General features: G+C 55.9%; 59 protein-coding genes and 1 riboswitch (2 of these 60 running past the window's edge). Of the genes, 39 read left to right on the top strand and 20 right to left on the bottom strand.

Features of this window, described 5'->3' with window-relative positions; all coding sequences use genetic code 11:
• The 7 genes from ACT3RW_RS04060 to ACT3RW_RS04090 all read left to right on the top strand — a co-directional run.
• Positions 1-781: the 3' portion of an SDR family oxidoreductase gene (locus ACT3RW_RS04060; protein WP_444612891.1), read on the top strand. The gene continues 77 nt to the left of window position 1, outside the view; the window shows 781 of its 858 coding nt (coding positions 78-858); its start codon lies off the left edge, out of view; the stop codon is at positions 779-781.
• Between the two features lie 40 nt (positions 782-821).
• On the top strand, positions 822-1,688 hold the full coding sequence (locus tag ACT3RW_RS04065; RefSeq protein WP_444612892.1) for a biotin--[acetyl-CoA-carboxylase] ligase: 867 nt from the start codon (positions 822-824) through the stop codon (positions 1,686-1,688).
• Between the two features lie 85 nt (positions 1,689-1,773).
• Complete coding sequence (locus tag ACT3RW_RS04070) at positions 1,774-2,322, top strand: hypothetical protein (RefSeq protein ID WP_444612893.1); 549 nt, start codon at positions 1,774-1,776, stop codon at positions 2,320-2,322.
• On the top strand, positions 2,319-3,530 hold the full coding sequence (locus tag ACT3RW_RS04075) for an adenylate/guanylate cyclase domain-containing protein (RefSeq protein ID WP_444612894.1): 1,212 nt from the start codon (positions 2,319-2,321) through the stop codon (positions 3,528-3,530). Before ACT3RW_RS04070 ends, ACT3RW_RS04075 begins: the two co-directional genes overlap by 4 nt.
• Positions 3,530-4,462, top strand: coding sequence for a PP2C family protein-serine/threonine phosphatase (locus ACT3RW_RS04080; RefSeq protein ID WP_131090116.1), 933 nt, complete (start codon positions 3,530-3,532; stop codon positions 4,460-4,462). Before ACT3RW_RS04075 ends, ACT3RW_RS04080 begins: the two co-directional genes overlap by 1 nt.
• Before the next feature lie 47 nt (positions 4,463-4,509).
• Positions 4,510-6,786 (top strand): NAD-dependent DNA ligase LigA, encoded by a 2,277-nt coding sequence (gene ligA, locus ACT3RW_RS04085; RefSeq protein ID WP_444612895.1) that lies wholly within the window; start codon positions 4,510-4,512, stop codon positions 6,784-6,786.
• A 2-nt stretch (positions 6,787-6,788) separates the two neighbouring features.
• Positions 6,789-7,589 carry an inositol monophosphatase family protein gene (locus ACT3RW_RS04090; protein WP_131090114.1) on the top strand — a complete coding sequence of 267 codons (801 nt, stop codon included), beginning with the start codon at positions 6,789-6,791 and terminating at the stop codon, positions 7,587-7,589.
• Between the two features lie 10 nt (positions 7,590-7,599).
• On the opposite strand, the gene ACT3RW_RS04095 is transcribed toward ACT3RW_RS04090, so the two are convergent.
• From ACT3RW_RS04095 to ACT3RW_RS04110, 4 genes are read right to left on the bottom strand one after another with little or no spacing between them, the layout of a single operon-like run.
• Positions 7,600-8,208: a hypothetical protein gene (locus ACT3RW_RS04095; protein WP_444612896.1), complete on the bottom strand. Its 609-nt coding sequence runs from the start codon at positions 8,206-8,208 to the stop codon at positions 7,600-7,602.
• Between the two features lie 55 nt (positions 8,209-8,263).
• The gene (locus tag ACT3RW_RS04100; protein ID WP_444612897.1) at positions 8,264-8,713 is read right to left on the bottom strand and encodes an SRPBCC family protein; all 450 of its coding nucleotides are present in this window, start codon (positions 8,711-8,713) and stop codon (positions 8,264-8,266) included.
• Positions 8,714-8,763: 50 nt separating this feature from the next.
• Positions 8,764-9,570: a glucosamine-6-phosphate deaminase gene (locus tag ACT3RW_RS04105; RefSeq protein ID WP_444612898.1), complete on the bottom strand. Its 807-nt coding sequence runs from the start codon at positions 9,568-9,570 to the stop codon at positions 8,764-8,766.
• Positions 9,571-9,597: 27 nt separating this feature from the next.
• Positions 9,598-10,743 (bottom strand): ROK family transcriptional regulator, encoded by a 1,146-nt coding sequence (locus tag ACT3RW_RS04110; RefSeq protein ID WP_444612899.1) that lies wholly within the window; start codon positions 10,741-10,743, stop codon positions 9,598-9,600.
• Between the two features lie 97 nt (positions 10,744-10,840).
• On the opposite strand from ACT3RW_RS04110, the gene ACT3RW_RS04115 reads away from it, so the two are divergent.
• The 8 genes from ACT3RW_RS04115 (at position 10,841) to ACT3RW_RS04150 (ending at position 19,416) form a co-directional block, all read left to right on the top strand.
• Positions 10,841-11,374: a GNAT family N-acetyltransferase gene (locus ACT3RW_RS04115; protein WP_444612900.1), complete on the top strand. Its 534-nt coding sequence runs from the start codon at positions 10,841-10,843 to the stop codon at positions 11,372-11,374.
• Positions 11,375-11,428: 54 nt separating this feature from the next.
• The gene (locus tag ACT3RW_RS04120) at positions 11,429-13,342 is read left to right on the top strand and encodes a penicillin-binding transpeptidase domain-containing protein (RefSeq protein WP_444612901.1); all 1,914 of its coding nucleotides are present in this window, start codon (positions 11,429-11,431) and stop codon (positions 13,340-13,342) included.
• A 71-nt stretch (positions 13,343-13,413) separates the two neighbouring features.
• The gene (locus tag ACT3RW_RS04125; protein ID WP_444612902.1) at positions 13,414-13,965 is read left to right on the top strand and encodes a maltokinase N-terminal cap-like domain-containing protein; all 552 of its coding nucleotides are present in this window, start codon (positions 13,414-13,416) and stop codon (positions 13,963-13,965) included.
• 84 nt (positions 13,966-14,049) lie between these two features.
• Positions 14,050-14,346: an Asp-tRNA(Asn)/Glu-tRNA(Gln) amidotransferase subunit GatC gene (gene gatC / locus ACT3RW_RS04130; protein ID WP_022875011.1), complete on the top strand. Its 297-nt coding sequence runs from the start codon at positions 14,050-14,052 to the stop codon at positions 14,344-14,346.
• A gap of 4 nt (positions 14,347-14,350) precedes the next feature.
• On the top strand, positions 14,351-15,889 hold the full coding sequence (gatA, locus tag ACT3RW_RS04135) for an Asp-tRNA(Asn)/Glu-tRNA(Gln) amidotransferase subunit GatA (RefSeq protein ID WP_444612903.1): 1,539 nt from the start codon (positions 14,351-14,353) through the stop codon (positions 15,887-15,889).
• Between the two features lie 5 nt (positions 15,890-15,894).
• Positions 15,895-17,403, top strand: coding sequence for an Asp-tRNA(Asn)/Glu-tRNA(Gln) amidotransferase subunit GatB (gene gatB / locus ACT3RW_RS04140; protein ID WP_262198173.1), 1,509 nt, complete (start codon positions 15,895-15,897; stop codon positions 17,401-17,403).
• A gap of 144 nt (positions 17,404-17,547) precedes the next feature.
• Positions 17,548-18,480, top strand: coding sequence for a hypothetical protein (locus ACT3RW_RS04145; protein WP_444612904.1), 933 nt, complete (start codon positions 17,548-17,550; stop codon positions 18,478-18,480).
• 723 nt (positions 18,481-19,203) lie between these two features.
• Positions 19,204-19,416, top strand: a complete 213-nt coding sequence (locus ACT3RW_RS04150; RefSeq protein ID WP_444614614.1) for a GrpB family protein — start codon at positions 19,204-19,206, stop codon at positions 19,414-19,416.
• A gap of 72 nt (positions 19,417-19,488) precedes the next feature.
• On the opposite strand, the gene ACT3RW_RS04155 is transcribed toward ACT3RW_RS04150, so the two are convergent.
• Positions 19,489-20,436 (bottom strand): GlxA family transcriptional regulator, encoded by a 948-nt coding sequence (locus tag ACT3RW_RS04155; protein WP_444612905.1) that lies wholly within the window; start codon positions 20,434-20,436, stop codon positions 19,489-19,491.
• 70 nt (positions 20,437-20,506) lie between these two features.
• Between ACT3RW_RS04155 and ACT3RW_RS04160 the strand changes: the two genes are divergently transcribed.
• Positions 20,507-21,082: a cysteine hydrolase family protein gene (locus ACT3RW_RS04160; protein ID WP_131090102.1), complete on the top strand. Its 576-nt coding sequence runs from the start codon at positions 20,507-20,509 to the stop codon at positions 21,080-21,082.
• Positions 21,083-21,172: 90 nt separating this feature from the next.
• Positions 21,173-21,712, top strand: a complete 540-nt coding sequence (locus ACT3RW_RS04165) for a GNAT family N-acetyltransferase (RefSeq protein WP_131090101.1) — start codon at positions 21,173-21,175, stop codon at positions 21,710-21,712.
• Between the two features lie 17 nt (positions 21,713-21,729).
• On the opposite strand, the gene ACT3RW_RS04170 is transcribed toward ACT3RW_RS04165, so the two are convergent.
• Positions 21,730-22,203 carry a mycothiol transferase gene (locus ACT3RW_RS04170; protein ID WP_444612906.1) on the bottom strand — a complete coding sequence of 158 codons (474 nt, stop codon included), beginning with the start codon at positions 22,201-22,203 and terminating at the stop codon, positions 21,730-21,732.
• Positions 22,204-22,373: 170 nt separating this feature from the next.
• Positions 22,374-23,438, bottom strand: a complete 1,065-nt coding sequence (locus ACT3RW_RS04175; RefSeq protein WP_444612907.1) for a hypothetical protein — start codon at positions 23,436-23,438, stop codon at positions 22,374-22,376.
• Positions 23,439-23,668: 230 nt separating this feature from the next.
• Between ACT3RW_RS04175 and ACT3RW_RS04180 the strand changes: the two genes are divergently transcribed.
• A complete protein-coding gene (locus tag ACT3RW_RS04180; RefSeq protein ID WP_444612908.1) occupies positions 23,669-24,286 on the top strand; it encodes a TetR/AcrR family transcriptional regulator in 618 nt (205 codons plus the stop codon).
• A gap of 5 nt (positions 24,287-24,291) precedes the next feature.
• Here ACT3RW_RS04180 and ACT3RW_RS04185 read toward each other — a convergent pair whose 3' ends face one another.
• Positions 24,292-24,858, bottom strand: a complete 567-nt coding sequence (locus ACT3RW_RS04185) for a HutD/Ves family protein (protein WP_444612909.1) — start codon at positions 24,856-24,858, stop codon at positions 24,292-24,294.
• A gap of 160 nt (positions 24,859-25,018) precedes the next feature.
• On the opposite strand from ACT3RW_RS04185, the gene ACT3RW_RS04190 reads away from it, so the two are divergent.
• Positions 25,019-25,951 carry an aminoglycoside phosphotransferase family protein gene (locus ACT3RW_RS04190; RefSeq protein ID WP_444612910.1) on the top strand — a complete coding sequence of 311 codons (933 nt, stop codon included), beginning with the start codon at positions 25,019-25,021 and terminating at the stop codon, positions 25,949-25,951.
• A gap of 33 nt (positions 25,952-25,984) precedes the next feature.
• The gene (locus ACT3RW_RS04195; RefSeq protein ID WP_444612911.1) at positions 25,985-26,611 is read left to right on the top strand and encodes a maleylpyruvate isomerase N-terminal domain-containing protein; all 627 of its coding nucleotides are present in this window, start codon (positions 25,985-25,987) and stop codon (positions 26,609-26,611) included.
• 39 nt (positions 26,612-26,650) lie between these two features.
• Here the strand turns inward: ACT3RW_RS04195 and ACT3RW_RS04200 are convergent, their stop codons facing one another.
• Together ACT3RW_RS04200 and ACT3RW_RS04205 are read right to left on the bottom strand one after the other, a co-directional pair.
• Positions 26,651-27,328 carry an HAD family hydrolase gene (locus ACT3RW_RS04200; protein WP_444612912.1) on the bottom strand — a complete coding sequence of 226 codons (678 nt, stop codon included), beginning with the start codon at positions 27,326-27,328 and terminating at the stop codon, positions 26,651-26,653.
• A gap of 29 nt (positions 27,329-27,357) precedes the next feature.
• Entirely contained in the window at positions 27,358-27,804 is a 447-nt protein-coding gene (locus ACT3RW_RS04205) for a MarR family winged helix-turn-helix transcriptional regulator (protein WP_444612913.1), read from the bottom strand.
• 113 nt (positions 27,805-27,917) lie between these two features.
• Here ACT3RW_RS04205 and ACT3RW_RS04210 point away from each other — a divergent pair, with 113 nt between their 5' ends.
• From ACT3RW_RS04210 to ACT3RW_RS04220, 3 genes are read left to right on the top strand one after another with little or no spacing between them, the layout of a single operon-like run.
• Positions 27,918-29,099 carry an MFS transporter gene (locus tag ACT3RW_RS04210; RefSeq protein ID WP_444612914.1) on the top strand — a complete coding sequence of 394 codons (1,182 nt, stop codon included), beginning with the start codon at positions 27,918-27,920 and terminating at the stop codon, positions 29,097-29,099.
• Between the two features lie 45 nt (positions 29,100-29,144).
• A complete protein-coding gene (locus tag ACT3RW_RS04215; protein ID WP_444612915.1) occupies positions 29,145-29,456 on the top strand; it encodes an aldo/keto reductase in 312 nt (103 codons plus the stop codon).
• Complete coding sequence (locus ACT3RW_RS04220) at positions 29,438-29,974, top strand: aldo/keto reductase (RefSeq protein WP_444612916.1); 537 nt, start codon at positions 29,438-29,440, stop codon at positions 29,972-29,974. The genes ACT3RW_RS04215 and ACT3RW_RS04220 overlap by 19 nt, the downstream gene beginning before the upstream one ends.
• Before the next feature lie 70 nt (positions 29,975-30,044).
• Here the strand turns inward: ACT3RW_RS04220 and ACT3RW_RS04225 are convergent, their stop codons facing one another.
• Complete coding sequence (locus ACT3RW_RS04225; protein ID WP_444612917.1) at positions 30,045-30,950, bottom strand: LysR family transcriptional regulator; 906 nt, start codon at positions 30,948-30,950, stop codon at positions 30,045-30,047.
• A 134-nt stretch (positions 30,951-31,084) separates the two neighbouring features.
• Here ACT3RW_RS04225 and tdh point away from each other — a divergent pair, with 134 nt between their 5' ends.
• The 8 genes from tdh (at position 31,085) to tpx (ending at position 40,118) form a co-directional block, all read left to right on the top strand.
• A complete protein-coding gene (gene tdh / locus ACT3RW_RS04230) occupies positions 31,085-32,137 on the top strand; it encodes an L-threonine 3-dehydrogenase (RefSeq protein WP_444612918.1) in 1,053 nt (350 codons plus the stop codon).
• A 31-nt stretch (positions 32,138-32,168) separates the two neighbouring features.
• Complete coding sequence (locus ACT3RW_RS04235) at positions 32,169-33,368, top strand: glycine C-acetyltransferase (RefSeq protein WP_444612919.1); 1,200 nt, start codon at positions 32,169-32,171, stop codon at positions 33,366-33,368.
• 69 nt (positions 33,369-33,437) lie between these two features.
• A complete protein-coding gene (locus ACT3RW_RS04240; protein WP_131090087.1) occupies positions 33,438-34,463 on the top strand; it encodes a LacI family DNA-binding transcriptional regulator in 1,026 nt (341 codons plus the stop codon).
• Positions 34,464-34,588: 125 nt separating this feature from the next.
• Positions 34,589-35,953, top strand: a complete 1,365-nt coding sequence (locus tag ACT3RW_RS04245; RefSeq protein ID WP_131090086.1) for an ABC transporter substrate-binding protein — start codon at positions 34,589-34,591, stop codon at positions 35,951-35,953.
• A 68-nt stretch (positions 35,954-36,021) separates the two neighbouring features.
• A complete protein-coding gene (locus tag ACT3RW_RS04250; RefSeq protein ID WP_444612920.1) occupies positions 36,022-37,158 on the top strand; it encodes a carbohydrate ABC transporter permease in 1,137 nt (378 codons plus the stop codon).
• Positions 37,158-38,105, top strand: coding sequence for a carbohydrate ABC transporter permease (locus tag ACT3RW_RS04255; protein WP_444612921.1), 948 nt, complete (start codon positions 37,158-37,160; stop codon positions 38,103-38,105). Before ACT3RW_RS04250 ends, ACT3RW_RS04255 begins: the two co-directional genes overlap by 1 nt.
• Before the next feature lie 245 nt (positions 38,106-38,350).
• The gene (gene hutI, locus ACT3RW_RS04260) at positions 38,351-39,541 is read left to right on the top strand and encodes an imidazolonepropionase (protein WP_444612922.1); all 1,191 of its coding nucleotides are present in this window, start codon (positions 38,351-38,353) and stop codon (positions 39,539-39,541) included.
• 79 nt (positions 39,542-39,620) lie between these two features.
• On the top strand, positions 39,621-40,118 hold the full coding sequence (gene tpx / locus ACT3RW_RS04265) for a thiol peroxidase (RefSeq protein WP_131090082.1): 498 nt from the start codon (positions 39,621-39,623) through the stop codon (positions 40,116-40,118).
• A gap of 146 nt (positions 40,119-40,264) precedes the next feature.
• Here the strand turns inward: tpx and ACT3RW_RS04270 are convergent, their stop codons facing one another.
• The 3 genes from ACT3RW_RS04270 to ACT3RW_RS04280 all read right to left on the bottom strand — a co-directional run bounded on the left by ACT3RW_RS04270 (position 40,265) and on the right by ACT3RW_RS04280 (position 42,073).
• Entirely contained in the window at positions 40,265-40,699 is a 435-nt protein-coding gene (locus tag ACT3RW_RS04270; RefSeq protein ID WP_444612923.1) for a hypothetical protein, read from the bottom strand.
• 102 nt (positions 40,700-40,801) lie between these two features.
• Positions 40,802-41,143 (bottom strand): hypothetical protein, encoded by a 342-nt coding sequence (locus ACT3RW_RS04275; RefSeq protein ID WP_444612924.1) that lies wholly within the window; start codon positions 41,141-41,143, stop codon positions 40,802-40,804.
• A gap of 84 nt (positions 41,144-41,227) precedes the next feature.
• On the bottom strand, positions 41,228-42,073 hold the full coding sequence (locus tag ACT3RW_RS04280) for an aminoglycoside phosphotransferase family protein (RefSeq protein ID WP_444612925.1): 846 nt from the start codon (positions 42,071-42,073) through the stop codon (positions 41,228-41,230).
• A 73-nt stretch (positions 42,074-42,146) separates the two neighbouring features.
• Here ACT3RW_RS04280 and ACT3RW_RS04285 point away from each other — a divergent pair, with 73 nt between their 5' ends.
• Positions 42,147-42,917, top strand: coding sequence for a CPBP family intramembrane glutamic endopeptidase (locus ACT3RW_RS04285; RefSeq protein ID WP_444612926.1), 771 nt, complete (start codon positions 42,147-42,149; stop codon positions 42,915-42,917).
• Positions 42,918-42,934: 17 nt separating this feature from the next.
• Positions 42,935-43,354 (top strand): GNAT family acetyltransferase, encoded by a 420-nt coding sequence (locus tag ACT3RW_RS04290; RefSeq protein ID WP_444612927.1) that lies wholly within the window; start codon positions 42,935-42,937, stop codon positions 43,352-43,354.
• 54 nt (positions 43,355-43,408) lie between these two features.
• Here ACT3RW_RS04290 and ACT3RW_RS04295 read toward each other — a convergent pair whose 3' ends face one another.
• The gene (locus ACT3RW_RS04295) at positions 43,409-44,053 is read right to left on the bottom strand and encodes a VOC family protein (protein WP_262198153.1); all 645 of its coding nucleotides are present in this window, start codon (positions 44,051-44,053) and stop codon (positions 43,409-43,411) included.
• Positions 44,054-44,225: 172 nt separating this feature from the next.
• Positions 44,226-44,346: riboswitch (SAM riboswitch) on the top strand.
• An 89-nt stretch (positions 44,347-44,435) separates the two neighbouring features.
• Between ACT3RW_RS04295 and ACT3RW_RS04300 the strand changes: the two genes are divergently transcribed.
• Entirely contained in the window at positions 44,436-45,779 is a 1,344-nt protein-coding gene (locus tag ACT3RW_RS04300) for a bifunctional o-acetylhomoserine/o-acetylserine sulfhydrylase (protein WP_131090075.1), read from the top strand.
• A 2-nt stretch (positions 45,780-45,781) separates the two neighbouring features.
• Complete coding sequence (gene metX, locus ACT3RW_RS04305) at positions 45,782-46,915, top strand: homoserine O-acetyltransferase MetX (protein ID WP_444612928.1); 1,134 nt, start codon at positions 45,782-45,784, stop codon at positions 46,913-46,915.
• Between the two features lie 96 nt (positions 46,916-47,011).
• On the opposite strand, the gene ACT3RW_RS04310 is transcribed toward metX, so the two are convergent.
• Positions 47,012-47,869 carry an SGNH/GDSL hydrolase family protein gene (locus ACT3RW_RS04310; RefSeq protein ID WP_444612929.1) on the bottom strand — a complete coding sequence of 286 codons (858 nt, stop codon included), beginning with the start codon at positions 47,867-47,869 and terminating at the stop codon, positions 47,012-47,014.
• A 70-nt stretch (positions 47,870-47,939) separates the two neighbouring features.
• Entirely contained in the window at positions 47,940-48,338 is a 399-nt protein-coding gene (locus tag ACT3RW_RS04315; protein WP_444612930.1) for an SHOCT domain-containing protein, read from the bottom strand.
• 345 nt (positions 48,339-48,683) lie between these two features.
• Between ACT3RW_RS04315 and ACT3RW_RS04320 the strand changes: the two genes are divergently transcribed.
• Positions 48,684-50,243, top strand: coding sequence for an HNH endonuclease signature motif containing protein (locus tag ACT3RW_RS04320; protein WP_444612931.1), 1,560 nt, complete (start codon positions 48,684-48,686; stop codon positions 50,241-50,243).
• Between the two features lie 551 nt (positions 50,244-50,794).
• On the top strand, positions 50,795-51,442 hold the full coding sequence (locus ACT3RW_RS04325; RefSeq protein ID WP_444612932.1) for an alpha/beta hydrolase: 648 nt from the start codon (positions 50,795-50,797) through the stop codon (positions 51,440-51,442).
• 3 nt (positions 51,443-51,445) lie between these two features.
• On the opposite strand, the gene ACT3RW_RS04330 is transcribed toward ACT3RW_RS04325, so the two are convergent.
• Positions 51,446-51,679 (bottom strand): RNA-binding S4 domain-containing protein, encoded by a 234-nt coding sequence (locus ACT3RW_RS04330; protein WP_131090069.1) that lies wholly within the window; start codon positions 51,677-51,679, stop codon positions 51,446-51,448.
• A 180-nt stretch (positions 51,680-51,859) separates the two neighbouring features.
• Between ACT3RW_RS04330 and ACT3RW_RS04335 the strand changes: the two genes are divergently transcribed.
• Entirely contained in the window at positions 51,860-53,245 is a 1,386-nt protein-coding gene (locus tag ACT3RW_RS04335) for a glycine--tRNA ligase (RefSeq protein ID WP_131090068.1), read from the top strand.
• 6 nt (positions 53,246-53,251) lie between these two features.
• Positions 53,252-54,181, top strand: coding sequence for a GNAT family N-acetyltransferase (locus tag ACT3RW_RS04340; RefSeq protein WP_444612933.1), 930 nt, complete (start codon positions 53,252-53,254; stop codon positions 54,179-54,181).
• Between the two features lie 79 nt (positions 54,182-54,260).
• Here ACT3RW_RS04340 and ACT3RW_RS04345 read toward each other — a convergent pair whose 3' ends face one another.
• The gene (locus ACT3RW_RS04345) at positions 54,261-54,548 is read right to left on the bottom strand and encodes an integrase core domain-containing protein (RefSeq protein ID WP_444612934.1); all 288 of its coding nucleotides are present in this window, start codon (positions 54,546-54,548) and stop codon (positions 54,261-54,263) included.
• Between the two features lie 166 nt (positions 54,549-54,714).
• Positions 54,715-55,090 carry the 3' portion of a hypothetical protein gene (locus ACT3RW_RS04350; RefSeq protein ID WP_444612935.1) on the bottom strand. The gene runs 200 nt beyond the window's last position, so only the last 376 of its 576 coding nucleotides appear in the window; the start codon falls outside the window, past its right edge — the gene reads right to left on this strand; it ends in the stop codon at positions 54,715-54,717.

The raw sequence follows: 55,090 nt of genomic DNA on the forward strand, positions 1-55,090 counted from the left end.
AAGCCGCGGTATCGGATTAGCCGTAGCAAAAGCCGCCGGTGCACTCGGTGCCAACGTGGTGTTGTTGTCTAAAACCTCGGATCCACACCCCAGCCTCGAAGGCACCATCCACACCGCAGTACAAGAAATTAATCAGGCCGGCGGTAAAGGCCTAGCAGTGGTTGGCGATGTTCGTATCGACGCCGACGTGCAACGAGCAGTTGATGAAGCCGTGGCAACATTTGGTGGAATCGACATCGTGGTGAATAACGCGTCAGCCATCAACCTCGCCAAAACTGACCAGGTAGATATGAAACGCTACGACCTGATGCAGGACATCAACGTCCGTGGAACCTTCTTGCTATCCAAAACCGCGCTTCCATACCTGCGTGCCTCAGCGCACGCACATATCCTCACACTCTCTCCACCGCTGAACCTTGACCCGCGGTGGGCCGGAGAACACCTGGCCTACACCATGGCCAAATACGGCATGTCGCTCACCACCCTAGGTCTGGCCGAGGAACTGAAGGACGAAGGCGTGGGTGTGAACTCACTATGGCCTGAAACCCTGATTGATACCGCGGCCATTCGTAACCTGCCTGGTGGGCAAAAGATGATCCAGGGGGCGCGCGACGCACAAATTGTCGCCGATGCCGCGATGGCCATCTTGAGCAGCAACCCGCAAACATTGAGTGGAAACTTCTTCACCGATGGCCAGGTGCTGAAATCTGCCGGCGTTACCGATTTGGAGAAGTATTCACTAAAGCCCGAGGTGCCATTGGTGGAAGACATCTTCCTCTAAACTCGCGTTGACTCAGTTGGCGGTGTCTTAGGGTTTAGCTATGGATAATTCCTCTGACACCGCCCGCGCTGCTATTGATCCGAGTCGTCTAACTAAGCTCACCGATCAGTTGCAGCTGGGGCTTGTGCAGCTCAAGGCGGTCTCTGGTTCCACCAACACGGAGCTAGCGACCCTGGCATCTGCCGGCCAAGCCGGGCACCTCAGCGTTTACTTCACCGAACATCAGCAAGCAGGAAAAGGTCGACTGGGTCGTAGCTGGGTAACCCCGTTAGGCTCATCAATCACCGTCAGTGTGCTTGTGATTCCCGGTGCCAATGTGTCGACCGAGGCCTTGTCTTGGTACACAATGATCGCAGCCTTGGCGTGGAGTCGAGCCGCTGAACGGGTCGCTGAAGTTCCGGTAAGTATCAAGTGGCCCAATGACTTGCTTGCTGGAGAATTCAAAATCTGCGGCATCCTTGCTCAACTGGTTCCGGTGGCCAACGGTTACGGCGTAGTCATCGGTACCGGGATGAACGTGGATCAAGACCGAGAAGAATTGCCGGTACCCACAGCAACCTCGCTACGCCTAGCTAGCTCTGGCTCGATCGACCGCACCGGGCTATTGGCTGAGTACCTCAAGGAACTGGTCAGGTTGGAGCGCAGCTTCCGTCAAGTTGCTGGATCCGTCCACGTGCCATTGCCTGGATTTGATGGTCAGTCACTTCACCAAATGGTCAGCGCCAAACTGGCAACCTTGGGGCATCTAGTACGCGTAGAATTCCCGGACGGTTCCACGATTGAAGCCACAGCGGTGCAGCTTGGCACAGATGGCGCACTGATTTTAGAAGACGCAGCAGGCAAGCGCCGAGAAGTACTGGCCGGGGACGTGCACCATGTGCGGCGCGCCGACGGAAAGTATGCCTAATAGGTGTTGGGCCTAGTACCGGGACTATTATTGAAGGTACTGACCGAAGCACTATGTCTGAAGGGGAGGGGCGAGGACCCATACGATGAAGTTGCCGCTACATGAACGGGAGCGAGTGGTCATCAAAACTCGCGAGCACTCCCGGGTATTGCGACAGCCGATCACCGCCTTCCTCATCCTCACCGCACTGTGCACTTTTGCCTTAGGCTACCTCTCACGTGAGGACCTCTCGGATTGGTTGGCTAACAATGCCAACGTCTGGATGATCGTGAGCGTAGTGCTGTGGGCGGCACTGGTGCTCATCTGGGTACTGCTTCCGTGGATTCGCTGGACGCGTAGCTTGGTGGTGCTGACCACCGAACGGATCATGTTCCGCTCCACCTACAGCCAAGGCAAACTGCAATCTGTAGGATTATTTACGGTTCGTGATCTTGTTGCTTACGCGAAGTCCAATAACGCGATGACACGAGCGGGGACCTTGGACATCGTGATGAATCAAGGATATGTTCGCATTTCCCACGTACCGGCCGTTGGGTACTTCCGCTCATTGGCCGTAGAAACGATGACCAACCTACGAAACAATCCCGGTGCGGCGCACACCGAAACGACGAACAGTGAAGGCATGGGGGCATGAGCACCGAGCACACCAATCCACCCCGGCCGGATTCTCCGCAGTCCGCCGCACAGGCCGCCCGCGAAGCCCGTCAACACCCTGTCGTTGAAGCCCCGGGCGAGTCAGATCCGATTCTGGAGCTGGCCCAAGCCATGGAAGGCCCGCTGCGCATTCCGGCCCACACCCCAGATGCGGTGCGCAACAACGTCGCCTCCCTAGAGAACCGTCTTATTGGTGGCCAACGCGAATTCCGCCGCCGCGAAGTAGCCGCTGAAGCCGGAATTTCGTTGCACTCGGCGCGCAAACTCTGGCGCGCCATCGGATTCCCTGAACTCAGTGATGATGAAGTCTTCTTCACCAAAGCGGACAAAGCTGCACTGGGCACCATGGTGGACATGGTGCGCGAAGGAAAACTCACCGAAGAGACCGCCATTTCGCTGATGCGTTCGGTGGGGCAGATGACCGACCGCATGGTGGTGTGGCAGATCGAAGCCTTGGTGGAAGACATGATCGCAAACCAAAATATGTCTGACCGCCAAGCCCGCCGTCAGCTCTTTGGCATGCTTCCAGACATCATCCCTGCCATTGAAGACTTACTGCTTTATTCGTGGCGCCGCCAGCTGAACTCTGCGGTGCACCGCATGGCCTTGCGTGTGGAAACCGGTGTGGCTGCTTACAAACAAGACACCACCGACGCTGACGGAGGCACCCCGTTGCCGCTTGCTCGTGCCGTCGGTTTTGCTGACTTGGTTTCCTATACCTCCCTGTCGCGACGGATGAACGAACGCACGCTGGCACAGTTGGTCCAACGCTTTGAAGCCAAATGTGCGGAGGTTATCTCTGTGGGTGGTGGACGTTTGGTCAAGACCATCGGTGATGAAGTGCTCTATGTGGCCGAAACTCCGCAGGCAGGCGCCCTTATCGCGCTCTCGCTGTCTCGCGAACTAGCCAAGGACGAACTGTTCCCACAAACGCGTGGAGCGGTCGTCTGGGGTCGTGTGCTTTCGCGACTTGGCGATATTTACGGTCCCACCGTCAACATGGCCGCGCGACTAACCTCTCTAGCTGAGCCAGGAGCGGTACTCACCGACGCGATCACCGCCAATACTTTGCGCAACGACGCTCGCTTTGTGCTCACTGCCCAAGAAATTACCGCGGTGCGTGGCTTCGGTGACATTCAACCTTATGAACTCTCGCCTGGCGAGGGAGCCGGACTGGTGATTGACTGATGAACGCCGAACCAAATGCAGTTCCATTTACGCTTGCTGCTGCCGGGCTGACCGATGTGGGCCGCAAACGTGCCGAAAACCAGGACCGGATCCTGCTGCATGACATCGTATATGCGGTAGCTGACGGCATGGGTGGGCACGAAGCCGGGGAAGTTGCTAGCCAGCTTGCGGTGGAAACCATGCAAGAAATTTGCACCTTCGCCAATAAGACATCGGTACGCAAACTTCCCACCGTGGCCGAGGTGCAGCGTCAGGTGCAACTGGCCGATGACCGAATCCGTGAAGCTCTGGAAGCTCGCGGCGGAACCACGCTCTGCGCGCTGGTTCAGATTAAGGCCCCAGACCAGGGCCGAGATAATGTCACCGCACCGGTTGCGGCCGTGCCACCATGGACTTCAAGTTTTTCCATGAACATCAATACCGACGTGATTTCAAAGATTACTCCGGAGCTACTAAAAAACCACCGCACCAATTCGACCCCGAGCACCGCACCATTGACGGTACTCAGCGAAGACATCCCAAACCTCTTGCTGGTCAACGTGGGGGACTCGCGTGGCTACCGGTTGCGCGACGGAGCATTGCAGCAGCTCACCCGTGACCACTCGGCCGTCCAAGAGATGGTTGATGCTGGGCAGATCACCGAACTTGAAGCGCGCAACCACCCGCATCGCAACCTCATCACTCGCGCCCTGGGCGCCGGAGCGGAAAGCCAGCCGGATGTCACCGTGTTGCAACCGCGCATCGGGGATCGCTATTTGTTGTGCAGTGATGGACTTTCCGGCGAACTGACCGAAGACATCTTGCAGACCATTCTGGTGAACTTCAAGGACCGTGCTGAAGCAGCCAAGGTCTTGACCGGGGCAGCGCTTGAAGCTGGTGGACGAGACAATATCGCAGTCATCGTCATTGATGTGTTGGCGGCCGAAAACTAACAGGTCAAGTCTGCGCTTCTGGCATTGAGTGGGGCACAATTGGATATGTGAGTGAAAATTCCGTAACCCCAGTTGAGACCACCAATGCTCCGCCGGAAGCTGAAAAGACCCGCTACGAACAGTTGGTTGAACAGATTCGCGGGCACCGCGATGCGTACTACCAAAATGATGCCCCGCTGATTTCCGACGTTGAGTACGACGCGCAGTTCCATGAGCTGCAGCTACTCGAGGCGAAATACCCGATCTTGGCCGGACAGGATTCACCCACCCAAGAAGTTGGTGGCGAAGTTTCTGCCGCCTTCGCCTCGGTCACTCACGCCAGCCGCATGTACTCGCTGGAAGACGTTTTTTCACTCGACGAACTCGAAGCATGGCTTGAACGAGCCCAGCTCAACGCCGAACGCCTGCACCCACAAAGCCCAGTTAAATGGTTGTGCGAAGTCAAGATCGACGGACTGGCACTGAACCTGACCTACCGAGACGGTAAGTTGGTCCGCGCAGCCACCCGTGGTGATGGCACCACCGGTGAAGATGTCACTCACAATGCCTTGACCATCAGCGATATTCCCCAAGAATTGACCGGTTCAGGGTGGCCCGCAGAATTTGAAGTACGTGGTGAGGTATTCATTGCCACCGATGACTTCAACGCTTATAACGAAATGTTGATTGCCCAGGGCAAAGCGCCATTGGCTAACCCCCGCAACGCAGCGGCCGGAAGCCTACGCCAAAAGGACCCAGAACAAACGGCAAAGCGCCCGCTGAGAATGTTTGTCCACGGGCTAGGACGCAGCCGCGACTTCGACATGACCGAGCAGTCCCAAGCCTATGAGCTCATGCGTGGCTGGGGCCTTCCCGTTTCACCGTATGGCCGGGTAGTTGATAGCCGAGCTGAGGCTAGAGACTACATTGCCGAACATGGGGAAAAACGTCATGACCTGATTCATGACATTGACGGCATTGTCATCAAGGTTAATGACCTGGCCACCCAAGAACAGCTCGGTTACACCTCTCGTGTGCCACGCTGGGCCGTAGCCTACAAATACCCACCAGAAGAAGTGCACACCAAACTGTTGGACATCCAGGTTCAGGTTGGACGCACCGGACGTGTTACTCCTTTTGGTGTCATGGAGCCAGTACTTGTGGCCGGTTCAACCGTGGCCCGTGCAACTTTGCATAACCAAGAAGTGGTCATTGCCAAGAACGTGAAAATCGGCGACACGGTGATCCTACGCAAAGCTGGAGATGTCATCCCAGAAATCGTTGGCCCGGTCTTGCCGCTACGTGAAGGCAATACTGAACTACGCGATTTTGTGATGCCCACTCACTGTCCATCGTGCGGTGAACCTTTGGCGCCAGCCAAGGAAGGCGACGTGGACATCCGCTGCCTCAATGCAGAATCTTGCCCTGCACAGCTCACTGAGCGTGTTGCCTACCTTTCGGGTCGCAGTGCACTAGATATTGAAGCCTTGGGCTACGAAGCTGCGGCCGCTTTGACCAGCGGTCCGGGCGAAGACCCTGCTACCCAAGGCGGGGTAATCCTGCCTGCTGGTCCGGGTCCGTTGCACAATGAAGCGCAGCTATTCAATCTCAAAGACAAGCTCGAAGAGCTCGGCGAGGTAATGGTCTGGCGCGAAAAGCGAGTGAAGGGCGAAGGCACCGGAAAGTTTGAACTGGTCCCGTACTTCTACTCCAAAGCCACCGCCAAGAAGCCTTCGGCACCCACCCGCAGCACCATGAAACTGCTTGATGAGCTGGAGAAAGCCAAAGAAAATCCGCTCTGGCGCGTACTGGTGGCCTTGTCCATCCGGCACGTCGGACCCAATGCTTCGCGTGCAATTGCCACCCGATACGGATCGATGGACGCGCTGCTAGAAGTCTTGGATTCAGGTAATGCCGAGGCTGAACTCAGCGACATTGACTCTGTCGGCTCGATTATCGCCGAAGCCTTAGTGGACTGGTTTAAAGTCGACTGGCATCGAGACATCGTCTCCTCCTGGCAAGCAGCCGGGGTGAAGATGAAAGACGAGCAGGACGCAAACATCACTAAAAATCTTGAGTCTCTGGCCATCGTGGTGACCGGAACATTGGAGAATTTCTCGCGCGATACCGCGAAGGAAGCCATCATCGTGCGCGGTGGTAAAGCGACCGGTAGCGTCTCGAAGAAGACCGATTTCTTAGTTGCCGGCGAAGCTGCCGGGTCCAAGCTAGATAAGGCGCAGTCTCTGGGTGTGCCAGTGCTGGATGAAGCCGGATTTGTTGTGCTCCTTGACCAAGGACCAGATGCAGCGCGCGAGGTAGCCCTCGCCGCACCTACGGAAGGCTAACGATGGACAAAGCAATTACTCACGATCCACTGGTGCTGGTGGCCCGACGGGCCGCAGCAGCCGGTGCTGAAGTACTAGCTGGCCGTGACGAATCCCAATTTAACATCAGTGATAAGTCTGCCGTTGGGGACTGGGTGACCGATTTTGATCGGGCCTCGGAGGAAGCAATTCGAGCCACCATCACCACCTCGCGACCTAGCGATGAGCTCACCGGCGAAGAGTACCCGAGCGCTAAACCACTGAATCCCAGCGGCGTGCGTTGGAGCATTGACCCGTTGGACGGAACCATCAACTTCGTACGCAACATTGCTTACTACTGTTCATCAGTGGGTGCCTGCCAGCTCGAAGAAGACGGAACCGAAACGTGGGTCGCCGCGGCGATTGTCGCCCCGGCATTGCAAGTGGAGTACTTCGCGGGCAAGGGATTGGGCGCCTGGAAGCAGGACTTGCGCACCGGCAAGCTGACCAAGCTCACTGGCCCGGTAGATTCACCGGCCAAGATTCTGGGCACCGGTTTTGGTTATGACGCGCAGCGTCGTCAATTCCAAGCTCGCGTCTTGGAAGAAATGCTTGCCGATTACGTCAACGTTCGGCGCATTGGTTCTGCCGCCCTTGACCTATGCCTCGTCGCTCAGGGGTCCTTGGACGCCTACGCCGAATACGGCACCCAAGAGTATGACTGGGCTGCTGGCGCACTGATTGCTGAGGAAGCTGGATGCGCTGTGGGTAGGCCTGCAACCTATCCGGGCTGGCAGTACGCCGGACTGGTGGATCCAGCTAAGCTCACTGAGCCAACAAGCTAGTAATTCGCAGCTAGTTCACGAACAGCGCCATGACCTCATGGGCATAGTGGATGAGGATGCCGACGGCTACACCGCCGCACACCTGTGTGGCGGTGTGCTGGAAGCTTCGAAGCCGGGACCACGAGAGCACCGCGATAAAGAGCAAGACCGCAGGTAGTAGGTCCGCTCTCTGGCTGGCCACCTGCAAGATGACGTAGGTGCCCACTGCCAGATGGACCGAAACCTTCCACCAAATATTGATGATCGCAACGGTAAACAAGCCGAGCAAGATGCAGAACACTTCGCGGAAAATTCCGGCACTGGCATTGACCAGCCACAAGATGATCAGACCGATAATGATCATTGTGGCAGTCATCGCGTAAATCAGATGACGCTGACGACGTACGGTGACATGCATGTCGGTAACTGCGCCGCGCCGCTTGGCTAGCGCCAGGATTAGCCACGGAATGATCGTGGTAAATACTGCGGCAAGAACTGCTTCGCTCCAGGCAATCGAGGCATCACGCAGCGGCGTGAGCAACAGCAACAATGTCGCCAAAATAATCGGTGAAAGTACGTGGGAAACGATCAAAGCGATCTTGCGTACCAATGCGCTGGATGGCGAAGCGATCTGCGTCAAAGTCTAAAAGCCTTGCTGGTGTAGGGAAGTGCTGATCAAGGGCACACCTGAAATTCTAGTGTTCGGAATTGATCAGATACGCATTGCGCATGCGGATCAGTCTCGGCATATACCAGCTGAGCACCAGCCGTTCGGCCAGCCAACCAAGCGGGCCCAACGGGGCTTCAAAATGGATCTGATCCACCATGAGGGTGCCCGTTGTACTCTCAAAAAATTCGTGGACATGATGGAACTTTTTGAATGGTCCGCACACCTGCTGATCGGTGAATGTTCTTGGGGCATCCAGTTCAAGGATTTCTGAGGTCATTCGAACTGGCAGACCAAAATGCTTTGCCTGCCAGGTGACCTGCTCACCCAGTGCGATCTGTCCGGTAACTACACCATCAACTGCCCGCTCCCCGGATTCGGCCATGGAACCAGAGTGAGCATCGATGTTCAACGATTTTTCGAAGAGCTCTTCGCGGGTCATCTCCGTTTTGGTGAAACATTCAAAATACACGGCCATGCCTGTCAGTCTGCCACATTAGGGCACATTAGGGCACATCAGGGCCCGTTCTATTGCAGGCGTAACTGTATATCGGAGAGTCCAGCAGCGGCATCAGCATAGTATTCGCGAAGTTTTAGTCCAGCTGCAGCTTCTTCATCTAGTACAACTACCGCGTCGGGGTGTAGCTGCAGAACCGATCCGGGGCAGGAAGCTGTCAGTGGTCCTTCGACGGCAGCGGCGATGGCTTCGGCCTTGCCAGCCCCGGTGGCTACAAGAACCAACCGTCCGGCTTCGAGGATTGTGCCTAGACCTTGGGTGACGCAATGGGTGGGTACACCGTCGATTCCGTCAAAGAACCGAGCGTTGTCGTGACGGGTCTTGGCTGCCAGTCGCTTAACTCTGGTGCGACTACGTAGTGCGGATCCGGGTTCGTTGAACCCCAGATGCCCGTTGGAACCAATGCCAAGAATTTGCACCTGGACGCCTCCAGCGGCGGCAATCGACTTGTCGTAGTTTGATGCGTCGGATTCAATAGCTTCCAATGATTCGCCGAGGCCCACAGGGGTGTGTAGTGACTGGGCTGGCAAGCCAATCACATTGCAGACTTCATTGATCAGCGTGTGTCGGTACGACTGCTGATGTGTATCGGGAATGCCGATGTACTCATCGAGTGCAAAACCTTGAGCCTGCGAAAAGTCAGCGCGGCCATCTTTAACTGCAGCAGCTAGCTGCTGGTACAGGCCTAGGGGAGAGGAGCCGGTGGCCAAGCCAAGGACCGGTTTCCGTCCAGCGCCATGGTTGGCCAGACCCTCAAGGACACTGCTGGCAGCGATCTTTGCTACCTCTTGTGCTGATTCACCTACGAGCACGCGCATGATGTGTACTCTCCGTTCTGTTGTTGGTTATGAAATGCCTAGTTCGTGGAATAGTACGTTCACTGCTGTACCGCGTAACACCAGGCGCTCGGGGTCATCACTGATGTTCAGTTGGAAATCTTCGCCACGCGCGGTCCGTGAACGTTCGGCAAGGGCGTCTAACAACCATTGAGCCATCTGCGGATTAACTACTTCTGGCGGTCCGGTGAAAATGACATTGCGGATATCGAGCACCGAGATCAGTGGCGCCAACGCGTTGGCTAGAGCAACGCTCGCTTGTTGCCCGACTTCTTCGGCAGACTGCCCAGAAGCTATTGCTTGCAGGATGGCGGGCACTGACGCGTAGGTTTCCAAACAACCTGTCTCACCGCAGCTACAGGGCTTGTTCGCTATAGGATCTTGCTTAACGTGGCCGAGTTCGCCGGCGGCAAATTTCGAACCGCGCACCAAGGTGTTGTGGGTGATCACGCCGCAACCCACACCTCGTCCAAGGCGAAGCAGTAGCATATGTTCGCTGCCGTGCCCGAAGGTGTGCTCAGCAAGGGTGGCGCAGTCAGCGTCATTAAGAACATGGGTTCTCGTGTTCGTAGCTTGCTGGATTTTGTTGCGTAGGTCGTAGTCGACCCAGTCAAACTTTTCGGCTAATCGGACCACACCCTGCTCGGTCACGATGCCGGGCGTGCCAATGCCAATTCCTACTACTGGCTCCGTGCACTGAGCCAGGGCCTGATTCACGAGTTCTAACAGCTGGGCAGTTGCAGTCTCGCCGGTGGCTCCTTGCTCATGGCTGTCCAAGGTGAAGCTTTGAAGAAGGGTGCCATCAAGATCCATGATGGCGGCGCGGAACGGGAGAATTCCGGAAAGATCCACGCCGATAATGCGCAGCCCAGGGCGGTTGAGATCCACCAGTGTTGCTGGCTTGCCCGGGCGTTTTCCTTCTTTAGGACCGGTTTCAATGACATGGCCCCGGAGCAAAAGTTCTGCCACTAATTCTGAGACGGTGACTCGTGTGAGTTTGGTGGCGCGAGAAATCTCGGCTCGGCTTAGCGCTCCGCGCTCCATTAAGGTCTGTAACACCAGGGACAAGTTCTGCTCCCTGCCGTGCGTCGGCAAGACGGCGCCACCGTGCGACAGAAAGGTCCCGTCGCGACGTAAGACAGTTTCGGAGCTCATGAGGTTAGTTAACTCTATTAACAAACCTTTGTGCAAGGCCCGGAGTCAATATTTCTCTCGTCCAATTCTGCGCAGACCGTGGCACACTTGAAGCACCATGAATGAGGCAGAAACTTTCACAAGCGTCCACGGCGGAATACTCATAGAACTGGCCACGCCCCAGGATTACCAGCGGGTGGGGGAGTTGACCGCGAGCTCCTATTTTGCCGCCGGACACTTTGACAGTCCCGACCACGAGTATCTGAAATTTGCACAAAAGGTCGCAGAGCGTGCCGAGCAAACCGAAATTTATGTTGCCCGCCGCGATGCTCAGATCCTTGGCTCCATGACTCTTATCCAAGTAGGCAGCGACTACGCGGATATTGCACGTCCTGGCGAATTGGAGATCCGCATGCTCAGTGTTGACCCTTCGGCGCAGCGCAGCGGAGTGGGCCGAGCCATGGTTCAAGCCAGCATTGATCGCGCTCGCAGTCTGCCAAATATCAGCGCGGTGAGCCTGACTACTGGGCAGAGCTGGAATACAGCTCGAGCCCTGTATGAATCTATGGGTTTTGTGCACGATTCACAGCGCGACTGGACGGTACACGGTACCGATATCAAGCTGGTGGTCTACTCGAAAGAAATAATCTGAGGCAGACCGACAGGTTATTGTGAACCGGCCTGTCAGCATGAATAGAATGGCTCTATGAGTGCTCTTCGTCGTAGTGTTGTTGCCCTGTCAGTTGCCGCCCTAGCCTTAGGCTCCCTCAGTGCGTGCAGCGCAAAAACACCGGACCCAGCACCCTCCGCCGACGCCCTAGCTTCGGCAATTAACTCCGGTGACTTCAGCGGCGTGCAGTTCGCAAGCTCCGATGCACAAGCTGCGGCCAGTGAACAAAAGACCGCCTTTGGCTCCATGGGCGAAGTTAAGCACAGCAGCACCGTGAGTTCAGTGGCCAAGGACGAGGAAGAAACGGACGGCATCAAAACCGCGACGGCCGATATCACCACCGTGTGGGACGTTGATGACACCGACAAAGACTTCAGCTACACCACCAAAGCCGTCTGGGAATTTGATAAAGACGCCGACGCGTGGAAGCTGCGCTTCGACCCAGCAGTGCTTGCCCCGGACTTGCAGGCAGGGGACTACCTCAAAGCCACTGTGGAAGTAGCGGACCGCGGCAGCATCACTGCCGCCGGTGGCGACAAGATCGTCACCAACCGGCCAGTAATCCGTGTGGGTCTGGATAAGACCCGCACCGAGAAAGCCAACTGGAAAGCCTCGGCTAAAAAACTAGCCAAGCTCGTAGACATTGACGAAGACCAGTATGTGAGCACCGTGCTGGCCGCTGGCGACAAGGCCTGGGTGCCAGCGATCGTCTTACGCGATGATTCCAGTCGTGAGGTCAGCGACAACGAGATCAAGGCGATTGAGGGCGCAACCTTCACCAACGACGAAATTCCGTTGGCTCCCACTCGCGAATTTGCCCGACCGCTCCTAGGCGCCGTGGGCGAAGCAACCGCAGAAATCATCAAGAAGTCTGACGGCAAGATCAAGAGCGGTGACCAGGTTGGTACCTCCGGGTTGCAGTCGGCCTACAATGACACTCTTTCGGGCACCGACGGCATCAAGGTTTCGCGCTACAACAAAGCCAACGAGGCCCAGGCGGAGCTGTTCACCACCAAGCCGGTGGCCGGCAAAAATGTGGAAACCACCTTGGACATGGACCTGCAAAAGGCTGCAGATAAGCTCATCGCCGACGCGGATTCAAATTCCGGTATTGTTGCGATCCGCCCATCAGATGGCAGTGTTCTCGCTGCTTCCTCAGGCCCGGTGAGCTCCGGACTGAACACCGCGCTTCAGGGATCCTACGCACCTGGCTCCTCATTCAAGGTAATCAGTGCGCTGGCAATGGTTCGTGACGGGGCCACCGCAAATACCAAGGTCGAGTGCACCGCCAGCACCACCGTGGACGGCAAAACATTCAAGAACTATGACCACTATCCAGCAGCCGAGCTTGGAACCATCCCGCTGTCCGAAGCCATTGCTCAATCCTGCAACACCGTCTTCATCAATGAAGGTTCAAAAATCAGCGGCAAGAAGCTCTCTGAAGCTGCCGCAGCCCTAGGATTGACCGGCGAAGACGGAACCGGTGTTGGCGCAGTGCTCGGCTCGGTGCCCGATGATTCAGAAGGAACCACTCAGGCGGCCAACATGATTGGTCAGGGCGTAGTGGAAGCTTCGCCACTGGGTATGGCCACCGTGGTCGCCTCGGTCCAGGCCAAGTCCACCGTCCAGCCTAAGCTGGTAACTTCACCTGAGCCCAAGGCCCCAGCCAAGGCAGCCTCAGCTCTCACCGAAGATGAAGCCAAACAACTCTCCGACATGATGGCCGAGGTCATTGATCACGGAACCCTGAAGGATCTGAACTCCTTGAGCGGGGCAAAGATCATCGGCAAGTCCGGCACCGCAGAATATGACAGCGAGCGCAACGCTCACGCCTGGGCCATCGTTGCCCAAGGCGACTTGGCCGTTGCGGCGTTTGTTGAAGATGGTGACGGTGGCGCGCAAAGCGCTGGCCCGCTGGTCAAGTCCATGCTTGAAGCAGCAGCTAAGTAGTAAAGCAGGACGCAGTCAAGGAACTTTGCTCAGGACTTGTGTCGCAATGATGCAATTGACAGACTAAGCGCATGGGAATTGTCTACAACACCAGTATGTCGCCAACCAAAAACGAGTTGGTTTCCGCTTGGCTGCCCAAGCAGAACTTCTATACGGGTAAAGGCACCCCAAAACTTCAGCACATCGGCGGTTTCCGCTTAGAAGACCAGCAAGGTGAAGTTGGGATAGAACTACGTATCTACGCGGACCATTCGGACACTTCTGACGTGGTTTACCACCTGCCGCTCACCTACCGTGGTGCACCCTTGCCCGGGGGAGAAAAGCATCTGATCGGCATCAGCGAGCACGCCATTTTAGGTCCGCGCTACATTTACGATGCTGCCGGCGACCCGGTCTTTGCCGCCCAAGCGCGTCAATTGCTCGCTGGCAAGACCGCACCCCAGCACCATAGTGAGTCATTCACCGATGATCCACGGATCAAGGTCAACGGCAACCCTGCGGGCAAAGAGGCCGCGATCATCCGCAAGCCAGTATCCGGCGCTTCCAGCGCTGATGGGGTCATCGGCTACTGGGAGAACGCGCTGGGCCAAGAACTCACTGGTTTGGTATTGCGCACAGCATAACGAACCGGGCACATAAAGGTCTGATGGTCGGCGCGTAAGGGATAGACTTGTCTATGAAACCAAACCGCCATTTAAGGGAGATACATGTCTGCCATCAGCCGTGAGGACGTTGTGCACCTGGCACACCTTGCCCACATCGAGATGAGCGGCGCAGAGCTGGACAAAATGACCGGTGAGCTCGACGCTATCGTCGGTGCCATTGCGTCCGTCAGCGAAGTCGCCTCCTCCGACGTCCCAGCCACCAGCCACCCAATCCCGCTGACCAATGTGTTGCGCGAAGACACGGTGGGGCAGACGCTGAGCATCGACGAAGTTCTGCTCAACGCCCCAGATTCTGATTCGGACCGCTTTAAGGTCCCAGCAATTCTGGACGGTGAATAATTTCATGAACGAACTGATTAAGCTTTCCGGCACCGAGTTGGCCGCCAAGCTGCGCGCTGGCGAAGTCACTTCCGTGCAGGCAGTACAGGCGCACCTGGATCGCATTGCTGAAGTGGACGGCGCGCTCAACGCCTTCCTGCACGTGAACGCCGAAGAGGCGCTCGCCGTAGCAGCAGAAGTTGACACCATCCGTGCCGCAGGCGGCGCCGACGCAGAAGCACTGCACCCACTGGCCGGCGTGCCCATCGCCATCAAGGACCTGATCGTCACCAAGGGCCAGCCAACCACCGCAGCATCAAAGATGCTCGAAGGCTGGATGAGCCCGTACGACGCTACCGTCATCGAGAAGATCCGTGCTGCCAAGCTGCCAATGCTTGGCAAAACCAACCTCGATGAATTTGCCATGGGTTCCTCCACCGAGCACTCCGCGTACGGTGTGACTCGCAACCCTTGGAACCTGAACCGCATTCCTGGCGGTTCCGGCGGCGGCTCGGCTGCTGCAGTGGCTTCTTTTGAAGCTCCACTGGCACTGGGTACCGACACCGGTGGTTCCATCCGCCAGCCAGGTGCTGTCACCGGCACCGTTGGCGTGAAGCCAACCTATGGCGCGGTATCGCGTTACGGTGCGATCGCTATGGCTTCCTCGCTGGACCAGATCGGCCCGGTATCGCGTACCGTGCTGGACTCGGCTTACCTGCAGGAATTGATCGGCGGACACGATCCGAAGGATTCCACCTCACTGCCAAAGGACCTTGAAGGTCTGGTTGCTGCCGCTGAAGCTGGCGCCACCGGAGACCTGAAGGGGCTGCGTGTTGGTGTCATCAAGGAACTGCAGGGCGAGGGCTACCAGGAAGGCGTGCAGGCACGCTTCAACGAGTCGCTGGAACTGCTCAAGGCTGCCGGCGCAGAAATCGTTGAGGTTTCCTGCCCGAACTTTAAGTACGCGCTGGGCGCCTACTACCTGATCATGCCTTCGGAAGTATCCTCCAACCTGGCTAAGTTTGACGGTGTTCGTTTTGGCAAGCGTGTGCTTCCACAAGAGGGTCCGATGACCATCGAGCGGGTTATGGGTTCCACCCGTGCCGCTGGTTTTGGTGATGAGGTTAAGCGCCGCATCATCCTAGGTACCTACGCGCTGAGTGCCGGCTACTACGACGCCTACTACGGTTCAGCGCAGAAGGTCCGCACCCTGATTCAGCGTGACTTTGACGCCGCGTTTGAGCAGGCTGACGTACTGATTTCGCCAACCGCTCCAACCGTAGCTTTTGAGCTGGGCGCCAACGACAATGACCCGCTGGCCATGTACCTCAACGACGTGGCAACCATCCCGGCTAACCTCGCTGGCATCCCAGGCATCACCGTGCCTGGCGGCCTGTCCGAGAACCTGCCGGTAGGCATCCAGTTCCTGGCTCCGGCCTTCCAAGACGCACGTCTGTACCGTGCCGGCGCCGCACTGGAAACTCTGCTGGAAAAGCAGTGGGGTCAGTCGCTGATCTCGCAGGCACCAGCCATTGACACCGCTTCGATCGCGCAGGAGGCCTAGAGATCATGAGCAACTACACCGATGAATTGGTCGACTTCGACGAAGCACTGGATCGCTACGATCCGGTACTGGGCTTTGAGGTCCACGTCGAGCTGAACACCAAGACCAAGATGTTCTCCGACGCACCTAACGCCTTTGGCGATGCGCCGAACACCAACGTCACCCCGGTAGACCTGGGCCTGCCCGGCGTACTGCCAGTGGTCAACAAGACCGCCGTCGAGTACTCCATCCTGATCGGCCTGGCACTGAACTGCCAGATCGCCGAGAAGTGCGGCTTTGCCCGGAAGAACTACTTCTACCCGGACACTCCAAAGAACTTCCAGACCTCCCAGTTTGAAGATCCAATTGCCTACGACGGCTACCTGGACGTTGAGCTGGAAGATGGCGAAATCTTCCGCGTTGAGATTGAACGTGCCCACATGGAAGAAGACGCCGGCAAGCTGACCCACATGGGTGGCGCAACCGGTCGTATTCAGGGTGCTGACTACTCGCTGGTGGACTACAACCGTTCAGGTGTGCCACTGGTCGAGATCGTCACCAAGCCAATTACTGGTGCTGGCAAGCGCGCACCAGAACTGGCCAAGGCCTACGTGGCTGCAGTGCGCGAAATCGTGAAGAACCTGGGTGTTTCGGACGCCAAGATGGAACGCGGCAACGTACGTTGCGACGCCAACGTTTCGCTGATGCCCAAGGGCGCCGAGAAGTTCGGTACCCGTACCGAAACCAAGAACGTCAATAGCTTGCGCGCCGTTGAGCACGCAGTGCACTTCGAGATCGAGCGTCACGCAGCGGTGCTGGATTCCGGAGCCAAGATCGTTCAGGAAACCCGCCACTGGCATGAAGATACCCGTAGCACCACCTCGGGTCGTCCAAAGTCAGATGCTGATGACTACCGCTACTTCCCAGAGCCTGACCTGGTGCCTATCGTCACCACCGTTGAGTGGATCGAAGAGCTGCGCGGCCGTCTGCCAGAACCACCGGCCGAGCGTCGCAAGCGCCTGAAGGCTGAGTGGGGCTACGCGGACAAGGAATTCCGCGACGTCGTCAACGCCGGTGTGCTCGACGAGATCGAAGCAACCATTGCTGCTGGTGCCTCGGCTGCTGTAGCCCGTAAGTGGTGGATGGGCGAGATCGCTCGTCTGGCCAAGGCTGCGGACAAGGACATCGCTGCTCTGGGCGTTACTCCTGCGACCATCGTTGAACTGAACTCGCTCATTGAGGGCAAGAAGATCAACGATAAGATCGCTCGCCAGGTACTGGAATTTGTCATTGCTGGCGAAGGCACCCCAAGCGAAATCGTTGACAAGCGCAGCTTGGCTGTCGTGAACGACGATGACGCACTGGGCAAGGCCGTGGATGATGCCATGGCTGCCATGCCTGATGTCGTCGAGAAGATCAAGGGCGGCAAGATGCAGGCTATCGGTGCGCTGATGGGCCCTGTCATGAAGGCTACCCGCGGACAGGCCGACGCCGGCCGCGTTCGTGAAATCGTGATGGAGAAGCTGGGACTCTAGTCCTAACACTTCAGCTAGGTCGTTCTGGCCCCGGAGTTCCCTTTTGGGAAGTCCGGGGCCAGCGTTTTAACCGAAGCTGTAATGATGTCATGTTGATGACTCATGGTTTTATGAGGCATTTTGATATTCGGATACTATCTGAGCATGATCAATGCATCTCGTGGAGTAAAGATTTTCGGCTTTGTCGCAACTCTGGGCCTACTGCTTGCTGGCTGTAGTTCACCCGATTCTGAGCTGAAGACTACTACGCCCACACTTGTGCCCTCGCCAAGTAAAACGGCGCCTGCGATCAAGTCTCTACGCGATGCAGATCTTGGAAATACAACCTGGATTGACCCGTTGGCTGCTTCGGAGAAAGACAGCAAAGTAAAGCTTGTTGACTCGAAAGCCAGTGACGAATTCAGCAGTTTTGAGCTTGGCAAGATTGTTTATGCGGATCTGAACGGTGACGGCGTGGACGATGCCGTCGCAGCGTTTACGAGCACTTCCGGCAACGCTTATTGGCAACACTATATTGCGTGGGTAGCTACCAAACAGGGACCTGTTCAGGTTCCCGGCGAGATCGCTTATACGCATAATTGCGGATCAACAGTTCGCAGTGTTGTCCCTGCCAAACGAGGCATCAAAATCACTGAATATCTACGCAGCGACTTCCAAGATACTGCGTGTTCTGAAAATGGCCCGCTGAAGCAGGAACGAACGGTAGGCGTCCAAAAGTTTGCTGGCGATGACCAGTACCATCTTGTGCGTACGGACCAGCCTGGGGGATATGGCGGTTACTGTCATCCGGAGGCAAAGGGGGAGACTATCGCGGTTTCAATCCCGATTTATTCTGCCCCGAATGCCAAGAGCAAGATGCCTCTGAAGCCTCAAGCAATGATGGGCTACATGGCCGGACCAGATGCTGTCGGTGAAGTAACTGAAGATGGACAGTGGTCACTAGCCTCCGTGATGATTAGGGATGAACAAGCGGAATCGGGCATGCAGGCGCGTTGCGCCTGGATACCAACGACCAAGAACCCACTGCATACTGACGGTCAAGCGGTGTTGGGTGAAAACGGGAAACCAGTCGGGTAGTGCGTTACACCGGCATGTTGTCCGGTCCGCACTAAAACGATTGTTTGACGGCTTGGATATGGTCCCCGGAGCTAAGCTCCACTCCAAATGGAGCACATGCGACTGCCAATAATGAACGACGATTGATCGAGTGATCTGGTTATTTAGCGCAAGCTAGGGTGTGTAATACAAGAATACCTCCAGTATTTTACTGGAGGTATTTATGGAACAAATGCGAACTACAGTTTGTCATCAGTTGGAGTGCGTGAGGTCAATGAGGCTCTGGTAAGGGATCGCTCGACGAGGAGCGACGAAATGAGCAAGACGCCGGCACCGGAAATCCAAGGAACAAAGCCCAGTACTTCTGTGTAGTCATTGAATAACCAACGCGTGATGGCGAAAGTCAGGAACGATATTCCTAGACACACCAGAAGCGAACCCCATTTGGCCTTTTCGCTGACACCGTTCCAAAGTGGCACCGATTCGTTTTTGGATTTACCGTCTAACCCTAGCCAAGCCAGCAAAAGTCCCACGTTCCCTTCAGCATGAGCGGCACCAAGCTTCAACGCGGTGCAAATGGTATTTTCTAGTCGGCTTTAACACTATGCTCACGTCAAGTGATTTTCTATAGTCCTTTTGGATGAGTGGAGCCACCTGTAAGGAAAAATGTCATCTGCTCGTCGGCGAAACGTGAATTGATCGAGCTCAAGCGTTCGCTGAGCATCAATATTTGGCATTCCAGATATCGCAGACGCGTCTGTGCATCGTAGTGCCCTTGAAGGTCTGAGCCCGGTGGTGCGACATCGACAAACCGATCATCGTCTCTTTCGCCCGCCTGCGGGGAAACCACGAACCGTGCATGTTCACGTGTGTGAGACTGGATCAAAGTGGGAACAAGATCATATGGCGTTTCGAGACCGACTCAGAACAGAGGCAACTTTGGTCATTGCTACGTAAATCTGAAACTGGGATTGGCCAAGAGCGTTGGAAGCGACCGCCTTGCCTATACGAGCAGAAAGTCTCAGTTCATCAAGGACGTGGTTGACGGAACGTCGATGCGTGACTGGTTGGCGTGATCCCCAGCCTGGCGGTGAAGTGCTTTCGCAGTAGATCGTCTGATGCGAAGCCGACCTCGCGAGCTATAGCACCAACCGACAAGTCAGTTTGCTCGAGAAGCCGTTGAGCCTCTTGCACTCGTAGATCATTGAGCCATCTGACCGGTGTTGTTCCTACAGTGTCAGAGAACCAACGGTGAAAAGTCCGGGGAGACATTGCGCAAATTGCTGAGAGATCTTTGACGCTCCACGGTCGTTGAAGATCTGCTCTAACCTCAAAATGCAGGTTTTCGACTGATGGCGCTGAGCTTGTTGGAGTGTTCGTATCCGCGTATTGAGCTTGGGTACCCGGCCTAAAAACTGGGGTGACCATGGCCTTTGCAACAGTCTCTGCGGCGCTGGTTCCCCAGTCCAGACGAACCAGTTGCAATAAGAGATCAACTCCAGCGGTGACACCGGCCGAAGTCCATACTTTGTCTTCGCCGCAATATAAATCGCGCGCTTTGACGTGAATTCTTGGGTAGCGTCGGGCTAGTTCATCGGCATAACGCCAGTGCGTTGTTGCCTGTCGTCCATCAAGAAGTCCGGCGGCAGCCAGCGTGAATGCCCCGGTGCATAACGATGCTACAAGAACGCCGGCTGCTGCGGCCCGTGCAACCGTTGAAACTTCCCGAGCATCAAGTTCCGCGAGTGGGTCCTCACTTCCAGGAACCACAAGCATGTCGAGCTCCTCCACCGTATCCAGACCATGGGTGCGGCGTATCGAGTGGAGCGGATCAAGATCAGTGATTGCCCTGGCGGCAAGGATTCGCACCGTCGGCCGGGGGAGCCCTCGATCCGAGCGGTCATCGTACACCTCGCGCACAACCGCAAGATCAAACGCACGGCGTCCCGGTCCAACTAAAATTCCCACATTGGTCATGGCGCAATCTTATCGAACACTGTCATTCCTGCCACTGGTTGAGTCCTTTGAACACTGGTGAACTAGAGACATGATTAGAAATGAAAAGACAGCATTGATTGTGGTTGATATGCAGCATGGTTTTTACGATGCCTCATGGGGTCCAACGATCAATTACCCCGCATGCGAGAACAACGTTGAGCAACTGCTAAAGGCTTGGTCCTCAAAGCAAATGCCGATAGTCATAGTTAGGCACGATAGTCGAAATTCGGATTCGCCCTTGTACGTCCAAGGGCCCGGAAATGAACTTCAAGAATCGGTGCAGGCAGTCATCCCTGATCTATTGGTGTCCAAAACGGTGAACTCATCATTCTATGGTGCTCCGGATTTGGAACAGTGGCTTAGAGCTAGGCAGATCAATCAGATTGTGGTCTGTGGAATCCAAACCAACTTTTGTGTAGAAACGACCGCTCGCATGGGAGGCAATCTTGGGTTCGATGTCATCGTGCCGCTCGACGCTACCCGAACTTTTGATCTGGCAGGACCCGATGGCACCGTAATTTCGGCAGCCACTCTCATGCAGGTTACGGCGACGAATCTGCATGGAGGTGGCTTTGCTAAGGTGGTTTCCACGCAGGACGTCTTGAGTTCATTGACAGAGGTATGACATGACAGTGGCCATTTTCTAGAGCGAGATTGACACCTGCATTCATGAATAGGGTAATCAAGACCGACATGGTTTGTGTAGGCTGGCGCCATGAAGATCTCGTTTACGTCGATGGGACCGGAAGACAGCAACGCCATCGTCACGTTTTTATCTACCAACAACTTCCCGTTCCACGTTCGTCGAGAATGGACAGAAGTGGAGTTAACAGGGGTAGTCGATGGCGGAAGATATTGGAACAACGAGAGCCAGGGTTTTTGGATCATTGGCGACGGCGAATGCCTCGGAATGGCAGTGCTGGAAGACCTGGAAGACGACACCCCAATGTTTGACCTGCGCTTGGCGGGGACTTATCGGGGATTAGGTCTGGGTGTCCTAGTGCTGAAGGAATTAACCGACAAGGTTTTTAATGACCACCCTGAGACTCTGCGATTCGAGGGCCAAACCAGAGAAGACAATCTTGCGATGCGTAAAACTTTCGTTAAAGCAGGTTTCCTCAAGGAGGCCCACTACCGGATGAGTTGGCCCGCCGATGACGGTACAAGAATGGCGTCAGTCGCCTACGCAATTCTCCGTCAGGACTGGGAGAGTGGTGAAACTACCCGGTTCGACTGGAACGACTTGCAAGTCTGACTTCGCTGATCAAGATCTCATTTAGCGGGGTGGCACAAGAAATCACGAGTGATTTCTAGATGGCCCAGGTGTTGGCAAAGCTCTTTGTACACATGCATGAGGACGCCTTCGCAGGTGGCCATCCAATATTCGACATCACGACCCGGTGGCATAACGGCGGGAGGCTGCTGTAACTCGGTGCGCGAGATATCTGCAACGAATGCTGTTCGGGCTTCGGAAGCCAACATCAATGCTTCCGCCTTCACCATTTTTGCGTTGAACTCAGCGTCTCGGTCGCGGGGGACTGCGATGCCGAGGTTGACCGTTGAAGACCAGCGACGCGTCATGCCACAACAGTGCAACAAGATTTGCACCGGCGAATTGCTGCCTTCGATAGGCAAGCAGCTATTGATCAATTCCTCCGGAATGTCATCGACAGTTTTATAGAGCTGGTCAAACTTTTCAAGGATAAGTTGAACGAGAATTTGTTCGCTGGCTGCCGATGAACTCATGCCATGATTCTAGACCGGATCCTGAGGACAGTTCCTTATCTGGATAGGTAAGCGGCTAGTCCAGAGTCTACTTCTAGAGCACGGCGGATCAGATCCGTCCGTGCTCTTGAAAAGTGTTCTATTGAGAAGCACGTCAACTGGGCCATCAACAAGTTGACGGCCCAGCTAAATTAGGAAGCGTGCTTCCCAGCATGGGCTGTTTCCAGCGTGCTTTCTGGCATGTGCATTGATTCTTTGGCACGGAAATGCCCAATCAAAGTTAATACGACACCGAGCAAGACCCATGCGCCAAGAGTCCACCACTGACCAGCGGTAGAAGCTTCAGGGAAGTAGCTCAGCGATCGAATGAGTGATCCGGAAGCGCCTGGGACCAGATGCTGTCCGATCGCACCCCATGGGGCAGCCAAGAATTGCCACGGCATGGTTGCACCCGACAGGGGATTGCCGATAAACATCGTCAGTACGGCGCCGATTCCGATACCTGCCCGGCCAATCAGTGAGGTGCAGCCAACGATGAAGGATGCGGTTGCCATCATTGTCAGTCCCATGGCCAGGGCATTCATCAAGAATTCACCCTGAAGGTACTGGAACCAGGTCTGCATAATGAACGCGATAACGAGCCCTGCGAAAATTGCAAAGCTAGCTACGGCGACCAAACGCCGCACTGGGCCGGTGATCAGCAATGAGATAAGTACGCCGCCAATCATGCCGCCGATGGCCATCGGGAAGGACGCTGAAGCAAGCCCGGAACCATTTGGATCATGCTCGGAGAAGGGGACCACTGGGGTGACCGCGACCTTCACGGACGCTGGGTCGCCGCCAGCTTTAGCTACTTGCTGTGACACCTGAGCCTGCAACTGGGTAGCTACGCCAGTTAGCATCTGAGCTGATACCGGGCTTGCTGCGGGAGCAGTCAAAACCTCAGGAACTTCGGTGCCTGAACCCAGGACGATGGCTCCGTACGTTTGCTGGGATTCAATTTGGTCCACGGCATCCGCGCGATCTTGTGCCGTGACGAACTCAAAGGTATTGCTCTGGCCCATGGCACTTTGGAGAGCGGATACTTTGGCCTGATCGCCTGAAATGCTGACCGGCAGATTTTCTGCCTGCGCGGTTTTGCCGGGCCAGAGGAAGGCGAGCACAACCACTGCCAGCACGAGTGAGGCTAGGGCTCCGATGACCACCGCGACTGGCCATTTTGTATGTGGTGTTGGGGTGGTTACTTGGGATGTCATGGCTGACTCCTCCGTTGATTTCAGCACGAGGGCGGGCAGTGGCAGAAAGGTAAAATCTGCGACCGACGGTCTTCTTGAGGGAAGTTTTATGGCGGAGAGTGGCTTTCGCCGAGAACTGTTGGGTCTCGAATGGGCTTCTCCACGCAGAGTCAGATTTTCGAGATGTCATGGCTCTTGATCATTAACTCTACACCTGAGGAATTCCTCAGGTGTAGAAGTATACTGGAAATATGAGTGATCAAGACGAGCAGCCCCTCCATAAGCGCCCCACTGGACGCCGTTCCGGTGACAGTGGCACGAAGGAAGCAATTCTGGATGCTGCGCGAGAACTGTTTTCGCAGAGGGGTTATGACTCGACGTCAATTCGAACTATTGCCACGTCAGCCGGTGTTGACCCGGCACTGATTCGCCACTTCTTTGGGGACAAGGCGACCCTATTTGCGACAACCTTGACTGAGCACACAACCATCCCACAGCGACTAGGAAATGCCTTTCTTGGTGATCCTGCCCATATAGGTTCCCGAGTGGTCGATACCTACCTTCACCTTTGGGAAGAAGAGGAAACTCGCCACATCATGTTGGCACTAGTTCGGTCCGCTTCCACTTCAAATAGCGCGGCGGATATGCTCAAGACGGTCCTCGGATCACGAATGCGGGGCGTTTCGCAGCTCTCCGAAGCTGATCCGGATCAAAGTAAGCGAGTTGCCCTGGCCGCCGCTCACATGCTCGGCATTGGCTTCACCCGCTATGTCATCCAACTCCCGGACATTTCCTCGCGGACTCATGAGGAGATCGTCGCTGAGGTCGGCCCGACCATCCAAAGGTACTTGACCGGGACGCATCGCTAACGAGTTCAGGCCTCGGAGTCACTGACCTTGGCTAAAGGGGTGAAGGCCACCAGATAAAAATGACCCGCGGTGGTGACCTGCGATTCTGCGGGAACTATGAGTGCATCCAGCCGAGCCAGAGGCTCGCCGTCAGCCCGGCAATACTCATCTAGTGCAACAAGGATTTTCACTTCCCCACTTGTTGCCCTGAGGCTGGCAGCGCCGATAGTCGATACCTTGGCCTCCCACTTTTCGCCGACGAACATAAGGTTGAGGGCCAAGAATCCAGTGCCAAGTGGCGCAACTGAAACGTCATCTTCACCAGCGAACGCTACCTGTTCACCTGCGTGAAGACGATGGGCTTGGCCACCAATATTCAAGTCGATCTCGCCAGGGCCTAGGGCGACCTGAATCCGCTGGATTCCAGGGTATTGGCTATAGGGCTGAGCCTGAGAAATTTCCGCTACGCTAACTTTCCACGACCACGCCCCACGGGCATCTGAATCGCTAAGGACAGTGCGCGATACGCCCTTGCCGTTCTTCCACGGCTGTGCCGAAAGATCTGCGTAGCGAACGACGGGCAGTGCCTGCATAGAGGTCAGCTTCCTCAATAATCTAAGTGGCTTTTGATCATCATTTTGCCATCAGGGTCGGCTCCCAAATCAATTCGTGACGGCAGGCCGGTCCCAATTCTGAGTTCGCTTCGAGGAGTCAGAGTACGGTCCATTCCAAGCGAAAGATTAGTATTGAGCGATGAGCAACCCGCCAGCTAAGAAGTCCGTCATGCCCGAGGCAGAAGTCGCCATCGATCTGGCAATGGTTCGAGGGCTGATAGCAACGCAAGCGCCACAGTGGGCTCATGAAGAAATCAGCTATCTTGCCACCGGTTGGGACAACGAGGTTTATCGTCTCGGAGATTCCCTGCTGATCCGTTTACCCCGAAGACAAATGGGGGAGGGGATCGGCGTCAAAGAGCGCCGTTGGCTTCCGCAATTGGCAAAGGACACCGGGGTGGATATTGGCCTAGCGATCTTTGAAGGTCAGCCGACTGGCAGCTACCCCTTTACCTTTTCGATTTGCCGCTACGTTCCTGGAAATAGCGCAGCTCAACTCAAACGCCAAGATCGCGATGAATACGCGGAAGTATTTTCTGAACTGTTGCGAGCTCTGCATCAACCCGCCAGCTCGCCGGAACCGCGAAGCGAATTTCGTGGTTGTGCCTTGACGCTGGTTGATGCGCGGACTCGTGAGCAAATTTCAAACTTGGATGCCGCATTGCAAGCTGATGCTTTGGCAATTTGGCAGGATGCCTTGGAGGCGGAGAACTATGAAGATGCCCCAGTATGGCTGCATGGTGACCCGCATCCACACAACACCGTTGTTGGTCACGAGTTGCCACATCCGTCAGTCTGTCTCGTTGATTACGGGGACTTGTGTGTTGGCGACCCGGCCTCGGATCTAGGTATGTTCTGGATGCATTTCACGCCTGTGGGCATTAGTCGTGCGTTCGAGAGTTACGGCATTGAAGCTGGCAGTCCAACGTGGAAACGAGCGCGTGGTTGGGGACTTCGATATGCCATGCTGACCGCAGATCTTGGCGCCGATGATCTTCTGGGCATAGTCGGACGCGAGAGCCTGGGAGTACTCCTTGGCAGCTCAGACCGTAAGCTGAGTTCAAGCAACTGAGCACTGTCGGGTCTGGTCAGCGAGAGGATCACCATGGATCTCGAGAAAAATCCGAGCATAGCGGCACGTTTATGTCTCAAATCCCACGCGGAATTATTGCAGCATGTGGCTGGCCTCAGCGAGGCGGAAATGCGGCAGAACAGTAATTTGCCTGATTGGTCGGTGGGCCACGTGTTGACGCATCTTGCGCGAAATGCCGATGCACATGCACGTCGTCTGGACGGGGCCTTGAATGGTGAGGATGTTCCCAAATACGCGAACGGTCCAGAGCAACGGCGTCAGGAAATTGAGGACGGTGCGAAGGACTCAGCAGCTGAAATCTTGGCTGACCTGGAATCGAGCGTTCGCCGTCTAGATGGAATTCTTGAGCAAAGCGAACAGGCTGGCTGGCCCAACTCCGATTTCATGGGAGGTGGGCACTATGGGGTCGGTGGTTGCCCGGCTCACCGCCTACGCGAAGTACAAATGCACCTTGTTGATCTTGGGCTGGGATATACGCCAAGCCAGTGGAACGAAGACTACGTAGCGTGGGATCTTGGCAATCTACTGGCCACCGTTCCCGAACGATTGGCGAGCCCGCAAGCGCGTGTCGAGCTAGTTGCCTGGTTGGCTGGGCGCGGTCCGTTAGGAAAGGGCTTTGCTTTGGAGCCCTGGGGCTGACCAGTTCCTCCCCGACGACTATCGGGTTTCTTTCCTCAGCTAGGCCTGGGTAAGAAGTGATGGCAACTGATCCATGTGCATGAACACCTCGGTAGCGCCGGCACCCAGGAGTTCTTCCTTGGTGCTGCTGATCGGTCCACCGGGGCAGTATCCAAAGACCGTGGCTCCGGCCGCAACGCCGGCGGTCACTCCGGTAACGGTATCCTCAACCACGGCTGCCTGAGTCGGATCAATCTCCAGTCCAGCGGCGGCAGCCAAGTAGACATCGGGGGCCGGTTTACTGTGCGCATATTCCATGCCGCTATAAACGTGAGTGCCGAAGGAAGAAGCCATCCCGGTAATCGACAGCTGCATCTCGACCTTGCCTCGGTCTGCTCCCGTGGCGCACGCGATCTTGTTTTTATACACGCGTGAAATCAGCTGCACTGCGTTCAAGGCGCCAGGCACGGCTTGCAGGTTTGAGCGCAACGCGACATCCCTACGTTCCTTGAACTGGCTGATCCACTGCTCATCAATACCCACGCCAGTGTGAGTCAGGATTGGTTCCCACTGGTCCTTCAGGGCTTTGCCGATGAAGATGCTGATGCATTCTTCTTGGCTAATGTTCCATCCAAGCTCGATGAGCATCTGTCGGAGAACTGCGTTGGTGATGGACTCAGAATCAACGAGTACACCGTCGCAGTCAAAGAGGACGGCAGAGAATTTTGGACGCAACAAGCTACCCCTTCTACACAATGGGCGATCGACTAGGCCAGTGAGAACTCGTGAAGAATGCGGGCCAAAGGTGCCAGCTCGGGCTGTTCTTCGGCTTGCTTCAGGATGCGTTCTAGCGTGGCATCGTGGATGGGCTTGGCCTTCTGATACAGCTCATGGCCCAACGGGGTCAGCTCGGTGTAGATCCCGCGGCGATCATCGGCGCACAATACGCGTGAGAGCAGGTTCCGATCTTCTAGCCGGGTGACTAGTCGGGTGGTGGCGCTGGGGCTTAATGCAGTGGCGCGAGCAAGCTGCGCCATGCGCATGTGCCAGCCATCCTGCCGGTTCAAAGCGTCCAACAATGTGTACTCGACCACAGATAGGCCAACCTCAGTGGTGAGATCTTTTTCTAGTGCGGCATCGATTAATCCGTGCAATGACGCCAATGTACGCCATCCTCGTGCCCGGATTTCTACCGCATGATCTGCGATTCCCATGGCTTCCTCCAAATTACTTGCTTGCGCTGGTTAGTTGCGTGTGCAACGATAGTATCCATCGCGCAATAACAAGCGTGTGCAACTATTTTTTCTAGTGTATCAGGAGTAACGCTATGCCGCTCGGCCTCCTTGCGTTGGCTATCGGTGCTTTTGGCATCGGGCTTACTGAATTTGTCATCATGGGCTTGCTGCCAGACGTAGCCACCGACTTCGCAGTCAGCGAGGCCGCTGCAGGCTGGCTCATTTCCGGTTATGCACTCAGCGTGGTTGTCGGAGCGTTGGGCCTGACCGCCGCCACCGTCCGGCTTCCACGCAAGCCGGTACTGGTCGGTTTGCTGGTTCTCTTCATCATCGGCAACTCGCTCACCGCACTGGCGGGCACCTACGAAGTGGCCATGATTGGCCGCATCATCGCCGCCCTTTGTCACGGAGCATTCTTCGGCATCGGTTCGGTAGTGGCCTCCGACATGGTCCCAGCCAATAAGAAGGCAGGCGCCATTGCCATCATGTTCACCGGCCTGACCGCCGCTAACGTGCTTGGTGTTCCATTCGGCACCCTGCTGGGTCAGCACTCCGGCTGGCGCTCAACCTTCTGGGCTATTTCCGCTATTGGTGTTCTTGCATTGATTGGCATCCTCGTCTTGGTTCCAGCAATCAAGCACGCAGCAGAAGGAATCTCACTGCGACGCGAACTTGGTGCCTTCACCTCTTTGCAGGTCTGGCTATTTTTGGGCGTCACCATCTTGGGCTACGGCGGAATGTTTGGTGCTTTCACCTACATCGCTTACACCCTGACCGAAATCACCGGCTTCAACGAAACCACTGTGCCATGGTTGCTGATGCTCTTCGGCGTTGGCCTCTTTGTGGGTAACTGGATCGGTGGCCGCATGGCCGATAAGAGCATCGACCGCACCTTGCTCTTCTTCATCGCAGCCCTGCTCGTTGTGCTTGTGGTCTTCGGCTTCTTGGCAAGCAACCAGATCGCAACCATCGTTGCCTTGCTACTCATGGGTGGTTTCGGTTTTGGTACCGTTCCTGGTCTGCAAAGCCGCATCATGCAGTACGCCGGCAACGCTCCAACCTTGGCATCAGGTGCCAACATCGGTGCCTTCAACGTGGGTAACGCACTAGGTGCTTGGGCCGGTGGCCTGGGTATCGCTGCAGGCTTGGGATACACCTCGCCGATCTGGATCGGCGCCATCATCACCTTCGCTGCATTGGTTCTCGTGCTTGTCGCTATGGGCCTGGCCAAGAAGTCTTCGGCAGCAGCACCCGAGCTAGTTCCAGCTAGCTAATCCAAAATTTTCACAAGTCCCTCAAGTAATTTCAAGGAGTTAGATATGACTACCGCAATCCCAACCGTCACCCTGAACAACGGCGTAGAAATGCCACAGGTCGGCTTTGGTGTCTTCCAGGTACCGAACGAGGAAACCACCACCGCAGTAGCAGCGGCACTGAAGGCGGGCTACCGCAGCATCGATACCGCTGCCATCTATGGCAACGAAGAGGGCGTCGGCAAGGCATTGGCTCAATCCGGCATTGCCCGTGATGAACTGTTCATCACCTCCAAGCTCTGGATCGCAGAGATGGGATACGAGCAGACCATCGCCGGGCTCGAAGCTACCTTGAGCGCTTGGGTCTGGACTATCTAGACCTGTTCTTGATTCACTGGCCAGCTCCAGAAAGGGAACTGTATGTTGAGACCTGGAAGGCTCTTGAGAAGCTGTACGCCGACAAGAAGATCCGCGCCATCGGTGTTTCCAACTTCCAGCCTGAGCACCTGAACAAGCTGATTGCACAAGGAACTATCGTTCCTGCTGTAAACCAGGTTGAGCTTCACCCTGCACTGCAGAACCGCGAAGTGATTGCCGCTAACGCTGAGAACGGTATCGTCACCGAGGCTTGGAGTCCACTGGCTCAGGGCGCAATGCTCACCGACGAAACCATCCTGGCAATTGCCGAGGCTCACCAGATTAGCGCCGCGCAGGTCATCTTGCGCTGGCACCTGCAGCAGGGACGCGTCATCATCCCTAAGTCGGTCACCGAATCACGCATCATCGCCAACCTTGACCTGTTTGGTTTTGAACTGACCAGCGAAGAACTGGCAAGCATTGATTCACTAGACCGTGACGGTCGTACCGGGCCTAACCCGGACGCCTTCAACGGCTAATATACAACCCATAAGCAAGGTTCGTACTCGTTCGAGTGCGGGCCTTGTGTGTTCGAGGCGTCATGCCTTGCTAGCCAATTACCAACCGCTGAACCGCTTCTCGAATCGCTTCAATGACATCTTTGACGGTGCTCCGGTGCAGATGTTCTGCCCGCAGAAGAAGGTCGATTTGTCTACCGGAATCTAAACCTTTGATTGGTCGTAAAGTCACCGACGGATCGATGGTTTTACGCACGGTGAATCGTGGCAGAATTCCAAGGCAATCACCGGCTTCTACCAGCGCAGCGGCAGTTGCATAGTCATTCACCCGGTGCTCAATTCGAGGAGCCTTGCCCGCCAGGGCAGCAATGGTCTCCAGTACATCGGCGGGGGAGTATCCCGGACGAGAAACTACCCAACGTTCGTCGATAACCTGCGCAGGAGAAAGCTGATCAAACTTGGCTAGTGGATGGTCTTGATGGATGGCAATATCTAAAGGTTCAAATGCCAACGGTATGACTTTGATTCGATCTTCTGGCCAGGGCGCGGTGTGGGGCATGCGGTGGGCAAGAACCAAATCATAGGTTGAGGTCAGCGCAGGAAAATCTTGTTGCGAAACGTCCTCATCGGAAAAGTGCAGCGGTGGCAGTTGTCCTTGCGGAACGGTGAGCAACGGGGCAAACACTGTCTGCCCAATCGAGTGAAATCCAGCGATGCGAATAGGGACGTCTCGGTCTTGATCAACCGTACGAATTTGCGCATTAGCTTCGGCCAAGGTCGATGCCACAGTAGTGGCAGCCGTAGCTAATAATTTCCCTTCGGCGGTCAGCACCAACCGACGACCATCCTTCTGCGTCAGGGGCGCAGGAAACCCGCGCTGTAACTGAGCCAGGTGCTGAGAAACTGCAGAGGGGGAGACAAAAAGTGCCTTCGCTACCGCGTTGACGCTACCCAGATCCGCGAGTTCTCGCAGAATCCGTAGCTGATGTAATTCCATGAAGTAAATGCTAAAGCAATAGATCAGTAGATCGATCTTCTTCTAATATGTTTTCCTTGCGAGTTGAGTGCGACACTTGAAGCAACACCGTCCGTCGCGTGCACATCCCGACGGCCATCGCCAAAGGATCATGCATGAAAGCACTGTACAAATCAGGTCCCCACGCAGGACTGGAACTTGTGGACCTCCCCGAGCCAGAAGTCGGCGTCCACGACGTAAAAATCCGCGTGATGACCACCGGAATTTGCGGCACCGACCTGCACATCGAAGCCTACGATGACGCTGCCAAAGCGATGATCAATACGCCGCTGGTTCCAGGCCACGAGTTCTACGGCGAAGTTGTTGACACCGGATCCTTTGTCCACGGTGTCAAAGTGGGAGACCGCGTTTCCGGCGAAGGCCATGTGGTCTGCGGAATCTGCCGCAACTGTCGTGCCGGACGCAAGCAGATGTGCATCAACGTTGATTCGGTTGGAGTGCAACGCGATGGCGCCTTTGCCGAATATGTGGTGATCCCCGAAAGTAACGTTTACATTCACCGCGACGAACGCATCACTCCATTGCTCGGCGCAATCTTTGATCCCTTTGGCAACGCGGTACACACCGCGCTGCAATTCCCGATGGTTGGCGAAGACGTACTGATCACCGGCGCTGGACCCATCGGTCTGATGTCCGCTGCGGTAGCCCGCCATGTGGGTGCGCGCAAGATCGCCATCACCGATATCTCGGATCAACGACTCGAGCTGGCCCAATCCATGGGTGTGGACCTGACGGTGAACGTAGGAACCACCCGAATCGGCCAAGCACAGCGTGATTTGGGCATGGTCGAGGGCTTTGACTACGGCATGGAAATGTCCGGACACGCAAGCGCCTTGCCGGAAATGATCGAGAACATGAATCACGGCGGCAAGATCTGCATGCTCGGTTTGCCTAGTTCTTCCATTGACATCAACTGGGGCAAGGTGGTCACTCACATGCTCACGCTTAAAGGTATCTACGGCCGCGAAATGTTCGAAACCTGGTACGCCATGAGCGCCATGCTCACCAGCTCCGAAGTTATGCGCGAACGCATCTCCTCGGTAGTCACGGACTTTGTTCCGGCTACCGAATGGCAGCAGGGCTTCGCGGCAGCCCGAGGCGGGCACGGCGGAAAAGTCGTTCTCGACTGGACCGTTTTCGCAAGCTAAGCACAACTCGCATCAACAAGGAGCACCACCCATGTACACCGACCTTAAAGACCAGCTCAGCACCGAGCTTGAAGAGCTAAAGACCTCCGGGCTATTCAAAGCCGAACGCCACATTGACTCCGCACAGTCCGCCTCCATCCTGGCCGGTTCTTTGGGCACCGATGCCCGCAAGGTACTGAATTTCTGTGCGAATAACTACCTAGGTCTAGCCGATAACGCCCAGATCATTCAGGCCGCAAAAACTGCCATGGACGAGCGCGGCTTCGGCATGGCCTCGGTCCGCTTCATCTGTGGCACCCAAGATGGGCACTTGGAACTGGAAGCCAAGCTCTCACAGTTCCTGGGCACCGAAGACACCATCTTGTTCTCCAGCTGCTTTGATGCCAACGGTGGCGTTTTTGAATCCCTCTTTGGCAAGGAAGACGCCATCATTTCCGATGCGCTGAACCACGCCTCGATTATTGATGGCATCCGTCTGTCCAAGGCCGCCCGATTCCGCTATGCCAACCGCGATATGGCCGATCTGGAAACCCAGTTACAGGCCGCCGCGCAGCTCAACGACGGACAAGGCGCACGGCGCACCATCATTGTCACCGACGGTGTGTTCTCCATGGACGGCTACCTTGCACCACTAGAAGCCATCTGCGATTTGGCCGACAGATACAACGCTCTGGTGATGGTTGATGACTCCCACGCGGTGGGCTTCATGGGCGCAACCGGCGCTGGCACCCCGGAACATGCTGGGGTCTCTGACCGGGTGGATATCTACACCGGTACTTTTGGCAAAGCCCTTGGTGGAGCTTCCGGCGGTTACGTCTCAGGACGCGGTGAAATCGTGGCAATGCTGCGCCAAAAGGCCCGTCCTTACCTGTTCTCCAATTCTTTGGCTCCCTCAATTGTTGCCGCCACGATCAAAGCCCTGGAACTGGTAGTGGACTCCGGGGAACTGCGCGAAAAGCTGTTCGAAAATGCAGCACACTTCCGCCGTCGGATGAGCGAAGAGGGCTTCGAACTGCTCGACGGTGAACATGCGATCATCCCGGTAATGTTCGGCGATGCAATCAAGGCCGCCGACGTGGCAGCCAAGATGCTCGAACGCGGCGTATTTGTCACGGCCTTTAGCTACCCCGTAGTGCCTAAGGGAGCTGCACGCATTCGTGTTCAGCTCTCTGCCGCCCACTCTGCGCAGGATATTGAAGCCTGCGTTCAGGCATTTATCGCCAGCCGCTGAACCGGTACAACGCCCGCCGACGTGTTTCAATAGGAACTACGTGTCAGCACAACCAAAGGCGGAGGACTGATGGCTACAAGGGACGACGTGGCGCGCCTAGCCGGAGTTTCTCCCAGTACCGTGTCCTACGCGATCAGTGGCCGGCGAACTATTTCCGATGCGACCAAAGCCAAAGTTCTGGCAGCCATGCGGGAGCTAAACTATACCCCGGATGCTTTTGCCCAGGGCTTGGCTGGGTCGCGTCGTGGCATCCTGGCTTTGCACTTTCCCACCAGTGTTGACGGCTATTCCTCCACCGAGTTCGAGTACGTCTCCGCGGCCATGGAACGTGCCCGTGCGCTGGGTTATCACATGCTGCTCTGGTCCAATCCCACGACCGATGTGATGGGCTTGGAGAGTTTGGTCGGCCAAAAGCTGGTCGCCGGTGTGCTGCTTATGGAGGTCTCGGTCAACGATCCGCGCTTTGATGTCCTGCGTCGGGCCAAGATCCCATTTGCTTCCATTGGCCGTCCCGATGACAGCGAAGATCTGTCCTATGTCGACAATAATTTTGCCGAAGCCGGACGCATCGCGGTGGATTACCTAGCCGATCTCGGTCACCAATCGATCATGTACATCAACGTGTCTGTGGAAGATCAACAAGCCGGCAACGGCCCGGCCATCCGTACCGCTCGAGCCATCGCCCAAGCAGCGGCGGCGCGAAATATTCCGATGCTTGAAGTCCCGGTGGAGAACAACGCTCGCGGTGGCCGCGAAGCGCTGGAAACCTACCTGCAATTAGCCTCGCGTCCCACGGCTGTACTGGGTCTGAAAGAGTTCGCCACCGCTGGCTTCGTGAACGCCGCAGGTATGGCCTCCTTGCAAATTCCGCAGGACCTTTCGGTCATCGCGTTGGGCGTGAGCGGTCGATCAGCCGAGATGGTTGCTCCTGCCTTGACCACAGTGGCACCCCCTGGCGAACGTATCTCCCAGAAGGCCGTTGATGCACTGGTGCAAGGGATTGAAGCCCGGGTTCCTCAAGTCATTCAAGAGCTAGTCTCCCCAGAAATGGCTGTCCGTCAAAGCTCCGGCCCGGCTCCCAAACCAAAGTCATAATCTACTTTCTGCTGTGCATTTAAGCGCAAGTGTTGACGCGCGTCGATGATCTACGTCACTATAAGAGAGATCATTCGCGCCCGGCCGGATTAACGCGCTCGGTGCTACTCAACGTGGAGGACAGCATGAAAAGTACAAAACGCGGATTGAAGTTCGCGCCGCTTATTTCAGTGGCAGCAATCAGCATGCTTCTGGCAGGATGCTCCGGCGGTGCAGACCCGAATGACCCTAATGCTTCCGGTGGTGGCGGAGGCGAAGCCCAAGTAGGTAAGGCCGATGGTGTTGTTGACATCTATGGTCCGGTGACCGGCCTCGAAGCCAAATTGTTGGAAAAGTCTTGGGCCAAGTGGTCCGAGGAGAACAACATCAAGATCCGCTACACGGGCGACAAGAACTTTGAATCTCAGATCGGCATCAAGGTCCAAGGTGGAGACACCCCAGACTTGGCCGTATTCCCGCAGCCGGGTCTTCTGCAGGCCACCGTGGCGCAGGGCAAGGTACAAAAACTTCCCGAAGCAGTGCAGAGCCAACTGCAAAGCAACTGGTCCGAAGACTGGCAGAACTACGGCAAGGTTGAAGGCGTCCAGTACGGTGTTCCACTGATGGCCAGCGTCAAGGGTTATGTCTGGTACTCACCAAAGCAGTTCGAAGAGTGGGGTGTGAGCGTACCGAAGACCTGGGACGAGATGACCAATCTTGGCACCGAGATTTCTAAGAAGACCAACGAGCCAGCGTGGTGTGCCGGATTTGCTTCAGGTGAAGCCTCAGGCTGGCCGGGCACCGACTGGATTGAAGACGCCGTACTGCGTCAGGCCGGAACCGAAGCCTACGACAAGTGGGTTGCTGGCGATCTAGAATTTACTTCCCCAGAAGTCACCAGTGCCTTCGAATCGGTGGGAAAGATCCTGTTGGATCCAAAGCAGGTGAATGCCGGATATGGTGACGTTAAGTCGATCAACTCCACCGCATTCGGCGACGTGTCCACCGCAGTGGCCAAGGGAACCTGCCCACTGACCCACCAGGCATCCTTCTTGGAAGGTTATGTTTTGGACTCCAAGAATGCTGACGGTAAAAAGACCACCGTTGCACCAGATGGAGATGTCTGGGCGTTTGTTGCCCCACCTGCTAAGGCCGATGATCCGGTATCCGTCGTTGGCGGTGGCGAATTTGTTGCTGCCTTCTCCAACGATGAAGACACCGCCAAGGTTCAGGAATACCTGGCCAGCGCAGACTGGGCCAATAGCCGCGTTTCACTCGGTGGCGTCATTTCTGCAAACTCCGGACTGGATCCTAAAAATGCCAGCAGCGACCTGCTGCGCTCCGCTGTTGAGCTTCTCCAGGATCCAAATACCACCTTCCGCTTTGATGGTTCGGACTTGATGCCAAAGAGCGTCGGTTCCGACTCCTTCTGGAAGGGACTAGTGGACTGGGTTGATGGCAAGTCCACCAAGGAAGTGCTTGAAAACATTCAGTCCGGTTATGACTCTTAGTCACCGATTAACTCATCGTCAATGGCCGGTTCTGCCGGCCATTGACGGCGTTGTAGGAGTTGTCTGTTATGTCTGAATTTTTCCAGTGGCTTGCTGGTGTGCCACCGCTGGGCCAAATCCCCATAGTTCTTCTCGCTTTCGGCGTGCTGGTCTTTGTGATTCTGGCTTTTGTAGAGCTAGCCACTAAACGAGGCCGCGCCTTCACCATCGTTCGGCTTGCCGCCGCCGTACTAGTTCCGGTCATCATCTTGCTGATCCTAGGGCTGTACAACTCAGTGATGTGGGTTGCCGCGATTGCTGCCGTGCTCGGCGCGATACTCTTTTTCATGGACCGACGCTCACGTCACGGCGCAGGCTCCCTACTTCAACTCACAGGCTTTTTGGCCCCGGCAGCGTTGTTGCTCGCCATCGGGTTGATCTACCCAACCATCAGAACCGCGTTCAGCGCATTTATGGCCAATGACGGATCCGGCTTTGTCGGACTTTCGAACTTTGCCTGGGTCTTCACTAGCCCTGATGGTGTGACCGCGTTGCTCAATACCTTGGTTTGGGTACTGGTAGCTCCCGTGGTGTCAACGATTATCGGCTTGGCCTATGCAGTGTTCATCGATAAGAGCCGCGGCGAGAAGTTCTTCAAACTTCTGGTGTTCATGCCAATGGCAATTTCATTTGTCGGCGCATCGATCATTTTTAAGTTCTTCTACGACACCCGTCAAGGCGACCAGATCGGTGTTCTGAATGCCATCATCACCGCATTTGGTGCTAAACCTGTTGACTGGCTCGGGCTTGAACCATGGAACACACTGTTCCTGGTCATCATCTTGATCTGGACACAAGCCGGATTCGCCATGGTGATCCTCTCCGCAGCGATCAAGGGTGTACCTACTGAGCAACTTGAAGCAGCTGACCTTGATGGGGCAAGCCCATGGCAACGCTTCGCCAATGTCACTCTTCCCGGGATTCGTTCTTCGGTGATCGTTGTCTTGACCACCATTTCGATTGCTTCGCTCAAGGTTTACGACATCGTCTCATCGATGACCGGTGGCCGTTCAGATACCACGGTGCTCGCCTTCGAGATGGTGCGCCAGTTCCAGCTCGGTGCCCGCACCGGCTACAGCTCGGCGTTGGCAGTCATCTTGTTTATCTTGGTTTTGCCGATCATCATCTACAACGTTCGACAGCACAATAAACAAAGGGGCATCTGATGAGCGCCGTCAGCGAATCATCTCGGCGCCTGCTCAAGGCCACCGAAAAAACCAGCGGGAAGCTGCGTAAGGCCACTACTTCTCGCGGGGCTACCCTCGCCGCATTTATCATTGCTGCGGTATGGACCATCCCTACCTTTGGCCTTTTTGTCTCCTCATTCAGGCAAGCAGATGACATCAAGACCTCGGGCTGGTGGACGGCCCTGTCCAATCCGTCATTCACGTTGGACAATTACGCTCAGGCCTTCGCCTCGGGCGATAGCTTGCCGTTGTCCAAGGCATTCTTGAACTCGCTGGTCATCACCATTCCGGCGGCGATCATACCGATCATCATTGCCAGCCTCGCGGCCTACGCATTTGCTTGGATCAATTTCAAAGGTCGCAATACGCTGTTCGTTCTGGTGTTTGCCCTGCAGATTGTTCCGATCCAAATGGTGTTGGTTCCGTTGCTCCAGCTATTTTCGGACGGAGTGAAAATCGGTGGGCTGTATATCCTGCCGGGGTTGGGCATCAATGGACTTGACGGTGCCTATGCCAAGGTCTGGATTGCCCACACCATCATTGCCTTGCCGCTAGCAATATTCATGTTGCACAACTTCATTTCGGAAATCCCTAACGAAGTCATCGAGGCCGCCCGAGTTGATGGTGCTGGTCATGGAAAGATCTTCTCGCGAATTGTTCTTCCCTTGTCCATGCCCGCGATTGCATCTTTCGGAATTTTCCAATTCCTCTGGGTATGGAATGACCTCTTGGTGGCAACGGTCTTCACCTCCGGTGGAGAACTACCGATTACCAAAGCGTTGCAGGATCTCTCGGGTACCTACGGACAATCGTGGGAGCTGCTCACCGCGGGCGCGTTCATTTCGATGATCGTTCCTCTGGCAGTGTTCTTTGCGCTGCAGCGCTTCTTCGTTCGAGGTCTGCTCGCCGGAGCAACCAAGGGCTAAAGCAAAGCTGGAATCACCATCTCACCAACGGCCTCGGTCCCTGCCGAACATCACTTGCAGATGCTCAGTAGGGACCGAGGCCGCTGCTATATCTGCCCCTTCGAGACGCACGTCTGAAATCCCGGATTCGAAACTGGGCGAGAACAAAAACTTCACATCCCTACCGCGTAGGCTCAAGAAGAGTAGGGAAATTGTTAATCGCTTGCACGCGGCGAGCTGCGGCAGATAACTGGAAGGGCCAGCCCATGGGTACAACATTGCTGACGAATATCGCTCAACTTGTCACCGTTGATGCCACCGGCAGCGTGTTGCAGAACGCCGCAGTACTCATCTGTGAGGACCGAATCCAGTGGATCGGCGCCGCGGCTGAAGCACCAACAGCCGATACAGTTCACGACCTTACGGGAAAAACCGTGCTGCCAGGTTGGGTCGACTCACACAGTCACCTGATCTTTGGGGGAGACCGAGCCGAAGAGTTTGTTGCCCGCATGGCCGGCCAGTCCTACGCAGCCGGCGGAATTGCGGTCACCACCTCAGCCACCAGAAACCTGACCGATGACGAGCTTACTAATTTAGTCACCTCACGCCGTGCCGAAGCCCTATCCATGGGAACAACATGGATGGAAACCAAAACCGGCTACGGATTGGAGCTGACTGAGGAGATCCGTCATGCGCGCTTGGGCGGACCAATCGTCGATACCCTCACCTTCCTTGGAGCGCATCTGGTTCCTGCCGGTTCCGACGCCGATGAATATACCGACCTGGTTGCCGGTCCCATGCTTGATGCAGTGGCAGAGCAGGTCGACTTTGTTGATGTCTTCTGTGAACGCGGAGCCTTCAACGAGGAGCAAACCCGTCGCGTTCTGCAAGCAGCCCAAGACAAAAATCTGTCGACCAAAGTTCACGGAAACCAGCTGGGTGCAGGCCCCGGGGTGAAGCTGGCCGTCGAATTCGGTAGCCATTCGGTAGACCACGTAAATTACCTAGACGACTCGGATATCCAGGCGCTCGCCGGAAGCTGGAGCAAGTGGGATCGCCAGACTCGCTCCGGGAAGCCCGGAACTGTAGCCACCTGTCTGCCTGCTTGCGACTTGTCGACCAGACAGCCACTGGCCCCAGGACGCGAACTATTGGACGCTGGGGTGAGCATTGCCCTGGCGAGTAACTGCAATCCCGGGACCAGCTACACCAGCAACATGAACTTCTGCGTGGCTACGGCGGTGTTGCAGATGAACCTGTCATTGGCCGAAGCCATCGAGGCGGCCACCTATGGGGGAGCACTGGCACTGGGCATTGCCGATCAAGTGGGTTCCATCGAGGTTGGCAAGCGTGCAGACCTTCACGTACTTGATGCTCCGGGCGCTGCACACCTGGCTTATCGGCCGGGAATGAACCTGACACACAGCGTTTATCAAGCAGGCCAGCTGGTGCGCTGAGGCGATAACCCCACGACTTGTTCTGGCCGGTTTGTCGAAAATCTGGCAGTCAAATAGGCATTCGTGATAAACAAGAACCATGGCTAATACTGCTTTTAAGGGAACTCCCGTACAGACCATTGGTGAACTGCCAGCCGTAGGCGCGCAGGCTCCATCATTCACCCTCACCGACACCGACCTTGCGGACCTCACCAGCGATTCGCTGGCTGGCCGTCGCGTTGTCTTGAACATCTTCCCGTCGGTTGATACCGGCGTTTGCGCTGCTAGCGTTCGTCAATTCAACGAGCTGGCTGCTGGCCTAGAGAACACCACCGTTGTGTGCGTTTCTGCTGACCTGCCATTCGCACTGGGCCGCTTCTGCGGTGCAGAGAACATCGAGAATGTTTCGGCTGCTTCGGTCTTCCGTTCGGACTTCGGTTCGGATTACGGCGTAACCCAGATCGACGGTCCACTGGCTGGCCTGTTGGCCCGCTCGGTCATCGTCTTGGACGAAACCGGCAAGGTGACCTACACCCAGGTCGTTCCGGAAATCACCACCGAGCCAGACTACGATGCAGCTATCGCAGCACTGAGCTAATCACTTGTCGCACCAATCCTGATGCGCACAAGAGGCCCATCCGAACATCAAGTTTGGATGGGCCTCTTGCTTCCCCAGAAGTTATCGAACAAACCGCTGATTCGCTAAAACGTGTTCGAGGTGGGTAACGACAGCCTCAACAATAACTATGTTGCGACCGGCGCAACAGATACTTTGAGTTCATGTCCTACCAAATTGCGCGTGACGAAAGTCAACGAATTTGAATAACCGTCGAGAGTGATTTGTTCGCGGACCACTCCGGCTTCACGGGTGCACGGAACAGTGATTTCGCCATGGTTCTGCTGCTTATCGCTTTGCCATGTGATGACAGACGAGTTGTTTTCGCCTGAGCACTCAAGTATCACGGAATAGCTGCCACCTTGAAGTGGAACAGCAAGAGATATCTTTTGGTCCTCATATTCAACTGTCGTGGCGATCGCCACGAGCTCGTGGCTTTGCATCGGTTCTAAAGTCTCCGAACTCTTCGGCGTCGGAGCGTTGGAGTCGCTGACCGAACATCCTGTGAATGCAACCGAAATGCCTACAACGAAAGCGAGTGGCAGTGCCTCTTTCAGTTTCAAAATTTCCCTCGTTTAGAAAGCTATGACCCGAAACTGGATTCCGTTTGAAGAGAACACCGTTTCTGATCCGCTTGAAATCATAATTCCTGCGGCGTATTTGCGCTATTTGAAGATGTAAAACGTGCCTTGAACGCGTGTGGTATCCGAGTACTTTGTAACCGCATCAATGGGGCTCTTCGCAATCGAGAGTGTAGAACCTTCCTGAATCCGCCGGTCTCCAACAACGATCGTGTAATAGAGGGCGGAAGATTCCGGAATCCCAGCGCGATACCCCGCAAATGCTCCAAACGCCCAGACGCTGAGCTCTAGTTCCTTATGTTGCAGGCCCAAAGCTGGAGTAGCTGGATTGTTTGTGGTGTCATAAACACGTGCTCGCGGCACCCGATAGCCTTCGTGTTCCATCCCGATGACCGCGCTGAAAAAACAGAAACTCGACACCTTCACCGATGAGCTTCAGTTTGTGCGCTCCACGGCGGTGCGCGAGTCGTTGGGCCGCTTCGTTGGGACGAGGGTCCAGAGCTTCAACCATCAGTTCCTCACCGCCTGCGCGGCCTCTAGGATTCGCGGCCCAATCTTGTCTATCAGCTTGTCGATGTTCCGATCATCGGCGCGCAAAAGGGTATCGGAGAGCCGCTCCAAACTCATCAGGCCAAGCCAGATTTTTGCTCGATAGGCTTCGTCCCGATTCGGTGCGATCAGATCCACCATCTGAAGACCGTGCCACAGGCTCAGGTACGCGGTATTCAGCGCAGGATCCCACGCCGCGGCAAGATCCCAGTCCAGGATGCCGATCAGCTCTTCACCCACCCAGTGCATATTGTGTCCAGCTAGATCGCCGTGGACCAACCCCGGCGGGACCTGGGCCAGCTCATCTAGCTGTGCCCAAAGCCTTCTGGCAGCCCCACGCAGTTGATCGGGCAAGGCGTCGAAACACTGCTGCTGGCGTTTTTCGGTCCACTCACCGCGGAAAGCAAAGGGCTCGGCCAGATACTTGCTCAGAGGTTCCAATTCAACAGCAGCCAGATCATTAACCAGCTTTCCCAAAACTTTCGGATCCCCATAGTGCGGTTCGTGGGCACTGCCAGGGATAAAACTCATGGCCACCGAGCTGAGCCCGTTAACCTGCAGAATCTGCGAGGTCGCCACCGGGATCTGATAATCCAGCTGACCGGAAAGCTGCTCCAGCAGTTTCACCGAACGCGGCATCTGCGCGCTAGCTTGGGGAGTGCGGGCCATACGAATCACCGAATGCGGATTGGCGATGACTACCTTGTGGAACTGGCCGCCCTCATTAACTCCGGCATCTTCCCATGAAAGATCGGGGCGTAATTGGCGGGCGATACGCAGTTCTTCGCTGGTGGCAGGACGACTCACACATGCTCCTTTACTTCACTACCTTTAGGTTACCTCAGCACAAACACAGCCTAATCAGCCTATGATCTATTGCGTGAGTGTCGAAGAATTTGGGCCAAGCCCAACACGAAAGATCCTGAAATTTGAGATCGTTGTGGTCCTAGCTTTGTCTTTGGGCCAAAGCGCGGTGTACTCGATTCTTAGCTTCGCCGACAAACTCACCCGCGGACCGTTGCACGAACAGACCACGTTGCTGAACAACCAACTGAGCAACCGCGAATTTTTTGACTTCTCCTACCAGCTACTCGATATCCTCTTTGCCTTGGTGCCGGTGCTGCTGGCCCTTTACCTGATGAAGCGCAGCACCGGGCGAGGGGTGCGCGAGATCGGCTTTGACCTACGCACCCCGGGCAAAGATGCGCTCTTTGGCGCCGGTCTGTTCCTAGCCATGGGGCTTGGCACCCTAGGCGTTTATGCAGCCGGTCGAGCACTGGGGATCACTACCGCGATCTCGGCGGCCAACCTGGGGGACTACTGGTGGAGCGTACCGGTGTTGTTGCTCTCGGCGGTGCGCCATGCGGTCCTCGAAGAAGTACTAATGCTCGGCTTCCTGTTCACCTACGCAAAGAAGCTGAACCTAGGATTGTGGACTACGATCTTCGGCTCGGCAGTGATCCGTGGCAGTTACCACCTGTACCAAGGAGTGGGGCCGATGATCGGCAATATGCTCATGGGCGTGGTGTTCGGCTGGGTTTATCAAAAGTACGGTCGGGTGATGCCACTGGTGATCGCGCACTTCCTGCTTGATGCCATCGGCTTTGTCGGTTATGCCCTGATCGGTCCGGCGATCGGGATCGGCAACTAAACCCCTAAACTGTAGGCATGCAGATTTCACAGCTGACCGCGCAACAGATAAACCAAGCCGTGGCACTGTGGGAAGCCACCGGGCTGACCCGGCCGTGGAACGACCCATACGCCGATGCGCAGCGTGCCTTAGATACCCCAACTTCCACGGTGCTGGCCGTGATCGAGGAAGACAAAGTTGTTGCCACTGCGATGGTGGGCCACGACGGGCACCGTGGCTGGCTCTACTATGTGGCCGTTGATCCGCTCAAGCAGGGTACCGGGCTTGGCAGCACAATGGTTCAGGCCGCAACAAGCTGGCTAGTGGACCGTGGTGTGCCCAAGGTGCAGTTGATGGTGCGTAATGAAAACGCTGCCGTGCTCAATTTCTATGAGCGTCTGGGATTTGTGGACCAAAACGTTGTGGTTCTAGGCAAGCGTCTGGATGCCAGCACATAAAAAGAGGTAGGTGGGGACGCCATTGTCCCCGCCTACCTTTGAAAGATGTTGTTGTTACAGCACAACCGGACCGTTATCGGTTTCGAAGGTCACCGTCATGATTCCCGGGGTACCGTTGGGTGCCTCATAGTCCATGACTACTGGGCCCAGATTCACGTTTTCAGGTTGCCCCAACCATTCCAGCACACGATCACGCGAGCCGGCAATGGTGATCTCGCTGATCGCGCCGCTCGGTTCAAGTGCCTTGGAAGGATGCAGATCCTTAGCTTCTTCGTCCCAGGAAATCAGGTACGGGCACTGCGGGTCGGCGATCAAACCCTTAATGCCGATCTGCTGCCAGGTCAGCTCGCGACCATCGGGGAATTTGCGGTTGCCCGGAACCGACTTGCGGCCCAGCCGTTCTTCGGCGCTGGACAGATCGTCCACCGAAACGCACCAGCCCATCCAGCCGCCGCCGAGCTCAGAACGCGCTCGTACCGCTTGGCCAAAAGGAGCCTTGTCGCTGGCGGGGTGGTTGAGCACTTCAACCACTTCCAAATACTGACCATGCTTCAACGGGAAGATGACATTACGTGTTCCGAAGCGCGGATGCACGCCTCCCTTAACGAACTCCAAACCCAAGGCCTCGGAGATTCTCTGCGCGGTTGGCAGCAACCCATCTGGGCCGCAGGCATAACTTACGTGATCTAACCTCATCATGTGCCCATCATGACAACATGTGATGACAGTCTCTACTTAGGCAAGCCTAATTTTTAATCGGTGATCGAATTCTCTGCACCTAAATCGCGCCTGGCGCGAAATATGACCGATTGCTACCCATTTTGCGCTCTCACATTGCAAAAATCTTCGGTTTTCGGGCACACTGGAAGTAGGTCATGAGTCCCAGTAATAAGCCCCGGCTTACTGGGCGGCAACCCTCCAACCGCGGTGGGGTGCCCCGGGTGAAGACCTGGCCCTTAGGAGCAAAAAGCTGCTAAGGACAAGCGCGGGTAACCCTGGAAGTGCCTTCATGAGGATCTTTCTGTCGGTGTCTTCTCAGTGGTCTACCCCAAAAGTCACAGAACTATTTTTGGAGGAAACCATGAGCAATAACTGGTCATTTGAAACCCGTCAGATCCACTCCGGGCAGACCCCAGATCCAACCACCGGTGCCCGGGCACTACCGATCTTCCAGACCACTTCCTTTGTCTTCCCAAGCGCAGAAAGTGCTGCAGCCCGTTTTGCGCTGCAGGAACTGGAACCGATCTACACCCGCATCGGCAACCCCACCACCGACGCAGTAGAAACTCGCATCGCCGATCTAGAAGGCGGCGTGGGTGCGCTGTTGCTGTCCTCCGGACAGGCCGCGACCACCTTGGCCATCCTGAACCTCGCCGAGTCCGGCGATCACCTGGTGGCCAGCCCAAGTTTGTATGGCGGAACCCAGAATCTGCTTAAGCACACGCTTAAGCGCCTGGGCATCGAGGTCAGCTTTGTGGCCGACCCGGATAACCTGCAGGATTGGCGCGACGCGGTGCGCCCAAACACCAAGGCGTTCTTCGGCGAAACCATTTCCAACCCACGCCAAGACGTGCTGGACATCGAAGAAATCGCCAAGATCGCCCATGAAAATGGAGTGCCGCTGCTGGTGGATAACACCTTGGCCACTCCGTACCTGATCCGCCCGATCGAATTTGGGGCTGACATCGTCATCCACTCGGCCACCAAATTCCTGGGCGGTCACGGCAACGCGATCGCCGGGGTGATTGTGGACTCGGGCAACTTTGACTTTGCCAAGGACCCGCAGCGCTTCCCGGGCTTTAACACCCCGGACGAGTCCTACAACGGCCTGGTTTTTGCTCGCGATCTTGGCGTGAACGGCATCCTCGGCGCCAACCTGGCCTACATCCTCAAGACGCGAGTCCAGCTCTTGCGCGATTTGGGTTCAGCGCTGTCACCTTTTAACGCGTTCTTGATCGCCCAGGGGCTAGAAACCCTGTCCCTGCGCGTTGAGCGCCACGGTGAAAACGCGCGCGAAGTGGCCAACTGGCTCGAAGCCCGTGATGAAGTGCAGCAGGTCGCCTATGCGGGCCTAGCCTCCTCACCATGGTTTGAGCGCGCCAAGAAGTACAGCCAGCACGGCGCCGGATCGGTGCTCGCCTTTGAGCTTTCTGGCGGTGCGCCGGCAGGCCAAGCCTTTGTAAACGCCCTTGAGCTGCACTCCCATGTGGCCAACATCGGCGATGTGCGCTCGCTGGCCATCCACCCGGCGTCCACCACCCACGCTCAGCTCTCCGAGGCCGATCAGCTTGCCGCGGGCGTAAGCCCCGGCTTGGTGCGCTTGAGCGTCGGACTAGAAAATATCAAGGACATTTTGGCCGATCTCCAGTTGGGCTTTAACGCTGTGGCAGCCCTTGAGAATAAGGAATTGCAGGAAACGCTCTAGGTATGGCATCCATTGCAACCAACGAAGAAACACCGCTCGCCCACGGCCAAGACGGCATGACGCGCCGTAGCGCTGTGGGGGAGTACCACTTTGAGTTTGGCGGCTACCTGCCACAGGTAGAACTCGCCTACGAAACGTGGGGCAAGCTGAGCGCCGATGGCTCCAACGCCGTGCTGGTGATGCATGCTTTGACCGGCGACGCACATGTCGCCCAGGGGCATTCATCCCTACCCGGATGGTGGGACGGCTTTATCGGCCCCGGGGCCACGATCGACAGCACAAAGTACTTCGTTCTCGCCGTTAATATGGTCGGCGGTTGTAATGGATCCACCGGGCCGTCTTCGCCGGACGCACACGGTGTACCCTATGGGTCGCGTTTCCCCTTTGTCACCATCAAAGATTCGGTGCGCCTTGAAGCGCGCCTGGCCGCGCAGCTAGGAATTAGCTCCTGGCATGCGGTGATTGGTGGTTCCATGGGTGGGGCGCGAGCCTTGGAGTACGCCGTTGAATTCCCCGAGCAGGTCAAAAACCTGGTGGTGATGGCATCTAGTGCCCAAGCCACCGCGGAACAGATCGCCTTCGCTCAAGTGCAGACCCAGTCCATCAGGCTGGATGCGAACTTTGCTGGCGGAGACTACTACGCCAACGAGGCGCGCCCACATGCCGGGCTAGGCCTGGCTCGGCGTCTGGCGCACATCACGTACCGTTCGGAAGCTGAACTTGAAGCGCGCTTTGGTCGCACCGCACAACCTGGCGAGGCGCCCACGGGCAAACTCTCGGGGCCGCGCGGTCGCTACCAAGTTGAAAGCTACCTGGACCACCAAGCCACGAAGCTGGCCAACCGCTTTGATGCCAACAGCTACCTGCTGCTGACCGAAGCGCTGATGAGCCACGACGTGGCTCGCGGTCACGACTCGCTGTGCTCCGCCTTAGCGAGGCTGGAGAACGTGAACGTGCTGGTGGTCGCCGTGAGCTCGGACCGTCTGTACTTCCCGGAGCAATCGCACAAGCTAGCCGCGGCACTGCCAACACCGGTGCCGGTGCACTTTATCGATTCCCCGATCGGGCACGATGCTTTTTTGACCGACGCGCATCAGCTCGATGGTGTTCTGCGCACAACGGTTTTTAACCGCTAAAGAAGTCGGCCCATACAAGAGCCCATACAACAGTAGGGGCAGCCGCCACCAGTTTTCGGTGGATGCTGTCCCTACTATTTTGCTGTTTTCTAACCCCTACTGTGCGCAGTCGCCGGCGCCGAGGGAATCGTTCGGTTTAGCCACGGTAAATGGTGTGGCCGACGGACGCTTTGCGCTGATGCCATCACCCGAAGACTGGTGACGTAAACGACGCAGCACCCACGGGGCCAAGTGCTCGCGCGCCCAGTGTAGGTCCTCGAAGCGTGCCTCGCGCCAGGTGCGTAGATCCTGCACCGGCTCCACTTTGGTATCCAAGGTGTGCGGTACGTTGAGTGAATCCAGCGCCATGGCGGCGATTCGCTGATGCCCCAGAGGGGAGAAGTGCAGGCGGTCCGGTGCCCACATCTGCGGTTGGTGCAGTTCACGCAGGGCCCACATATCGCCCACGATCGCGTCGTAGCGAGCGGCGACGGCGCGCACATTCTCGTTGTAGATCGCGACCTTGCCGCGGATGCTTCCGAGCACCGGAGTATCGCGAATATCTGGACCGGTAACAAGGAGCACCGTCGCACCGGTGGCGCTGAGCTTGGAGACCGCGCCGTCAAGAATGTCCGCGATCTTATCCGGGTCACCGCCCGGGCGCAGTACGTCGTTGCCGCCTGCGCAGAGTGAAATCAAGTCCGGCTTCAGCTCGACGGCCGGGGCCAACTGCTCGGCAACAATTTGTCCGATCAGCCTGCCGCGGATCGCCAAGTTTGCGTAGGCGAAGTCCGGGACTGAGGTGCTCAGCTCCTGGGCTAGACGGTCCGCCCAGCCAAGATGCTGTCCTGCGTTTGAGGGATCTGGATCGCCGATCCCTTCGGTGAACGAATCGCCTAGGGCAACATAGCGGCGCCAAGGATGGAGCGTCTTTTCCGTGGAATTGCTGGTTTCGAAATCAAAATCTTTAGGCACAATTTATATTGTTACCGTATGGTAACGTTCCGTCAATCAGTCTCAGGGATGATCTGCAACACCGTGCCATTTATTCCTTGAGTGCGTCGCGGCGGGCCTGCTCGTACTCTTCCCCGGAGATGACTCCGCGGGTGCGAAGATCGGCAAGTTCGTTCAACTTTGCTTCCAGGGACTTCTTGGGGGCGAGCAAATTTGATTGTGCCAACCGAGTTGCCAAGTCTGCCTCGAGGGTTAGTGGATCCATTCCAGCGCTCTTGATCTTGCGGTAGTTGCGCACCTGGGAATAGATAATAAAGGCCATGACGGCCAAGAAGAGAACCACAAAAATACCGATCAGAACCGGCATTACGCCGAATGCGGTGTCAATAAATCCTGATCCGCTGGATGAAGAGTCTTCCATAAAACCGAAACTTGACGTGTCGGTTGTGTCGAGCTCGGGGAATTCGTCAATTACTTCGAAACGTTTCATGGAACCTAATTCTGGTTGGGCTGAATCTGCTCTACTGGCGAAGCGCTCACAGTGAGGCAATGAAATCTTTTGTACTAGTCAAATACGCGTTTTTGGTATGGCGGAGTGAATTTTGAAATGTTTATCGATCTGTAATTTCTTGCGCCTATCTGAATCCCTGATGCCCTTGAGGGTTTCTTTGGCACAGTGCGCATCCCTCTTGATGGAAGGTGGCCCGTTGGCGCAGAGAGTGCCGGGTGGGACGCTCAGTTCGCAAGAGCAAACAATCGTAAAAATATACTAATGAGTATCCACAGGTAGGCATTAACTAGTACAAAATGTCGGCTCTGAGTGGGAAAATTAAGCATGAGAAATCCAGAATTTGTAGAAGATTATGACGATGAACATCGTCTCCCGTTGCACCCTGCGGGCACCCGCAGGGAATCCCACCTGGACTCCGTCGTTGGTAAGCAGGTTGACCATCAGCTCTACAACGGACCGATGAAGAAGTTGGCTAATGAACTCTTTGATGCCGGGCCCGTGAACGGTCCCGGCGATGCGCTGGATCGGCTGGGCAAGGTGCAGCGACTGAAGAGCAGCCTTGATGCGCTGACCTCAACGCTACTAGCCGACTCGGTTGAGCAGGTCGGGACTAGCTTTGCCGAGGTGCTGGCTACCCAGTACGCTGCCTCGCCTGAAGAAGTTCGCGAAGCCCAGAGGAGTGCGGAATTCTATGGCGTTGATCCGAGCGATGACCAGGTCATAAACTCCAACTTCATTGCGGAAGCCGCAATTGTCCTGCGTGAAAGCCCTCGTAAAGTCAGCAAGCGAATGTTTACTGCTAAGGGGCTACGGCACGTCTGTAAGGACACTCTGATCGCACTGGCCGCGGGTGAAATTACCCGCAAAGCGGCCCAGCACATCATCAAGTTCGCTCAGGACCTTTCACCGGATCAGATCGCGACTATGGAACGTGTACTTTTGCCGGTGGCTAGAACGGCAAACGACGATGTTGTTTATCAGCGAGCTCGCCGTTATCACGACAGGATGAATCCAGAGGCAGCTGCGGAGCGACACAAGAAGTCAGAAGCTGCTCGCAAAGTCACGTGGTGGGAAGAAGAAAACGGCATGGGATGTCTAAAGCTCTACCACCGTGTCGACGTGATCGAGTCGATCACCCATTCGCTGCGCTGGGCTACTGATCAGATCAACGACCCGAAAGACGGGCGGACGCAAGATCAGATCCTGGCGGATGTATATGCCGATGCAATGATCAACGGATGGCCTGGCGCTCAGGGTACACCGCTGAAGCCTCGACTCTCTATCACCATTCCTGCCTTGGAGATGTTGGTGGATCCCACCAAAGCATTGGCTGATCTAGAAGGATACGGGCCCATTCCGGTCGGGCTCGCAGTGCAGTTGGCAAAAGATGCGCCATCATTCCAGAGGGTGCTCACCGATCCATGGACCGGCGCAGTGATCGATGTTGAGCGCAGGAATTACCGCCCCTCGCAGGCGATGAAGGACCTGCTTCGTCTCAGGGATGTGCATTGTTGCTTCCCAGGATGTCGGCGTAGTGCGGACCGATCCGAGATTGATCATATTGATGATTGGGCTCACGGTGGCAACACGAACCGGGAAAATACGCACCTGCTCTGTAAGCAGCATCAAATGTTCAAGCACGCACTGGGCTGGAAAGTCGTGGCCAGGCCCGACGGCACCAGATCATGGGTATCACCGCACGGAGTGAACACTATCGTCACTTCGGAAAGCGTCAATATTGCTAGCGGACGAGACCACCTCGATGATCATGGCTCCCAGCGACCGCACATAATCCCGTTACCACTTGTGGAAATGAATCCGGAGGTAGATCGGGTTCTGGGATATCCGATGAACACCGGACAACCGGCGACCCAGAGTAGCTGACTGGCCTACCCGCAGCACGGAATCTTGAGTGACAAAAATTTTCAGTCACTAAGCAACACCCAATACCTATAGCCTCAACCCGAACGACGGTCCTGAAGGTGACCGCCTTAGATCCTTCTTGCGCTATTTAGCCTCTTGGAATTCGGGGATGCCCGCCATCGACTCCAAATGAAAAATTTTTTCAGTCACTACATCTTGAGTCAACGATTCTAGAGCGTGTACTTACGTCACCCGGCGCTAATCATGACAAAAATTTTCGTTCACTAATCGATGCCTGTCGCCCGTTGCATCGCATCATTGGCATCTTCCTGTCGCCCAGGGTGTGCCCTGCTATGCAGAAAACTCAGGCGGTTCAACTTGCGGCGCCAGTGCTCACGACGTTGCGGAATTCTCTTGAGAGAACACAACATTCTCTGCACCCCAAAACCATGGCTGAACGAAAAATTCTTTCATTCCACAACCGACCTCATCGGTTCAATCTGCTTTGCCCAAGGCCGACGAATCACTGGTGCTCTACTGAATGTGCAGATCGGTTAGTTAGTCTTAGAATCATGACTTCATCAGACACTGCGCCGGTCGCCATCATTTCTCGCAACGACGATTCTCGTATCGGCACACCTTTGCTGGTGTTCCTTCATGGCTACGGATCCAACGAACAAGATCTGATGGGACTCTCTCGATACTTACCCGAGGAATTCACTTATCTATCGGTGCGAGCACCGCTACCTGCTGGGTCCGGCTACAGCTGGTTCCCACTGTCTCAGGAAATCGATTATTCGACCGAAGCGGTGGGACAAAGCGTTCAGGCTCTGTGGTCTTTGTTGGAGCCATTGAGCGTGCAGCACTCGTCGGTGACTTTGCTCGGCTTCTCCCAAGGAATGGCCATGGCAACCTCATTAGCAAGGTTCCAGCCAGATGCCATTGGCGCAGTCGTAGGTCTATCAGGATTCGCTGTTGAGCCACAGGGACTAGAGATCTTTGACGACGCAACGGTGCAAGAAAATCCGATCCCGATGTTCTGGGGACGGGATCTCGCCGACCCGGTGATTACCCGCGACAAAGTTGAATACACCTTGGGATGGGTCTCGAAGCATACCGAGCTGACCAGCGAAACCTATCCACAGATCGGTCACTCGGTTAGCAAAGAGGAACTTGAGGACGTAGACACGTTTCTCAAGAAGGTTGTACTCGGGCAGTAAAGATTACTGCTGTTGCGAGGTGACCTTTACACATTCGCCATTCACGCAGACAACGTCGCCCGGGCGGATCTGCGCACCGCGGCGGGTATCAACAGCTCCGTTGACGGTAACAACGCCCTCGGAAATAAGCTCTTTGGCGTGGATGCCGTCTTCGGCGAGGGATGCCAGTTTAAGCAGCTGGCCCAAGCGGATGGTTTCGTCGCGGATTTCTAGGTCAAAAGCTTCGTTGGCACTCATGGCTTCTATTCTTCCCTATATCTGACGCTTCGGCCGTCCAACAAAGCCAAGAGCGGGGAAGTTCACTTTTGCGTTACCCACATTCGCTTAGTCTCAGAGCCGTGGAAACGATACCCTTGAACGGTATGTATTTTTCTACGGACCGCAACCAGCGGCCTCGTAATTTCCATTGGAGTTGATATGGCGCCACAGTCCAAGCTAGACCAGGTAATTTCCCTCGCAAAGCGTCGAGGATTCGTTTTCCAGGCTGGTGAAATTTACGGTGGTTCCCGTTCCGCATGGGATTACGGACCCCTGGGTACTGAACTCAAAGAAAACATCAAGCGCGAGTGGTGGCAGAACTTTGTCCGCGGACGCGAAGACATGGTGGGTCTGGACTCGTCGATCATCTTGCCAAAGGCAGTCTGGGAAGCATCGGGACACGTGGCTACCTTCACCGATCCACTGGTCGAGTGCATCCAGTGCCACAAGCGTCACCGCCAGGATCACCTGATTGAGGCCTTTGAAGCCAAGAAGGGACGTCCAGCTAAGGACGGCATGAGCGAGATCGCTTGCCCTGATTGCGGCACCAAGGGACAGTTCACCGAACCGCAGAATTTCTCAGGCCTGATGAAGACCTTCTTGGGCCCAGTAGATACCGAAGCTGGCCTGGCCTTCATGCGTCCAGAGACTGCTCAGGGCATCTTCGTGAACTTCGCCAACGTGCTCACCGCATCACGTAAAAAGCCACCATTTGGTATCGGCCAAGTCGGTAAGGCCTTCCGTAACGAAATCACCCCAGGTAACTTCATCTTCCGTACTCGCGAGTTTGAGCAAATGGAAATCGAGTTCTTCACCGCTCCAGAAGATGCACCGAAGTTCTTCGATCAGTGGGTAACTGACTGCTGGGCATGGTTCCTGGATCTGGGCATCAAGGAAGAAAACCTGCGCCAGTTCGACGTGCCAGAAGACGAGCGCGCACACTACTCAGCCGGCACCATCGACTTTGAATACCGTTTCGGTTTCCAGGGTTCAGAGTGGGGCGAGCTGATGGGTGTTGCCAACCGCACCGACTACGACCTGTCCAGCCACGCTAAAGCTTCGGGCGCTGAACTCTCGTACTTCAACCAGTCCACCGGCGAACGATACACCCCTTACGTGATCGAGCCTTCCTTCGGTTTGACCCGTTCGATGATGGCGTTCTTGGTTGATGCGTACACCGAGGATGAAGCACCAAACACCAAGGGTGGCGTGGACAAGCGCACCGTGCTGAAGCTGGACCCACGTCTGGCTCCGGTCAAGGCTGCCGTCTTGCCACTAAGCCGCAACGAGAACCTTTCGCCAAAGGCCAAGGCACTGGCTGCCGAGCTGCGCAAGCGCTGGAACATCGACTTCGATGATGCCGGTGCGATCGGTCGCCGTTACCGCCGTCAGGATGAGATCGGTACCCCGTTCTGCATCACCGTGGACTTCGATACCCTCGATGATCAGGCTGTGACCATTCGCGAGCGCGACACCATGGCTCAGGAACGTGTTTCCTTGGACCAGGTCACCGCCTACCTTTCCGAGCGTCTGAACGGAGCCTAGAGCCCGATGAACGAACTGGAATTCCGTGACTGGCGCATAGGCGATGACCTGGAACTGCTACAGGTTTTTGGTGATCCGCGCTCGCCGCAGGCCCATCAGGACCGCACCATGCTGCGCGAGAACAGCGACGCGCCGTTCTCTCGCACGCTGGTAGCCACCGTTGATGGCGTGGCCATCGGCGCTGGTGTGGTGTTTGCCTCCTCGTTACACCCACAGCGTTTGTGGCTTTACGTCGAAGTTGCCTCCGAGCAGCGTCGAAGCGGTGTAGCCACCGCGTTGGTTCAGCAGCTGCGCAAGCAGATTCCGGCCGATCAAGCCCAGCAGCTCAAGGCTCGCTACACGGTGACCCCGGGCGATCCGGCCGAGGCGGCAGCAGCTTTCTGCAAGGCGCTGGGGCTGAACGAAATTCAGGTGTCCCGCGACGTGATCTTGGAGCCAGGTGCCTTGGCGGAACCGGTGTTCGACACCAACGATCGGGTGATCGAGGATCTGTCTACCGGTAGCGTTGAGCTGACCAAGCTGGTCATGGACTTCTATAACGAGGTCCATGAGCAGTGGGATCCGTCCAAGATGACCGTGGGTTCGGCCCAGCGCATGCTGTTGGACGAGCACACCGGCGCCCAGGGGGCATTGGTGTTGCGCGATAAGCCTAGGAGTGAAGGCGGAGTGCCGCTGGCCTTTGCAGTCAGCTACGTTCCGGCTCGCGAGGATGCTCCCTCGGATGTTTTGGTGGGCCACAATCCTGCCTTCTCCGAAGAAGAAGTAGCCGAGGCTGTTCGCGATATGGTCGCGATGCTGATCTATCAGTACCCAGTGAAGTTGGAAGTGGACTCCTCGATGTTCATCCTGGCTTCGCTGATTGATGCCTTGGCTGGTGTTGAACAAGCAACGGTCATTTCGACAACGCATATTCTGGCCAGCGACGCAGTTGCCTAGCGCCTAAGAATCGCAACGGGACCCAGTACAGAAACTTGAACTGGGTCCGGAAGTTGGACTCACTAAATAATAGTCCTGCTCAGGCTGCAAGGGTATGACACCGATATTCCATCGGAGTCATACCCTTCAGTCGTTCCTGACGACGACTGCTGTTGTACCAATCGATATATGCTTCAATCTCCACTTTGAGCTCCGCAAAATCTGCGAAATGCTCTCCATGAAACATCTCTGACTTGAGATTAGCAACTTCATACACTTCGAGTGAGGCACCTCCTGTTGATGTTCGGCCAACAGTTGTGCTTGAGCCTTTGGTGATTTTGTAGGATACGCCTGGATCGAGCCATTTCTTTGGGTAGGAGCCAGCCATGAAGACTGCCTTGCCTTTTGAAACGCTTGCATGATTTTCTACCTCACTACACGACGCGGAGGATGCGATGTCGAGGTAACCTTTGTTATCCGCAGCTGCTGCTGGAAAGCAATTCCTGATACCAGCAGAGCTGAAGCCCCTAATGCCAGAATTCTGTGTAGTGGCTTCATTTTGTTTCCTCAATTTCGAAAATAGACACAGCAAGCTCAACTCTCCCCGTAACGTCCAGAGCGTCGGGTAACTCTGTTGGGCTTAGTGCTCTTGTGGTGAACATTTCAACAGAATTTTTTGTACAAGAATCCGATTGAATACCTGATTTCAATGGTTCAGAATCTGCACTGAAGTCAACACGCCAAAGATCTCCTTTTTCATCGGAAGTACGACACATGTAAGAAACAAGCAACGACTTCTTGTTCTTCCCAGAGATACTTGGGATGCTCAACTCACCGTCCGGCTCAATTAATCCTTGAGTGACAAATATCAGTTCAGGATCAGAAGATTCGTCGTTGCGCTTCTTAGTGAGTTCAGTGAGACGGGCAGGG

The sequence above is a fragment of the Glutamicibacter sp. AOP5-A2-18 genome (genome assembly GCF_052446055.1).
In the GTDB taxonomy this organism is placed as follows: Bacteria; Actinomycetota; Actinomycetes; order Actinomycetales; family Micrococcaceae; genus Glutamicibacter.

What these genes read in the sequence shown, in the direction of transcription:
- ACT3RW_RS04065 (WP_444612892.1), top strand. Translation starts at nt 822, where the DNA reads ATGGATAATTCCTCTGACACCGCCCGCGCTGCTATTGATCCGAGTCGT.
- ACT3RW_RS04070 (WP_444612893.1), top strand. Translation starts at nt 1,774, where the DNA reads ATGAAGTTGCCGCTACATGAACGGGAGCGAGTGGTCATCAAAACTCGC.
- ACT3RW_RS04075 (WP_444612894.1), top strand. Translation starts at nt 2,319, where the DNA reads ATGAGCACCGAGCACACCAATCCACCCCGGCCGGATTCTCCGCAGTCC.
- ACT3RW_RS04080 (WP_131090116.1), top strand. Translation starts at nt 3,530, where the DNA reads ATGAACGCCGAACCAAATGCAGTTCCATTTACGCTTGCTGCTGCCGGG.
- ACT3RW_RS04090 (WP_131090114.1), top strand. Translation starts at nt 6,789, where the DNA reads ATGGACAAAGCAATTACTCACGATCCACTGGTGCTGGTGGCCCGACGG.
- ACT3RW_RS04100 (WP_444612897.1), bottom strand. Translation starts at nt 8,713, where the DNA reads ATGGCCGTGTATTTTGAATGTTTCACCAAAACGGAGATGACCCGCGAA.
- ACT3RW_RS04105 (WP_444612898.1), bottom strand. Translation starts at nt 9,570, where the DNA reads ATGCGCGTGCTCGTAGGTGAATCAGCACAAGAGGTAGCAAAGATCGCT.
- ACT3RW_RS04110 (WP_444612899.1), bottom strand. Translation starts at nt 10,743, where the DNA reads ATGAGCTCCGAAACTGTCTTACGTCGCGACGGGACCTTTCTGTCGCAC.
- ACT3RW_RS04115 (WP_444612900.1), top strand. Translation starts at nt 10,841, where the DNA reads ATGAATGAGGCAGAAACTTTCACAAGCGTCCACGGCGGAATACTCATA.
- ACT3RW_RS04120 (WP_444612901.1), top strand. Translation starts at nt 11,429, where the DNA reads ATGAGTGCTCTTCGTCGTAGTGTTGTTGCCCTGTCAGTTGCCGCCCTA.
- ACT3RW_RS04125 (WP_444612902.1), top strand. Translation starts at nt 13,414, where the DNA reads ATGGGAATTGTCTACAACACCAGTATGTCGCCAACCAAAAACGAGTTG.
- gatC (WP_022875011.1), top strand. Translation starts at nt 14,050, where the DNA reads ATGTCTGCCATCAGCCGTGAGGACGTTGTGCACCTGGCACACCTTGCC.
- gatA (WP_444612903.1), top strand. Translation starts at nt 14,351, where the DNA reads ATGAACGAACTGATTAAGCTTTCCGGCACCGAGTTGGCCGCCAAGCTG.
- gatB (WP_262198173.1), top strand. Translation starts at nt 15,895, where the DNA reads ATGAGCAACTACACCGATGAATTGGTCGACTTCGACGAAGCACTGGAT.
- ACT3RW_RS04145 (WP_444612904.1), top strand. Translation starts at nt 17,548, where the DNA reads ATGATCAATGCATCTCGTGGAGTAAAGATTTTCGGCTTTGTCGCAACT.
- ACT3RW_RS04155 (WP_444612905.1), bottom strand. Translation starts at nt 20,436, where the DNA reads ATGACCAATGTGGGAATTTTAGTTGGACCGGGACGCCGTGCGTTTGAT.
- ACT3RW_RS04160 (WP_131090102.1), top strand. Translation starts at nt 20,507, where the DNA reads ATGATTAGAAATGAAAAGACAGCATTGATTGTGGTTGATATGCAGCAT.
- ACT3RW_RS04165 (WP_131090101.1), top strand. Translation starts at nt 21,173, where the DNA reads ATGAAGATCTCGTTTACGTCGATGGGACCGGAAGACAGCAACGCCATC.
- ACT3RW_RS04170 (WP_444612906.1), bottom strand. Translation starts at nt 22,203, where the DNA reads ATGAGTTCATCGGCAGCCAGCGAACAAATTCTCGTTCAACTTATCCTT.
- ACT3RW_RS04175 (WP_444612907.1), bottom strand. Translation starts at nt 23,438, where the DNA reads ATGACATCCCAAGTAACCACCCCAACACCACATACAAAATGGCCAGTC.
- ACT3RW_RS04180 (WP_444612908.1), top strand. Translation starts at nt 23,669, where the DNA reads ATGAGTGATCAAGACGAGCAGCCCCTCCATAAGCGCCCCACTGGACGC.
- ACT3RW_RS04185 (WP_444612909.1), bottom strand. Translation starts at nt 24,858, where the DNA reads ATGCAGGCACTGCCCGTCGTTCGCTACGCAGATCTTTCGGCACAGCCG.
- ACT3RW_RS04190 (WP_444612910.1), top strand. Translation starts at nt 25,019, where the DNA reads ATGAGCAACCCGCCAGCTAAGAAGTCCGTCATGCCCGAGGCAGAAGTC.
- ACT3RW_RS04195 (WP_444612911.1), top strand. Translation starts at nt 25,985, where the DNA reads ATGGATCTCGAGAAAAATCCGAGCATAGCGGCACGTTTATGTCTCAAA.
- ACT3RW_RS04205 (WP_444612913.1), bottom strand. Translation starts at nt 27,804, where the DNA reads ATGGGAATCGCAGATCATGCGGTAGAAATCCGGGCACGAGGATGGCGT.
- ACT3RW_RS04210 (WP_444612914.1), top strand. Translation starts at nt 27,918, where the DNA reads ATGCCGCTCGGCCTCCTTGCGTTGGCTATCGGTGCTTTTGGCATCGGG.
- ACT3RW_RS04215 (WP_444612915.1), top strand. Translation starts at nt 29,145, where the DNA reads ATGACTACCGCAATCCCAACCGTCACCCTGAACAACGGCGTAGAAATG.
- ACT3RW_RS04225 (WP_444612917.1), bottom strand. Translation starts at nt 30,950, where the DNA reads ATGGAATTACATCAGCTACGGATTCTGCGAGAACTCGCGGATCTGGGT.
- tdh (WP_444612918.1), top strand. Translation starts at nt 31,085, where the DNA reads ATGAAAGCACTGTACAAATCAGGTCCCCACGCAGGACTGGAACTTGTG.
- ACT3RW_RS04235 (WP_444612919.1), top strand. Translation starts at nt 32,169, where the DNA reads ATGTACACCGACCTTAAAGACCAGCTCAGCACCGAGCTTGAAGAGCTA.
- ACT3RW_RS04240 (WP_131090087.1), top strand. Translation starts at nt 33,438, where the DNA reads ATGGCTACAAGGGACGACGTGGCGCGCCTAGCCGGAGTTTCTCCCAGT.
- ACT3RW_RS04245 (WP_131090086.1), top strand. Translation starts at nt 34,589, where the DNA reads ATGAAAAGTACAAAACGCGGATTGAAGTTCGCGCCGCTTATTTCAGTG.
- ACT3RW_RS04250 (WP_444612920.1), top strand. Translation starts at nt 36,022, where the DNA reads ATGTCTGAATTTTTCCAGTGGCTTGCTGGTGTGCCACCGCTGGGCCAA.
- ACT3RW_RS04255 (WP_444612921.1), top strand. Translation starts at nt 37,158, where the DNA reads ATGAGCGCCGTCAGCGAATCATCTCGGCGCCTGCTCAAGGCCACCGAA.
- hutI (WP_444612922.1), top strand. Translation starts at nt 38,351, where the DNA reads ATGGGTACAACATTGCTGACGAATATCGCTCAACTTGTCACCGTTGAT.
- tpx (WP_131090082.1), top strand. Translation starts at nt 39,621, where the DNA reads ATGGCTAATACTGCTTTTAAGGGAACTCCCGTACAGACCATTGGTGAA.
- ACT3RW_RS04290 (WP_444612927.1), top strand. Translation starts at nt 42,935, where the DNA reads ATGCAGATTTCACAGCTGACCGCGCAACAGATAAACCAAGCCGTGGCA.
- ACT3RW_RS04295 (WP_262198153.1), bottom strand. Translation starts at nt 44,053, where the DNA reads ATGATGAGGTTAGATCACGTAAGTTATGCCTGCGGCCCAGATGGGTTG.
- ACT3RW_RS04300 (WP_131090075.1), top strand. Translation starts at nt 44,436, where the DNA reads ATGAGCAATAACTGGTCATTTGAAACCCGTCAGATCCACTCCGGGCAG.
- metX (WP_444612928.1), top strand. Translation starts at nt 45,782, where the DNA reads ATGGCATCCATTGCAACCAACGAAGAAACACCGCTCGCCCACGGCCAA.
- ACT3RW_RS04315 (WP_444612930.1), bottom strand. Translation starts at nt 48,338, where the DNA reads ATGAAACGTTTCGAAGTAATTGACGAATTCCCCGAGCTCGACACAACC.
- ACT3RW_RS04320 (WP_444612931.1), top strand. Translation starts at nt 48,684, where the DNA reads ATGAGAAATCCAGAATTTGTAGAAGATTATGACGATGAACATCGTCTC.
- ACT3RW_RS04325 (WP_444612932.1), top strand. Translation starts at nt 50,795, where the DNA reads ATGACTTCATCAGACACTGCGCCGGTCGCCATCATTTCTCGCAACGAC.
- ACT3RW_RS04330 (WP_131090069.1), bottom strand. Translation starts at nt 51,679, where the DNA reads ATGAGTGCCAACGAAGCTTTTGACCTAGAAATCCGCGACGAAACCATC.
- ACT3RW_RS04335 (WP_131090068.1), top strand. Translation starts at nt 51,860, where the DNA reads ATGGCGCCACAGTCCAAGCTAGACCAGGTAATTTCCCTCGCAAAGCGT.
- ACT3RW_RS04340 (WP_444612933.1), top strand. Translation starts at nt 53,252, where the DNA reads ATGAACGAACTGGAATTCCGTGACTGGCGCATAGGCGATGACCTGGAA.
- ACT3RW_RS04345 (WP_444612934.1), bottom strand. Translation starts at nt 54,548, where the DNA reads ATGGCTGGCTCCTACCCAAAGAAATGGCTCGATCCAGGCGTATCCTAC.